The organism is Kitasatospora sp. NPDC050463 (genome assembly GCF_040655255.1).
Taxonomy (GTDB): domain Bacteria; phylum Actinomycetota; class Actinomycetes; order Streptomycetales; family Streptomycetaceae; genus Kitasatospora.
Genome location: NZ_JBFAJO010000043.1, coordinates 1 through 54746, shown reverse-complemented (window position 1 = coordinate 54746; position 54746 = coordinate 1). Strand labels below are relative to the sequence as shown.

The 54746-nt window shown below is 73.6% G+C and carries 52 protein-coding genes and 1 pseudogene (1 of these 53 running past the window's edge); 22 read left to right on the top strand and 31 right to left on the bottom strand.

What is annotated here, in order from left to right:
* Window positions 1–369: the 3' portion of a TIGR03618 family F420-dependent PPOX class oxidoreductase gene (locus AB0J08_RS25535; RefSeq protein WP_360638696.1), read on the top strand. The gene continues 33 nt to the left of window position 1, outside the view; 369 of the gene's 402 nt are visible here — the last part of the coding sequence; its start codon lies off the left edge, out of view; the stop codon is at window positions 367–369.
* 118 nt (window positions 370–487) lie between these two features.
* The gene (locus AB0J08_RS25530; protein ID WP_360638693.1) at window positions 488–646 is read left to right on the top strand and encodes a hypothetical protein; all 159 of its coding nucleotides are present in this window, start codon (window positions 488–490) and stop codon (window positions 644–646) included.
* A gap of 233 nt (window positions 647–879) precedes the next feature.
* Here AB0J08_RS25530 and AB0J08_RS25525 read toward each other — a convergent pair whose 3' ends face one another.
* The 3 genes from AB0J08_RS25525 to AB0J08_RS25515 form a co-directional block, all read right to left on the bottom strand.
* The gene (locus tag AB0J08_RS25525; RefSeq protein ID WP_360638690.1) at window positions 880–1731 is read right to left on the bottom strand and encodes a hypothetical protein; all 852 of its coding nucleotides are present in this window, start codon (window positions 1729–1731) and stop codon (window positions 880–882) included.
* Window positions 1732–1823: 92 nt separating this feature from the next.
* Entirely contained in the window at window positions 1824–3155 is a 1332-nt protein-coding gene (locus AB0J08_RS25520; RefSeq protein WP_360638687.1) for a DUF5685 family protein, read from the bottom strand.
* Window positions 3156–3289: 134 nt separating this feature from the next.
* Window positions 3290–4213: an LppX_LprAFG lipoprotein gene (locus AB0J08_RS25515; RefSeq protein ID WP_360638684.1), complete on the bottom strand. Its 924-nt coding sequence runs from the start codon at window positions 4211–4213 to the stop codon at window positions 3290–3292.
* A gap of 291 nt (window positions 4214–4504) precedes the next feature.
* On the opposite strand from AB0J08_RS25515, the gene AB0J08_RS25510 reads away from it, so the two are divergent.
* The 3 genes from AB0J08_RS25510 (at window position 4505) to AB0J08_RS25500 (ending at window position 7463) form a co-directional block, all read left to right on the top strand.
* The gene (locus AB0J08_RS25510) at window positions 4505–5068 is read left to right on the top strand and encodes an XRE family transcriptional regulator (protein WP_360638681.1); all 564 of its coding nucleotides are present in this window, start codon (window positions 4505–4507) and stop codon (window positions 5066–5068) included.
* On the top strand, window positions 5065–6648 hold the full coding sequence (locus AB0J08_RS25505) for an MFS transporter (protein ID WP_360638678.1): 1584 nt from the start codon (window positions 5065–5067) through the stop codon (window positions 6646–6648). Before AB0J08_RS25510 ends, AB0J08_RS25505 begins: the two co-directional genes overlap by 4 nt.
* A gap of 101 nt (window positions 6649–6749) precedes the next feature.
* A complete protein-coding gene (locus AB0J08_RS25500) occupies window positions 6750–7463 on the top strand; it encodes an alpha/beta fold hydrolase (protein ID WP_360638675.1) in 714 nt (237 codons plus the stop codon).
* Between the two features lie 90 nt (window positions 7464–7553).
* Here the strand turns inward: AB0J08_RS25500 and AB0J08_RS25495 are convergent, their stop codons facing one another.
* The 4 genes from AB0J08_RS25495 to AB0J08_RS25480 all read right to left on the bottom strand — a co-directional run bounded on the left by AB0J08_RS25495 (window position 7554) and on the right by AB0J08_RS25480 (window position 13795).
* Complete coding sequence (locus AB0J08_RS25495) at window positions 7554–8996, bottom strand: DUF2252 domain-containing protein (RefSeq protein WP_360638672.1); 1443 nt, start codon at window positions 8994–8996, stop codon at window positions 7554–7556.
* 307 nt (window positions 8997–9303) lie between these two features.
* Window positions 9304–12075: an SUMF1/EgtB/PvdO family nonheme iron enzyme gene (locus tag AB0J08_RS25490; RefSeq protein ID WP_360638670.1), complete on the bottom strand. Its 2772-nt coding sequence runs from the start codon at window positions 12073–12075 to the stop codon at window positions 9304–9306.
* Window positions 12065–12760, bottom strand: coding sequence for a hypothetical protein (locus AB0J08_RS25485; RefSeq protein WP_360638666.1), 696 nt, complete (start codon window positions 12758–12760; stop codon window positions 12065–12067). Before AB0J08_RS25485 ends, AB0J08_RS25490 begins: the two co-directional genes overlap by 11 nt.
* A 57-nt stretch (window positions 12761–12817) precedes the next feature.
* Window positions 12818–13795 carry a D-isomer specific 2-hydroxyacid dehydrogenase family protein gene (locus tag AB0J08_RS25480; protein WP_360638664.1) on the bottom strand — a complete coding sequence of 326 codons (978 nt, stop codon included), beginning with the start codon at window positions 13793–13795 and terminating at the stop codon, window positions 12818–12820.
* A gap of 264 nt (window positions 13796–14059) precedes the next feature.
* On the opposite strand from AB0J08_RS25480, the gene AB0J08_RS25475 reads away from it, so the two are divergent.
* A complete protein-coding gene (locus AB0J08_RS25475; RefSeq protein WP_360638661.1) occupies window positions 14060–14506 on the top strand; it encodes a DUF2809 domain-containing protein in 447 nt (148 codons plus the stop codon).
* A gap of 7 nt (window positions 14507–14513) precedes the next feature.
* Here the strand turns inward: AB0J08_RS25475 and AB0J08_RS25470 are convergent, their stop codons facing one another.
* On the bottom strand, window positions 14514–15296 hold the full coding sequence (locus AB0J08_RS25470) for an SGNH/GDSL hydrolase family protein (RefSeq protein WP_360638658.1): 783 nt from the start codon (window positions 15294–15296) through the stop codon (window positions 14514–14516).
* Between the two features lie 290 nt (window positions 15297–15586).
* On the opposite strand from AB0J08_RS25470, the pseudogene AB0J08_RS25465 reads away from it, so the two are divergent.
* Together AB0J08_RS25465 and ddaH are read left to right on the top strand one after the other, a co-directional pair.
* A pseudogene (locus tag AB0J08_RS25465) lies at window positions 15587–16230 on the top strand (ferredoxin).
* A gap of 330 nt (window positions 16231–16560) precedes the next feature.
* Window positions 16561–17388: a dimethylargininase gene (gene ddaH / locus AB0J08_RS25460; protein ID WP_360638655.1), complete on the top strand. Its 828-nt coding sequence runs from the start codon at window positions 16561–16563 to the stop codon at window positions 17386–17388.
* Between the two features lie 124 nt (window positions 17389–17512).
* On the opposite strand, the gene AB0J08_RS25455 is transcribed toward ddaH, so the two are convergent.
* Window positions 17513–18727: a globin domain-containing protein gene (locus tag AB0J08_RS25455; RefSeq protein ID WP_360638652.1), complete on the bottom strand. Its 1215-nt coding sequence runs from the start codon at window positions 18725–18727 to the stop codon at window positions 17513–17515.
* Between the two features lie 181 nt (window positions 18728–18908).
* A complete protein-coding gene (locus AB0J08_RS25450; RefSeq protein WP_360638649.1) occupies window positions 18909–19364 on the bottom strand; it encodes an Rrf2 family transcriptional regulator in 456 nt (151 codons plus the stop codon).
* Window positions 19365–19629: 265 nt separating this feature from the next.
* On the opposite strand from AB0J08_RS25450, the gene AB0J08_RS25445 reads away from it, so the two are divergent.
* Window positions 19630–21648 carry a hypothetical protein gene (locus AB0J08_RS25445; RefSeq protein WP_360638646.1) on the top strand — a complete coding sequence of 673 codons (2019 nt, stop codon included), beginning with the start codon at window positions 19630–19632 and terminating at the stop codon, window positions 21646–21648.
* A gap of 24 nt (window positions 21649–21672) precedes the next feature.
* Window positions 21673–22122: a hypothetical protein gene (locus AB0J08_RS25440; RefSeq protein ID WP_360638643.1), complete on the top strand. Its 450-nt coding sequence runs from the start codon at window positions 21673–21675 to the stop codon at window positions 22120–22122.
* A 156-nt stretch (window positions 22123–22278) separates the two neighbouring features.
* On the opposite strand, the gene AB0J08_RS25435 is transcribed toward AB0J08_RS25440, so the two are convergent.
* Window positions 22279–23760, bottom strand: a complete 1482-nt coding sequence (locus tag AB0J08_RS25435) for an MFS transporter (protein WP_360638640.1) — start codon at window positions 23758–23760, stop codon at window positions 22279–22281.
* Window positions 23761–24036: 276 nt separating this feature from the next.
* Here AB0J08_RS25435 and AB0J08_RS25430 point away from each other — a divergent pair, with 276 nt between their 5' ends.
* Window positions 24037–24636: a helix-turn-helix domain-containing protein gene (locus AB0J08_RS25430; RefSeq protein WP_360638636.1), complete on the top strand. Its 600-nt coding sequence runs from the start codon at window positions 24037–24039 to the stop codon at window positions 24634–24636.
* 139 nt (window positions 24637–24775) lie between these two features.
* Window positions 24776–26653: a protein kinase gene (locus tag AB0J08_RS25425; RefSeq protein ID WP_360638633.1), complete on the top strand. Its 1878-nt coding sequence runs from the start codon at window positions 24776–24778 to the stop codon at window positions 26651–26653.
* Window positions 26654–26712: 59 nt separating this feature from the next.
* Here the strand turns inward: AB0J08_RS25425 and AB0J08_RS25420 are convergent, their stop codons facing one another.
* From AB0J08_RS25420 to AB0J08_RS25405, 4 genes are all read right to left on the bottom strand, one after another.
* Window positions 26713–28743, bottom strand: coding sequence for a SpoIIE family protein phosphatase (locus tag AB0J08_RS25420; RefSeq protein ID WP_360638630.1), 2031 nt, complete (start codon window positions 28741–28743; stop codon window positions 26713–26715).
* Window positions 28744–29013: 270 nt separating this feature from the next.
* Complete coding sequence (locus tag AB0J08_RS25415; protein ID WP_360638757.1) at window positions 29014–30081, bottom strand: polyprenyl synthetase family protein; 1068 nt, start codon at window positions 30079–30081, stop codon at window positions 29014–29016.
* A 64-nt stretch (window positions 30082–30145) separates the two neighbouring features.
* Window positions 30146–31603 (bottom strand): hypothetical protein, encoded by a 1458-nt coding sequence (locus AB0J08_RS25410; protein WP_360638627.1) that lies wholly within the window; start codon window positions 31601–31603, stop codon window positions 30146–30148.
* Between the two features lie 123 nt (window positions 31604–31726).
* Window positions 31727–32626, bottom strand: coding sequence for a PaaX family transcriptional regulator C-terminal domain-containing protein (locus AB0J08_RS25405; RefSeq protein ID WP_360638624.1), 900 nt, complete (start codon window positions 32624–32626; stop codon window positions 31727–31729).
* 110 nt (window positions 32627–32736) lie between these two features.
* On the opposite strand from AB0J08_RS25405, the gene AB0J08_RS25400 reads away from it, so the two are divergent.
* The 3 genes from AB0J08_RS25400 (at window position 32737) to AB0J08_RS25390 (ending at window position 35366) form a co-directional block, all read left to right on the top strand.
* The gene (locus tag AB0J08_RS25400; protein ID WP_360638622.1) at window positions 32737–33792 is read left to right on the top strand and encodes an alpha/beta hydrolase; all 1056 of its coding nucleotides are present in this window, start codon (window positions 32737–32739) and stop codon (window positions 33790–33792) included.
* Window positions 33789–34994, top strand: a complete 1206-nt coding sequence (locus AB0J08_RS25395; protein ID WP_360638619.1) for a saccharopine dehydrogenase NADP-binding domain-containing protein — start codon at window positions 33789–33791, stop codon at window positions 34992–34994. Before AB0J08_RS25400 ends, AB0J08_RS25395 begins: the two co-directional genes overlap by 4 nt.
* An 84-nt stretch (window positions 34995–35078) precedes the next feature.
* A complete protein-coding gene (locus AB0J08_RS25390) occupies window positions 35079–35366 on the top strand; it encodes a hypothetical protein (RefSeq protein WP_360638616.1) in 288 nt (95 codons plus the stop codon).
* Window positions 35367–35508: 142 nt separating this feature from the next.
* On the opposite strand, the gene cpt is transcribed toward AB0J08_RS25390, so the two are convergent.
* The 4 genes from cpt to AB0J08_RS25370 all read right to left on the bottom strand — a co-directional run bounded on the left by cpt (window position 35509) and on the right by AB0J08_RS25370 (window position 38586).
* A complete protein-coding gene (gene cpt / locus AB0J08_RS25385) occupies window positions 35509–36039 on the bottom strand; it encodes a chloramphenicol phosphotransferase CPT (protein WP_360638754.1) in 531 nt (176 codons plus the stop codon).
* Between the two features lie 102 nt (window positions 36040–36141).
* Entirely contained in the window at window positions 36142–36909 is a 768-nt protein-coding gene (locus AB0J08_RS25380; protein ID WP_360638613.1) for a hypothetical protein, read from the bottom strand.
* 28 nt (window positions 36910–36937) lie between these two features.
* Window positions 36938–38134 carry a hypothetical protein gene (locus AB0J08_RS25375; protein ID WP_360638610.1) on the bottom strand — a complete coding sequence of 399 codons (1197 nt, stop codon included), beginning with the start codon at window positions 38132–38134 and terminating at the stop codon, window positions 36938–36940.
* A 131-nt stretch (window positions 38135–38265) separates the two neighbouring features.
* Window positions 38266–38586: a helix-turn-helix domain-containing protein gene (locus AB0J08_RS25370; protein ID WP_360638607.1), complete on the bottom strand. Its 321-nt coding sequence runs from the start codon at window positions 38584–38586 to the stop codon at window positions 38266–38268.
* Window positions 38587–38685: 99 nt separating this feature from the next.
* On the opposite strand from AB0J08_RS25370, the gene AB0J08_RS25365 reads away from it, so the two are divergent.
* Window positions 38686–38997 carry a putative quinol monooxygenase gene (locus tag AB0J08_RS25365; RefSeq protein ID WP_360638604.1) on the top strand — a complete coding sequence of 104 codons (312 nt, stop codon included), beginning with the start codon at window positions 38686–38688 and terminating at the stop codon, window positions 38995–38997.
* Between the two features lie 6 nt (window positions 38998–39003).
* Here the strand turns inward: AB0J08_RS25365 and AB0J08_RS25360 are convergent, their stop codons facing one another.
* From AB0J08_RS25360 to AB0J08_RS25350, 3 genes are all read right to left on the bottom strand, one after another.
* On the bottom strand, window positions 39004–39492 hold the full coding sequence (locus tag AB0J08_RS25360; protein ID WP_360638601.1) for an NUDIX domain-containing protein: 489 nt from the start codon (window positions 39490–39492) through the stop codon (window positions 39004–39006).
* Between the two features lie 117 nt (window positions 39493–39609).
* A complete protein-coding gene (locus AB0J08_RS25355) occupies window positions 39610–39813 on the bottom strand; it encodes a hypothetical protein (protein ID WP_360638598.1) in 204 nt (67 codons plus the stop codon).
* The gene (locus AB0J08_RS25350; protein WP_360638595.1) at window positions 39810–40073 is read right to left on the bottom strand and encodes a hypothetical protein; all 264 of its coding nucleotides are present in this window, start codon (window positions 40071–40073) and stop codon (window positions 39810–39812) included. Before AB0J08_RS25350 ends, AB0J08_RS25355 begins: the two co-directional genes overlap by 4 nt.
* A 136-nt stretch (window positions 40074–40209) precedes the next feature.
* On the opposite strand from AB0J08_RS25350, the gene AB0J08_RS25345 reads away from it, so the two are divergent.
* Window positions 40210–41022 (top strand): helix-turn-helix transcriptional regulator, encoded by an 813-nt coding sequence (locus AB0J08_RS25345; RefSeq protein WP_360638593.1) that lies wholly within the window; start codon window positions 40210–40212, stop codon window positions 41020–41022.
* 10 nt (window positions 41023–41032) lie between these two features.
* Entirely contained in the window at window positions 41033–41242 is a 210-nt protein-coding gene (locus AB0J08_RS25340) for a DUF397 domain-containing protein (RefSeq protein ID WP_360638590.1), read from the top strand.
* A 46-nt stretch (window positions 41243–41288) separates the two neighbouring features.
* Here the strand turns inward: AB0J08_RS25340 and AB0J08_RS25335 are convergent, their stop codons facing one another.
* From AB0J08_RS25335 to AB0J08_RS25320, 4 genes are all read right to left on the bottom strand, one after another.
* Window positions 41289–41750, bottom strand: coding sequence for a hypothetical protein (locus AB0J08_RS25335; RefSeq protein WP_360638587.1), 462 nt, complete (start codon window positions 41748–41750; stop codon window positions 41289–41291).
* 36 nt (window positions 41751–41786) lie between these two features.
* Window positions 41787–41981 (bottom strand): hypothetical protein, encoded by a 195-nt coding sequence (locus AB0J08_RS25330; protein WP_360638584.1) that lies wholly within the window; start codon window positions 41979–41981, stop codon window positions 41787–41789.
* Between the two features lie 261 nt (window positions 41982–42242).
* Window positions 42243–42488, bottom strand: coding sequence for a helix-turn-helix transcriptional regulator (locus tag AB0J08_RS25325; protein ID WP_360638581.1), 246 nt, complete (start codon window positions 42486–42488; stop codon window positions 42243–42245).
* Window positions 42488–43072, bottom strand: a complete 585-nt coding sequence (locus AB0J08_RS25320) for a DUF2975 domain-containing protein (RefSeq protein WP_360638578.1) — start codon at window positions 43070–43072, stop codon at window positions 42488–42490. The genes AB0J08_RS25325 and AB0J08_RS25320 overlap by 1 nt, the downstream gene beginning before the upstream one ends.
* A gap of 143 nt (window positions 43073–43215) precedes the next feature.
* On the opposite strand from AB0J08_RS25320, the gene AB0J08_RS25315 reads away from it, so the two are divergent.
* The gene (locus AB0J08_RS25315; RefSeq protein WP_360638575.1) at window positions 43216–43593 is read left to right on the top strand and encodes a hypothetical protein; all 378 of its coding nucleotides are present in this window, start codon (window positions 43216–43218) and stop codon (window positions 43591–43593) included.
* 10 nt (window positions 43594–43603) lie between these two features.
* Here AB0J08_RS25315 and AB0J08_RS25310 read toward each other — a convergent pair whose 3' ends face one another.
* Complete coding sequence (locus AB0J08_RS25310) at window positions 43604–45217, bottom strand: FAD-dependent monooxygenase (RefSeq protein WP_360638572.1); 1614 nt, start codon at window positions 45215–45217, stop codon at window positions 43604–43606.
* Window positions 45218–45496: 279 nt separating this feature from the next.
* Here AB0J08_RS25310 and AB0J08_RS25305 point away from each other — a divergent pair, with 279 nt between their 5' ends.
* On the top strand, window positions 45497–47146 hold the full coding sequence (locus tag AB0J08_RS25305) for a cytochrome D1 domain-containing protein (protein WP_360638569.1): 1650 nt from the start codon (window positions 45497–45499) through the stop codon (window positions 47144–47146).
* 99 nt (window positions 47147–47245) lie between these two features.
* Here AB0J08_RS25305 and rox read toward each other — a convergent pair whose 3' ends face one another.
* The 4 genes from rox to AB0J08_RS25285 all read right to left on the bottom strand — a co-directional run bounded on the left by rox (window position 47246) and on the right by AB0J08_RS25285 (window position 52313).
* Window positions 47246–48682, bottom strand: coding sequence for a rifampin monooxygenase (rox, locus tag AB0J08_RS25300; protein ID WP_360638567.1), 1437 nt, complete (start codon window positions 48680–48682; stop codon window positions 47246–47248).
* Between the two features lie 478 nt (window positions 48683–49160).
* Complete coding sequence (locus AB0J08_RS25295) at window positions 49161–50306, bottom strand: GNAT family N-acetyltransferase (protein WP_360638564.1); 1146 nt, start codon at window positions 50304–50306, stop codon at window positions 49161–49163.
* A gap of 21 nt (window positions 50307–50327) precedes the next feature.
* Window positions 50328–51377 carry a polysaccharide deacetylase family protein gene (locus tag AB0J08_RS25290; protein WP_360638751.1) on the bottom strand — a complete coding sequence of 350 codons (1050 nt, stop codon included), beginning with the start codon at window positions 51375–51377 and terminating at the stop codon, window positions 50328–50330.
* Window positions 51378–51902: 525 nt separating this feature from the next.
* Entirely contained in the window at window positions 51903–52313 is a 411-nt protein-coding gene (locus tag AB0J08_RS25285; protein ID WP_360638561.1) for a hypothetical protein, read from the bottom strand.
* 390 nt (window positions 52314–52703) lie between these two features.
* On the opposite strand from AB0J08_RS25285, the gene AB0J08_RS25280 reads away from it, so the two are divergent.
* Both AB0J08_RS25280 and AB0J08_RS25275 read left to right on the top strand, forming a co-directional pair.
* Window positions 52704–53531 (top strand): serine/threonine protein kinase, encoded by an 828-nt coding sequence (locus tag AB0J08_RS25280; RefSeq protein ID WP_360638559.1) that lies wholly within the window; start codon window positions 52704–52706, stop codon window positions 53529–53531.
* Window positions 53532–53574: 43 nt separating this feature from the next.
* A partial coding sequence (locus tag AB0J08_RS25275) for a serine/threonine-protein kinase (protein WP_360638556.1) occupies window positions 53575–54746 on the top strand: 1172 nt, incomplete at its 3' end.

The window sequence follows — 54746 nt, the reverse complement described above, 5'->3', positions numbered from 1 at the left end:
TTCCTCACCTTCTGGCGGGAGCGGCACATCTCCACGCTGACCACGCGGCGGCCGGACGGCTCGCCGCACGTGGTGCCGGTGGGTGTGACGTACCAGCCGGAGACGGGGACGGCGCGGGTGATCAGCAGCCGGACCAGCCGCAAGGTGCGCAACGTGCTGGCGGCCGGGGCCGAGGGGATGCGGGTGGCGGTCTGCCAGGTGGACGGCGCGCGCTGGTCGACGCTGGAGGGCTTGGCCGTGGTGCGGGACGAGCCGGACGCGGTGGCCGACGCCGTCCGGCGCTACACCGAGCGGTATCGCGAGCCCCGGGTGAACCCGGACCGCGTGGTCGTCGAGATCGCCGTGGACCGGGTGCTCGGCCGGGCGTAGTCGCCGCCATCGTGCCGGCGGGGCGGTTGCCGGGGGGACGGCTCGTCCTGGTGCTCGTGGGGCCGCCGTGGTGCGGGTGTTTATCGGTCGTTGATCGCCGGCGCCTAGCGTCGGGGGCATGAACGAGGGAACGGTCGAGGAGCAGAGCGGGCGGGCTCAGCCCGAGGGGCGGATGACGGAGCAGGACGCGGAGCGGTTCCGGCTGCTGCTGGCCCGCCTGGGGGACTCGCTGACGGCGGACCGCCGGGCGGCCGCCGAGGCGGGGTCCGATGTATGAGGCCGAGTCGGTGGCGGTCGGTGCCGCCGGCTGCGGGACGGTCGCCGTGCTGCCGCTCTGGCAGCGCGGGCCGGTGACGGGCTCGGTCCCAGGGCCGAAATCCGGGACGGTACCCGGCCCGGTGTCGGTGTCGGTGCCGGACCAGGCAGGACCGGTCCAGGCGGGGGAGCGGGCCTGAGAGAGGGTCTCGGCGCGGCCGCCGGCTCGGATGCGGGCTACTTCACGAAGCGCACCTACGGGTGGTTCGCCGAGGGGCGGTTCAGTTCCGGGCTCGGGCGGCCGAGCAGGTGCCGGTCGAAGAAGGCGCCCAGATACGTCCGGGAGGCGGCGAGCGCGTGCTCGCCGCTGAGGCTGCCGTACTGCTCGTGGGCGGTCTCCGGTGGGACCTGGTCGCGCACCCCGAAGGCGTCCAGCAGCCAGGGCATGTCACAGAAGGACAGGTGACCGCCCTCGGGCAGGTCCAGCCAGCGCTTCCAGCCCGTCAGATGCTTCCAGCCCTCCTCCCAGTTGGCCGCCGGCCCGTGGGCGTCGCTGCTGCGCCGGGTGCTGAGCAGGAGCACCGGGCCGGTGAGGCCGTCGGCGGGCAGGGGGGCGAAGAAGTCGCCGTCCAGGTTGGCGGCGGCGCGAACGCGGCCGTCCTCCCGCATCGCCTCGACCGCGCTCGCCCCGCCGAGTGAGTGGCCGGCCGCGCCGATCCGGGACGGGTCGATCCGGAGGCCGTGCACCGGCCCGGTGCCGGGGGCGGTCAGCCGGTCGAGCAGGGTACGGATGTCCTTCGCCCGGCTGAGGGTCACCTCGGTGCCCAACCGCTCGTCCACCCGGTCGCAGATCAGGCACGCCTCCACCCGGCCGTCGGGGAACTGCACGGCCGTCTCGTAGGTGTGGTCGAGGGCCGCCACTGCGTAGCCGCGAGCCGCGAGGTCCTCGGCCAGGGCGGTGAGCGAGGTGCGGCTGTAGCCGAAGCCGGGGGAGAGCACGATCAGCGGGTGCCGCCCGGGGGCGGGCGTCGCACCGGCCGCCGCCCCGGTGCGCACGGCGGCGAGGTCCGGACCGCCGAACAGCGCGGTGGACAGCTCCGCGGACATGTACGGCGCCCGCGCGCCGTGGTCAGAAGCCCCTCGTCGGCGAGGAGTTCCCCCGGACCCCCAGGCCCCCGGACCCCCGGGCCCCGGCGTGCTCAGCAGTCGCAGCCGCAGTCGCACCCGTCGCATCCGCATCCGTCGCAGCAGCCGCCGTCGCCGCAGCACTGGCAGCAGTCAGCGCAGTCGCCGCAGTCGCAGTCCTGGCGGGCGCACCACCCCTCCTTGCGCTCGCGCGAGAACGGGTCGTCGTGCGAGCAGCACATCAGCTGGCAGGTGCAGGCCATCAGGGCCCAGACCGCGCAGCCGGCCAGCAGGTTGCGGCGGTGCGGAGGTCGGCCGCCGGGCGGGGTGAAGCCGGGGCCCTGCGGCACCCAGGGCGGAATCGGCGCGCCCGGCCCGGTCGGCGGTGCCTGGCCCGGATCCTGCCGGGGCGGCGACTGGTACGGGTTGGAGCCGAGCGGACGGGGTCCGGCCCCTTCCGGTCCGGCGGTCCCGGGCCCGGCCGGCCCGTGCGGCCCGTGCTGCTCGGCGGCGGGCGCCGTGCGGGTGCGGCAGGAGGCGGAGTGCGCGGCCGGGCCGAAGACGCGCTCCACGGCCCGTTCGGTCTCGTGCGCGAGCAGGACGTGCACCAGCGTCCGGTCCGTCAGCTCCACCTCGCGCAGCGCGAGCCGGATGCCGTGAACGGCGTCCCGGCTGAGGCGTTCGGCCTCGGTCCGGTCGGTGCCGGTCGCCGTGAGCGGGTTCCAGGCGCCGCTCGCGGCGTCCTCGGCCTGGTCCTCGGCGGCGTCCAGCAGGTGGGCGAGGCGGCCGAACAGCCGCCCCGCCTCCGCCAGTGGTGCGGCGTTGCCGGGCCGGCCGGCCAGCACCGCGGTGTGCGCGAACGCCGCCGAGGTGGCGCTCTCGGTGGGTTCCGTGACCAGCAGGACGGAGCCGCCCGGGAGCAGCCCGCGTTCCAACTCGCCCTGGCGGGAGGCGGCGTCGAGGAGCACGGCGGTGTCGAAGCCGACCGCCGAGGCGCCGCCCGCGCTCTTGCGGTCCCAGCGCCTGGTGACCGCGCGGGCCCCGGCGGCGACCGGCCGCCGGGCGAACACGCCGTCCCGGTCCTCGACGTGGTCGCGGATCTTCACCGAGGCGAGCGCCAGTGAGACGGCGGCCGCGAGGCGGGCGCCCTCGCCCTTGGCGACCGAGGCGGTGCGCATCCCGCGCAGCGGGCACGGCCCGGCCGTGCGGCGCCAGGAGGCGTCGTCCTTCGCGCTCTGCGCCTCGACCAGGACCGAGATGATCAGGCCGTCGTAGTTGGTGGCCGTCCGGGCCAGCTGGCCGTGGTCGTCCCGCAGCGCCAGGCAGAGCCCGCACAGGTGGGCCATCCACGAGGCCTGCAACCGTTCCGAGAGCCGGTGCCGACAGGGCCTGATGATGCCGAACATGATCCCCCTCGCTGCGGGGGCCAGCGTCGGCCCCCGGTCGCGGACATCATATGACCAGCAGTTCACCGCTCCGGAAGGGTCGTGAAGCAGCGGGAACCACCGGTGCTGTGAACGACGCCGGGGCCCGGGCCGGGTCAGCCGGTGAGGACGCCGGAGAGCTCGGTGGCCGCGGTGGTGTTCTTCGCCGGGGGAGGCGTCACCTTCACCGGCTTGCCCAGCTCGGTGAAGGACACCGTGGTGACGGATCGGATCGGATCCATGTCCAGGACCAGCCGGACCTTCGTCGCCCGGCCCTGGGGGTCGACCCACACGTCGGCGGCTATCTGCAGGCCGGCGCCGCTCAGGTTCCGGTACGTCTCCAGCTTGCTGCGCACCTCCGGAACCAGGCGCAGGGTGACGGCGTCGTCGGCCAGGACCCCGCTGTAGCGCACGGCACGGACCCCGTCCACCTCCTCTTCACCGGCGCGGGTGACCCGGGTCAGGGTGGAGACCTGCTGGAGGACGTGCTCGGGGTCGTTGACCGGCGACCGGAGAAGAGCGTGCGCGACGGTCCGCTCCCGGTCGATGGCCGCCCAGGACCCTGCGGGTACCCCGGCCGAGCCGCGCACGTACACCTGGCCGTCGGCGAAGATCTCGTCGACGTGGCTGATCGCACCGCCGGGGAGGTCGATTTCGAGCTGCCCCCGGTCCGCCGCCAGGTCGAAGTCCCCTGCCACCGACAGGTTGTACGTCGTCTCCCCGTCGCCGAGCATCACGGTCTGGCTCACCCGGGCGCTGGTGCGGCCCGTCGCGGCCGCGGCCTCGCGCACGGCGGTGGCGTGTTCGGCGGCCGACGCCGTCGACGCTGTTGCCGTAGGAGTAGGCGTATGAGTCGTCGCCGTGGTCGGGGCGCCCGACGTCGTCGTGGCGGTCGGTGCCGCCGACGCGCCGGACGCCGCCGGGCTGCTCGCCGACGGCCCGGCGGCGGTCTCGGCCGCGCTCTCGGCCGTGGTGGACGAGCACCCTGCGGCGCACAGCAGCGCGAGCACGGTGACGACGAGACCTGTGGAACGACGCACTTCTTCCCCTGACACGACGATGCGGTGACGATGGCCGGGCCCGCCGCGCATGCGGCATCCCCCCGTCGAGGTGCGTGTTTCGCACGCGCCCCCGGCACACCGACCCTATCCGGCCAGGTCAGGAGGGTCCGGGCGGGGTGGGCGCGTGCGATCCGATCGCGGTCGGCCGGGGGCGGCCGAGGGCTTCCACGGGCGCGGCGGGGGTGTCCCCGGCCGAGTCCGCGCGGAGCGGGTCGGAGCGGGCCGGCCGGCCCGGAGACGTGCTCCCATATCCGGGATAGCATCGCGAATATGGGAATCGATACGGCCGCCGACGAGCGGCTGGCCATCCGGCTGGCCGAGCTCCGCGTCGAACGCGGGTGGACGCTGGAGGAGTTGGCGGGGCGGGCGGAGGTGAGCCGGTCCACGCTGTCGCGGGTCGAGCGGGCGGAGGTCAGCCCGACGGCCGCCCTGCTCGGTCGGCTCTGCGCCGTCTACGGACGCACGATGTCGCGCCTGCTCGCCGAGGTGGAGTCGGCCCCCGCCCGGCTGGTCCGGGCCGGGGAGCAGCGGATCTGGCGGGACGAGGCCACCGGCTTCGTTCGGCGTTCGGTGTCTCCGCCGGACGGCTCGTTGCGGGCCGAGATCGTCGAGGGGCGGCTGCCGGCGGGGGCCGACATCGCCTACGACCGGCCGTCCGTCCCCGGCCTGGAGCACCATCTCTGGCTGCTGGAGGGCCGGTTGGAGCTGACCGTCGACGGCGAGCCGCAGCAGCTCGCGGCCGGTGACTGTCTGCGGTTCGTCGCCGACCGCACCCGCTTCCGCAGCCCCGGACCCGAGGTCGCCCGGTACGTGCTGGTGGTGGTCGAGCCGTGAAGACGCCGACAGGTCCGGCGGCGCCCCGGGAGCGGTTCGACGCCGCCGGGCGCCGCGTGCTGTTGGTCTGCGTCGCGGGCGGGTTCACCACCCTGATCGACCAGTCCGTCCTCAACACCTCGATACCGGCCCTGCGGGAGAGCCTGCACGCCCAGCCCGCCCATCTCCAGTGGATCGTGGCCGGCTACTCGCTCGCCTTCGGTCTGGCCCTGGTCCCGGGCGGGCGGCTCGGGGACGTCTGGGGCCGCAAGTGGTTCTTCGTCACCGGACTGGCCGTGTTCACGGCCGTCAGCCTGCTCTCCGCGACCGCCACCGAGCCCTGGATGCTGGTGGCCGCCCGGCTGCTCCAGGGCGCCGGGGCCGGGCTGGTCAACTCCCAGATGATCGGCACCATCCAGGACGTGTTCGACGGGCAACTGCGGGCCCGGGCCCTCGGGATGTACGCCGTCACGGGCGGTCTGGCCTTCGCGCTCGGCCCGCCGGTCGGCGGCGCGGTGCTGGCCGCCGTCGGACCGGAGCACGGCTGGCGGCTGACCTTCCTCCTCAACGTGCCGTTCGGGCTGGCCACCGTCGTCCTGGCGGTCCGCTGCCTGCCCCGCCCGCGCCCCAGCGCGCGCAACGCCGACCTCGACCTGGTCGGCCTGCTGCTGGTCGCCGCGCTGACGCTGGTGCTGATGCTGCCGTTCGTGCAGCCACCCGCCTGGACCGGCTGGCTGGCCTTCGCGGCCGGCGCGGCCGTGCTGCTCGGCGCGCTGGTCCGGTGGCAGCGCCGCTACGCCCGGGCCGGCGGCCACCCGTTGATCCACCCGGCGCTCACCCGGTCCGCGCCGTACGCACTCGGTACGGCGGTGGCGATGGCCCAGTTCGGTTCGGTCGTGGCGGCCGGACTGGTGCTGGCGATGTTCCTGCAGGACGGGCTCGGCCTCTCCCCGATGGGTGCGGCGCTGGTCGCGCTGCCCTCGGCGGTCTCGATGGGGGTCGCCTCGGCGCTCGCCTGGCGGGTGGTGCGGCGCTTCGGCCGGCGGACCGTCACCGCGGGCATGACGGTCTCGGCGCTGGTGATGCTCACCGGCGGGCTGGTCGTGCGGTGGGGATCCACCGGCGCGCTGCCGTGGTTGCTGGCGGCGCTGCAACTGCTCGGCGGTGCCGCCGCCGGGGTGATGGGCGCCACCAACCAGGCGTACGTGCTGCGTCATGCGCCCGCCGAGGCGGCCGGGGTGAGCGGGGCGATTCTGCAGATGGCGCAGCGGATCGCGGCGGCGGTCTGCGTGTCGGCGCTGTCCGGTCTCTATCTGCGGGCCACCGGCGGTGGCGGCGGCCACCGGGCCGCGTACACGTATGCCAGCGCCGTCTGTGCGGCGGTGGCCGCCCTGGCGGTGCTGGCCTCGGTGTTGGCGAGCCGGGCGGCGGCGCGGGAGGGCGACGGGCCGGTGGCGGTCTCGTTGCCTGCTCGGGCGGCGGACGCCGACCAGCCGGGTCGGCCGGGTCGGCCGGGTCGGCCGGGTCGGCCGGGTCCGTCAGGTCAGGCCGGTCAGGCCGGTCAGGTCGGTCAGGCCGGGGACGTGCGGGCGCGGCGGTAGCGGCGGTAGCGCGGAGCACGCGGCCGGCGACGGGCCGGCCGGATTGAGCGGTGGGCGAACGGGCGGACGGTGGACGGGGCGCGCCGCGTACGGTGATCGGTATGACTGATCATCGGACCGTTGAACTGCCGGAGGTCACCCTGGCCTACCGGGAGTACGGCACGCCGGGCGCCCCGCCGCTGGTCCTGCTGCACGCGCTCGGTGAGCGGGCCACCGACTGGGACGGCGTCCTGCCGGACCTCGCCCCGCACCATCACGTCCTCGCACTCGACCTGCGCGGCCACGGGGACAGCGGGCGGCCCGGCCGGTACGGTCTCCACGCCATGCGGGACGACGTGGTCGGCTTCCTGGACGCGCTCGGGCTGGACCGGGTCGATGTCGTCGGTCACTCGATGGGCGGCGTGGTGGCGTACCTGCTGGCACAGGAACACCCCGAGCGGGTCGGCCGGCTGGTGCTGGAGGACGTCCCCGCGCCCTTCCCGCGTCCGGCGACCCCGGTGGCCGCGGCGCCCGCCGAGCCGGTGAGCTTCGACTGGGCGGCGGTGGAGGCGGTGAAGGGGCAGATCGACACCCCCGAGCCGGTCTGGCTGGAGCGGCTGGCCGCGATCGCCGCGCCCACGCTGGTGGTGGCCGGCGGCGGGGCGAGCCACGTCCCCCAGGATCGGATCGCCGAGCTGGCCGAGCGGATCCCCGACTGCCGGGTGGTCACCATCGAGGCCGGTCACCTCGTGCACCACGCCCGGCCGGCGGAGTTCGTCGCGGTGGTCGCGCCGTTCCTGGACCCCGCCGACCGGGCCGGCCGGTCCCCGGGCTAGCCGACTCGGCTCCCGACCGACTCCCGACCCCGACCGGTCACGCCCCGCCGGGGTCGGACGCCGGGGTCGGAGGCCGACTCGGAGGCGGGATCAGACGCCGTGCTCGGCCGCGAGCCGGCCCGCCCGGACGGCCGTGACCAGGTCGGCGTGGTCCGCCTCGGTCCGGTCCGCGTACGCCACCGCGAAGGCGGCGACCGCCTCGTCCAGCGCCTCGTTCTTGCCGCAGTAGCCGCTGATCAGGCCCGGGTCGGCGGTGTGCGCGTGGGCCCGGGCGAGCAGGGCGCCGGTGATCCGGGCGTAGTCGTCGAGCTGTCCGGGCAGCAGCGCCGCCGGGTCCACGCTGCCCTTGCGGTTGCGGAACTGCCGTACCTGGTAAGGCAGTCCGTCCACCGTGGTCCAGCCGAGCAGGGTGTCGCTGACCACCTGCATGCGCTTCTGGCCGAGGACCACCCGGCGGCCCTCGTGGCCGTCCGGCACGGTCACCGGGTAGCCCGCGCGGGCCAGGTGCGGCAGCAGCACCGAGGGGCGCGCCTCCTTCACCTGGAGCACCAGCGGCTGCTCGCGGTGGTCGGTCAGCAGGACGACGTACGAGCGGGTGCCGACGCTGCCGGTGCCCACCACCCGGAACGCGACGTCCTGCACCTGGTAGCGGGCGAGCAGCGGGTGCAGCTCCGCCGGCACGGTGGCGACGTAGGCGCCGAGCGCGGTGGCCACCGCGGCGGCGGTCGCGTCCGGGACCTCGCTGAGCACCGGGGGCGCCGCGGTGAACCGCAGCCCGCCGTCCGCCGCGCGGACGGTGGACTTGGCGGCGAACCTGGCGCTGGTGTTGCCCAGTGCCTTGGCGCCGACTTTCTGCAGGGCCTCGGCCAGGTCGTGCGCCTGCGCGAACGAGACCAACTGGTCGTCGGCGACGGCGTTCCAGGCGTCCAGGACGGGCAGCTTGGCCAGCGTGCGCATGGTGCGGCGGTACGAGCCGGCGGCGTCGAACGCGGCCTGGCGCGCGGTGGTCTCGTCGGCTCCGACCTCGCGGCCGGCCAGCACCAGGCTGGCGGCGAGCCGCTTGAGGTCCCACTCCCACGGGCCGGGCACCGTCTCGTCGAAGTCGTTGATGTCCATCACGAGTTGGCCGCGGGCGTCGCCGTACAGGCCGAAGTTGGCGGCGTGCGCGTCGCCGCAGAGCTGGGCGGTGATCCCGGCGGTGGGCGTGCCGGCGAGGTCGGCGGCCATCAGGCCGGCCGAGCCGCGCAGGAAGGCGAACGGGGTGGCCGCCATCCGGCCCAGCCGGATCGGGACCAGCTCGGTGAGCCGGCCGGCGTTGGACGCCTCGATCGCCTCGATGGCGGTCGGTCGGTCGGCGGGGGTGGGGAACTCGGCGTGCCGCTCGCGCGGGATGCGCTCGCGCAGGGCCTTACCGCGCTCGCGGGAGCGACCGTCGTGGCGCGGCGCGAATCCGTCGACGGTGAACCGCCGTCCCCGGTCGGCCGCTTCCGCCCGTGTCCCGGACTCCTCCACCGCTTCGGTGAGCTGCGTCATCGTGCCCCGCCCCGTCCCTCTGTCGTTGCCGCCCGCGACCTGCGCGGATCCGGCCCTTCGGCGGGCCGGGGAGCAGGTTACCGGGCCGCTCGGACAGCCCGTCGACAGGGAGGGACGTGCGACGGGGGGTGGCGGTTGCGGACGGGAGCCGGCGGATCCGGACGCGGTACGGCGGGCGCACCTCGCCGTCCGTCACCGCGACGGCGCTCCGTCGGGCGTCCGCCGCCCACGCACCGCGGCAATGGCGGGCCCGGTCAGGGGCGGTAAGGCTGTGGACAGCTCGTCCCGTCCCTGCTGCCCCCTCCCTTCATCCCGTTCCCCCTGTCGCGGAGCGGCGGACCACGATCCGGAAGCCGAGGTCCCAGTAGGCGTTGCACGGCGGGTCGTCGAGCCGGAAGCTGACATGAGTGGCCATCGGCTCCCGGCTGTACCAGGAACCGCCCCGCACCCCGCGCTTCTCCAGACCTCCCGGGGCGTCGCGTTCGCCGGGGTCGCTCCAGAGCAGTGAGCGGCTGGTGACCCACTCCCAGACGTTGCCGCCGAGGTCCTCGGGGCCCGGCGGGGTACCACCGTCGGCGGCCGGGGCGAAGAAACCGACCGGTATCGCGCCGAAGTTGACGATTCGGCTGTCACCGGGATCGGTGAAGTCCCGGACCAGACAGCGATCGGGGTCGAACCGCCCGCCCCAGGGGTAGTCGAGCCGAGGGCCGGCCCAGGAGCGGCCCGCGGCCCACTCCCACTCGATCTCGGTGGGGATCGCCACGGTGTCCCGCTCGCCGATCCGCCCCTGCTCGCGCAGCCGGTGCTGCAGCCAGGCGCAGTAGGCCTGTGCCTCCCACAGGTTGACGCCGACCACCGGTGCGGTGGGCAGGTTGAAGCGGGCGTCGCGCCAGTACAGCGGCAGACTGCGGGCCATGGTCCGGCGGGCGATCCGGGCCGAGGTGTGCTGGGCGTAGGTGGCGAACTCGGGCTCGCCGAACTCCTTGACGAAGTTGAGGTCCTTCTGCTGCTCCCAGAGCTCCACCAGCTCCCCGAGGAAGCCCTCGTCACCGGCCCGCCAGCGAGCGGCCTCGTCGCTCTGCCACCAGGCGGGCCGCTCGTAGCCGCCGTCCGCCACGAAGGCCTGATACTCCAGGTTGGTCACCGGGTACCGGCCGATCTCGAACTCCCTCACCTGGACCGGCCGGGGCGGGTTCGACGGCACCCGCTTGGGGTCGTGCATGGCCAGCGGGCGGTCGGTGCCGACCCGGCCCCGGCCGCCCGGTACCACCACCAGTTGCCCGAGCGTTCCGAACGGATCGTCTCCTTCGGCGAACCGGGGGTCGCCCAGCCGGCTGACCGCGCAGAGCGCCCGCATCCGGGTCGCCCGGCTCAGCCGGCGGTCCGCGGCCAGCCGGGCCGCCACCTCGACCGCGAACGGCCACAGGCCGGTGAACTCGGCGTCCTCCGCTTCCGGCAGCGGACAGTCCGCCAGCGCGGACTCCAGCCCGTAGCGCCGGACCGCGGCGGTGCCCAGTTCCGCCAGCATCTCCGCCGCCAGACAGGCGCCCACCGCGCTGCGCTCCAGTTCCGCGCCCGCGCCCGCGGCACCGGCGCCGCGCAGCAGCCGGCGCACCAGGATCAGCAGGTCGGCGAGCCCTTCCCGGGACATCTGGGCGATGCCGGCGGTGAACAGGAAGACGTGCCGCCAGGCCGGGTCGAGAGCCAGGTCGAGCCGGTCGCGCGGGCTGACGTAGCCGGCCAGGTGGCGAGCCGCCAGGTACTCCTGGAAGCTCAGGTGGGCGAACTCGTACCAGCCCGCCTCCCGCTCCTGGAGCAGGCCGGCGGCGGTCTTGCCGGCCAGTCGGTCCAGATAGGCCGCGGTCGTCGCGGCCTCCTCCTCGGCGTCCGCGTCGTCCAGGACGGCGAGCGCCGCCATCTGCTCGGTGACGAACCCGCGCAGCGCGCCGCGCGCGATGGTCCGGCGGCTCCAGCCGGGCAGCGGCGGCCGGGTGCCCGCACTGAGCATGCTGAAGGCGAGCGCTCCGGCCAGCGCCAGCAGCACGTCCGGCTCCAGCGCGGGGGAGTGCTGGTCGCCGCCGGCGCCGTATCGCCACTCGGGTCGCAGCAGTAGGTAGTCGACGGCCTGGTCCAGCAGGGTGACCTGGCCGGGCGGCGTGTGCCGGGGGCGGGACTCGACCACGCAGAGCACCGCCGCCAGGAGCGGGCTGGCCGCGACGTCCCGCAGTTCGGCGTGCGAGTCGAGCAGCGAGCGGGTAGCCGACAGGCGGGCCTGGGTCCAGCCGCGCCGTCCGCGTCCGGCGTGCTGGTGCCAGTTCTCGATGTAGTGGTCCAGCCGGTCCTCGCTGAACCCGACGAGTTCCAGCACCGGCAGTCGGTCCAGCCGGCGCAGCGGCCGGTCGGCCGCGTAGTCGGCGACCCGGCAGGTCAGGGTGACCCGGTTGGGTGAGGCCAGGATGCCGGCGGTCAGCCGGGAGCGCAGGTCGGGCAGCCGGGCCTCGTCGACCTCGTCCAGGCCGTCGATGAAGAACCACAGGTGCCCGCGGACCTCGGCCTCGCTCAGCCGCTCGCGCAGCTCCGCGTTGTGCACCAGCCCCGCCCGGGCGAGCAGTTCCTCGAACGAACGCCAGACCCCGGCGTGGTTGAGCGTGTGTGCGGCGAGCCGGATCGGAATCCAGCCCCGGCTGTTCATCTTCGCCTCCAGCGCCTGCTTGTAGGCGAGGCGGCGGCAGAGCGTGGTCTTGCCGTATCCCGGACGGCCCGTCAGGACGGTCTTGCGGAACACCGCCATGTTCAGCGCGGCGTCGACCGGGAGGCTGTCCAGCCGGCCCAGGAGGATGCGCTCCTGTGGCGAGGCGGCGGCCAGCGCGTCGCCCGGGTCGGTGAGCACCGTGTCCTGCGGGATCCACACGTCCTGGAGCGGCAGCCTGTGATCGAAGCGGAAGCCGTGCGGATTTCCGAACACCAGGTGCTCGGTCTCCGCCATCACCTCGCTCAGGTACTCCGAAACCACCCGGGACATCTCCAGGACCGGGCGCTCCAGCCCCGGGGGCTCGAAGCCCAACCCGTCACCCGCCATCTCCCACCCCCACTCCTCGCCGGCCCCGGCCGGGCGCCACCGGCGCCGGGCCGGACGCCAGCACCTGATCCCCGAGCCGGATCTCCGCGATCCGCTCCAGGCCTCCCGCCGCCGCCCGGCGCCAGCACAGCCCGGCCGCGTCGACGAACTCCAGCTCGCTCACCGGGTGCAGGAGGGCCCCCGGCGCCAGCCCCGCCGGACGCTGGGTGAGTCCGGGCAGGATCGGCAGCAGCCGGGTCACGTCCAGGGTGGTCACCACCTGCGGTGACGCGCCGTCCCGGACCGTCAGCACCCAGACCCCGATCGGGGTGGGTGTCATGTTGTTCAGGTAGACGTACCAGCCGCCCTCCCCGCCCCCCTCGTCCCGGTACGCGACCCACGCGTAGACCTGGGTGCGCACGTGCACCTCCTGGCGCCGGATGTCGTCCAGCCGGTCCAGCCGCAACCGGCGGGACTGCGCCAGCGCCACCCAGACCGCGGCGAACGAGCCGATGCTCTGAGCCCAGCCGCCCAGGTCACCGAGCTGGATCCGACCGCGCGTCAATGCGGCTGCCGAGTCGGCCAGTTCGCCCCAGCGCGGGGCCAGCAGCAGCAGGACGACCGCCAGCAGCACCACCCGTAGCGCCGCCGACCGCCAGACGGCGGCAGCCCTCTGCCGCCACCGGCCGGAGCTCTCCTCCGTCACCACGTCTCCCCCCTCGGGCCGGCCCCGGCGGACCCGCCCCCGTGTACGGCGGCCTTGCTAGCCGACCGTCACCGCGTACGGTGGTTCGTCCCCCCGGGCCACGGAGAGCAGGTTCTCCGCCGCCATGTCGGCCATCCGCCGGATCGCCTGGGTGCTCAGGTAGGCGCAGTGCGGCGTGACCAGCAGCCGGTCCGGCACGAACTCCAGCAGCCCGTACGGGTCTTCGGCCGGAGCCGGGGTCGGTTCGGTGTAGTAGCCGTCGATCGACGCGCCGGCGATCCAGCCCTCGGCCAGCGCGGCGCGCAGCGCCGCCGGGTCGACCAGGGCGGCGCGGGCCGCGTTGACCAGGAAGCCGTCGGAGCCGAGCGCGGTCAGCTGTTCCGCACCGATCACCCCGTCGTTGACCCCGGGCTCGTAGGCGAAGTTCACCGACACCACGTCGGCGGCCTCGAACAGCTCGTCCAGCGAGGAGACCGCGGTATAGGGCAGTTCGTCCAACTCCGGGCGGTGGGTACGGTTCCAGTACAGCACCTCCATCCCGAACGCGGCGTGCGCCATCCGGGCCACCTCGCGGCCGATGTGCCCCATCCCGGCCACCCCGAGCCGGGCACCGACCAGCGACGGGGTCGCGTCCTCGCTCCACACCCCGGCCCGCACGCCCGCCACCCGGCGGGTCACCCCGCGAACCAGATCGAGCATCTGGGCGATGGTGAACTCCGCGACAGCCACCGCGTTGGCATGCGGGGTATAGCTGAACCGGGTCCGCGAGCCGCCCTGCGGCAGCTCGATGAAGGAACTGAAGCCGGTACCCATGAAACAGACCACCGCGAGGTCCGGCAGCTGCTCCCAGGCGCGCTTGGACATCTGCTCGGACCCGCCCAGCACGTAGCCCCAGGCGCCGTGCAGCGCCCGGATCACGCTGTCCTCGTCCAGGTCACCGGGGAGCGACTCCACGGTGAACCCGCCGGCCTCCAACTCCCGTACCACCTGCTCCGGGAAGGTCGCCCCCGTGACAACCACCCTGCGACTCTCCATGCCCGGCTCCTCGGCTCGCTGATCTCTCAGCATGGTCTACCCCTGGTGGTGCCTCGCCTACCACGGAAGCGCGGGGGCGGCCGGGCGTCCTGCTGGGAGTGGCCGCGTCCACGTCGGAGTCGGCGGAGGGCTCGTCCGGGGCCCCGGGGCCTTCAGCGGATCATCCGCGGCCATGGAGGTCGTGCGCGCGCGGGGACGATCACACCCCCGTCGCACCCGGGGGCGCAGGCCGCCTCCGTGGACGGGTCGCCTACGCTGGCCGGTGTGGACGATCTTCGGGGGAGTGGCCGCAGGCGGGTGGCGGCCGGGGTGGTGGCGGTGCTGACGGTGGGCGCCGGGCTCGGGGTGCGGGCGGTGGCGGGTGGCGACGTCGCCAAGTACGCGGGTGACGCGCTGTACACCGTGCTGGTGTACGCCCTGGTGCTGTTCGTCGCCCCGCGGCTGCGCCCGGTGGCCGCCGCGGTGGCGGCGGCCGGGCTGAGCTGGGCGGTCGAGCTGTTCCAGCTCACCGGTGTCCCCGACGATCTGGGCCGGCGCAGTGCGGCGGCCCGGCTGGTGCTCGGCTCCACCTTCAACGCGCCGGACCTCGGCTGGTACCTGGTCGGCGCCGCGTCGGCCGCCCTGCTGCACGCGGGGCCGATCCGGCTGGTGCGGTCCGGCCGGGCGCGGTCCGCCGTCGTGGCGAAGGGGAGCGCGCCCGGCGGGGCCTGACGGTTCGTCAGAGCGGGAGCAGCTCCGGCCGCTTCGCCTCGACGTGGTCGCCGGAGGACTCGCCGCGCAGTCGGCGGCCGACCCACGGCAGCAGGAACTCGCGCGCCCACTGCAGGTTCTCCCGGCGCTGCTCCGCGGGGGTCTGGACCGGCAGCACCGGCCACGGCGCCTCCGGGTCCTGCTCGGTGCGCAGGCCCAGCGAGCGGGCGGCCAGCAGGGCGACCCGCTGGTGCCCCTCGGGCGACAGGTGCAGGCGGTCCTCGCTCCACGCCCGGCGGTCCTGCACCGCGCGCAGCGACCAGAGGTCCGCGACCTTGCAGCCGTTGCGGTCGGCGACGGCCCGCATGTGGCCGTTGTACGTGGCGATCTTGCCGCGCAGGTGCTTCAGCAGGGGCACGCCCCGGGTGTCGAAACCGGTGCAGATGAGCACCGTCCCGGCGGATTCGGTGAGTTGGACGATGGCGTTCTCGAAGCGCTCGGCCACCTCGTCCGGATCGCTGCCCGGGCGCAGGATGTCGTTGCCGCCGGCGCAGAAGGTGACCAGGTCCGGCTGGATGCGCCGCACCTCGGGCACCTGCTCGGCCACGACCTGGTCGAGCAGCCGGCCCCGCACCGCGAGGTTGGCGTAGCGGAACCCGCCCGGCGGGCACCCGTCGGCGAGCAGCCCGGCGAGCCGGTCGGCCCAGCCGGCGAAGGCGCCGCCGACGCCGGGATCGTTCAGGCCTTCGGTGAAGCTGTCCCCGAGGGCCGCGTACGAACTGAGGTCAAGGGTCTCCTGGAGGTTCGGCATGAAGGAGATAGTTCACCGTCTCAAGTGACCTACGCCACCGTAGGTGGCCCGTGCGGGTACGTGAGATGGGCCACGTGCGATTCGTGCGGGTGCCGGGAATAACCCGGCGGGGTGTCGCGCGGGGGCGCTTCGGACGGCCGTGCGCACCTGACGGGCGCTCAGAACGGCGTGCGGATAGGCCGGCCGGGGAAAGCACAAGATCGCGACCCCCTTCCGGTTCCGGGCTGGCGGTGCCCACCCTGGAGGGGCCGGCCACTCGGCGGGCACCCACCCACCCAGGGAGCGGAAGCATGAGCGAGCCCGACCCGTCCACCGCATCCCCGACCTCCGGAGCGGGCTGGTACGTCGACGACCGGTGTTTCAACTGCGACGTCGCCCGCCAGCTCGCCCCCGACCTGATCCACGAACGCGGCGGACGCTCCGAGGTGGTCCGCCCGCCGCGCGACGAAGCCGAGTTGCGGCAGCTGTACGCCGCGGCCCACGCCTGCCCCACCCGCTCCGTCCGCTCGGCGCGCGGCTCTGGATCCACGAGGGCGATCTCGACGCCGCGCCCGACGCCGACCGGGTGCTGCGTGGCCGGGAGCCCGTGGAGATCGCGGCCGGCGTGGTGGCCCACCCGTTTCCCGGGCACACCCTCGGGAGCGTCGTCTACCTGGCCGACGACCGGTACTGCTTCTCCGGCGACAGCTTCTACTGGTCGCGCACCACCGGTGACCTGGAGGTGGCCGCCGGGGTCACCTGGTACTCGATCGAGGAGCTCGCCGCCTCGCTGGCCCGTGGTGTCGGGCGGCTCTGCTTCGAGTGGCTGCTGCCGGGGCACGGCGACCGGCGGCGGATGCCGGCCGACGAGGCGGCCCGGCGGCTGCGTGCCCTGGCCGAGCGGTGCCGTGACCTGCGGCCGAGGCCGATCGACTTCGCCTCGCTGCGCTGGTAGGGCGTGACGGTGCCGTGCGCCGGTGCCCCCGTGCGCCGCTGTACGCGCCGGGTGCGCGGGGGGCTGCGCCCGACGAGGGCGTCCGCTCAGGTGTGCGAACGGCGCCGTTTGGGCAGCCGCCCTAGGGTCACGCTCGCGCTCCCCGGCACACGCCCGTGCTCCCGGCGCTCGCGCACCCCGGGGCGCCGGCACCTCAGAACCTCAGCACCCGGTACTTCCGAAAGCACCCAGCACCCTGGAAAGCACCCAGCACCCCCGAAAGCACCCAGCACCCCCGAAGGCGCCCAGTACTCCCGAACCCCTGTACTCCCGGACGGCGGAGGTAGCCGCATGCCGAACCGAACCACGGAGCGTACCGCGAGGCCGCGGCGCTACCTGATGTGCCGGCCGACGTTCTTCACCGTCGACTACACGATCAACCCCTGGATGGACCCGGCGCGGCCGACCGACACCGACCTCGCCGTCCGCCAGTGGGAGCGGTTGTGCACCACGTACCGGCGGCTGGGCCACACCGTCGAGCTGATCGAACCGCTGCCCGGCCTGCCCGACATGGTCTACACCGCCAACGGCGCCACCGTCCTGGACGGCCGTGCGCTCGTCGCCACCTTCCGGCACCCCGAGCGGGCCGGCGAGTCCGACGCCCACCAGGCGTGGTTCCGGTCCGCCGGCTACCGCGAGGTCCACCGGGCCGGTCACGTCAACGAGGGGGAGGGTGACCACCTGGTGGCCGGCCGGCGGGTGCTGGCCGGCTCGGGGTTCCGCACCGACCCGGCGGCGCACGCCGAGGCCAGGGCCCTGTTCGGTGTCCAGGTGCTCAGCCTGACCCTGGTCGACCCGCGCTTCTACCACCTGGACACCGCGCTCGCCGTGCTCGACGACGACCACGTCATGTACTACCCGGCGGCCTTCTCGCCCGACAGCCAGGCGCTGCTGCGCAGTCTCTACCCCGACGCGATCATCGCCGACCGCGCGGACGCCGAGGTGTTCGGGCTCAACGCCGTCTCGGACGGGCGGCGGGTCCTGCTGCCGGAGGCCGCCAAGGCGCTGGCCGGCCGACTGGCCGAGCACGGCTACGAGCCGGTGCCGGTGGACGTCTCCGAGCTGCTCAAGGGCGGCGGCGGCGCCAAGTGCTGCACCCTGGAGCTGCGGCCCGCCTGAGTTCACGACCGCCGCCCTGCGACCGCCGCCCTGCGACCGCCGCCCTGCGACCGCCACCGCGACCGGTCGCGGCATGCGGCCGCCCCGCCCCGCCTTGCTCGGGCGGGGCGGCCGCAGTGGCGGCTCAGGCGTCCCGGCCCAGCCAGAGGTCGGAGCCGAACACCTCGTAGTGGATGTCCGCGGCCGGTACGCCCGCGGTGAGCAACTGGGCCCGCACCGAGCGCAGGAACGGCAGCGGGCCGCACAGGTAGGCGACGGTTCCGGCCGGGACCGGCACCGTCGCGAGGTCGACCAGGCCGGTGCGCTCCTGCGGCCAGTCGCCGAGCGGACGCTCGTAGAAGACGTGGGCGACGGCGCTCGGCAGCTTGGCGGTGAGCCGGTCGAGGTCCGCGCGGAAGGCGTGCGAGAGCTGGTCCCGGTCGCCGTGGACGGAGATCACCGTCCGGGGGGAGCCGGTGGCGGCGAGGTGGTCCAGCATGGCCGTCATCGGGGTGTTGCCGATGCCGGCCGAGGCGAGCAGCACCGGGCCGGCGCCGTCGGCGAGGGTGAGGTCGCCGAGCGGCGGGGCGAGTTCGACGATGTCGCCGGTGTGCAGGTGGTCGTGCAGGTGGTTGGAGACCTCCCCGGCCGGCGCCCCGTCCGGCCCGGCGCCGGCCCGCTTGACGGTGAACCGCAGCCCGCCGTCGGCGCCCCCGGAGAGGCTGTACTGGCGGATCTGCCGGGCGCCGTCCGCCATCGTCGCGCGCACCGAGACGTACTGGCCGGGCCGGGCGGGCGGGATCGGGTGGCCGTCGGCCGGGCGGACCAGGTAGGTGGTCACGTCGTCGGTCTCCTGATGGCGGGCGACCACGGTGAAGCGGCGCCAGAGGTCGGCCGGGTCGCCCGGTCCTGCGGCGGCGGTCTCGGCGCGCAGCCGGTCCTCGATCGCGATCAGCGCGTTGGCCATCAGCCAGTACACCTCGTCCCAGGCGGCGGCGACCTCCGGCGTGACGGCCTCGCCGAGCACCTCGACGATCGCGGCGAACAGGTACGTGTGGACGATCCGGTACTGATCGTTGCTGATGCCGACCGAGACGTGCTTCTGCGCGATCCGGGCGAGCATGGCGTCCGGCCGCTGGTCGGGGTGGGCGATCAGCGCGGACGCGAACGCCGCTATCGAGCCGGCCAGCGCCTGCTGTTGGGTGCCGTTGGCCTGGTTGCCCCGGTTGAAGAGGTCGCGCAGCAGCTCCGGGTGGTCGGCGAACAGCGTGTCGTAGAAGAGCGGCGTGATCTCGCCGATCGCGCCGCCCACGGCGGGCAGGGTGGCTTCCACGATCTCGGCGGACTTGGCGGACAGCATGGGGCTCGCTCCAAACTGGTATCTGAAATGCGTATTAAAGGTCGTGCGGAAGTGCGGCCCGGGGTGGGGTTGGGGGTGTCGGGCCCGTCTCGGCCGACCGGCCGCGCGGACTTGGCTGTGCGGACCTGACTTGTGCGGACCTGACTTGTGCGGACCTGGTTGTGCGGACCGGCCGGGCGGGTCAGTCGGTGGGTCGCTCGGCGGGTCTGCCGGTGAGGCTCAGCAGGACGGGCCCGGTGGGCGGTGCGACCAGATCGTCGATCGAGAGCGGATCGAGCGAGGCGAAGAACGCCTCCTGGGCGGTCCGCAGTGCCCCGCGCAGCCGACAGGCGGCCCGCAGTGGGCAGGGTGGCTCGTCCTCGCAGCCGACCACGTCACCGACGCCCTCCAGCTCGCGCAGCAGGAGTCCGAGCGAGCCGGTCCGGCCGGCGAAGGTGAGGGCCAGGCCCCCGCCCCGCCCGCGCCTCGCCTCGACCACGCCGAGGTGCTGCAGCCGGCTGACGACCTTGGCGGCGTGCGTGTACGGCACGCCCACGGAGTCGGCCACCTCGCGGGTGGTCGGGTTCGCGTCCTCGTCGAGGACCGCCAGCCGCATGGCGACGCGGAGGGCGATGTCGGTGCTCTTGGTCAGCCTCACGTTCGAAAGGCTATCTAATGCGCATCCTGTAATCCAATTTACTGCGCGCCGCGCGCCGCGCGCCGCGCGCCGCGCGCCGCTCGGCGCTGGGTCGGAGGGGTCGGTTGGGTCGGAGGGGCCGGAGCGGGCCGGCGTTCCACGGCGCGGGGGGACGGGTTCGAACCGTGACCTGCGAGCCGCACCGCGGGTCTGTTCCGGTCGTCTGCCAACTGCTTTACTGAGCACGCTTGTTGGCAGGAACACTCCTTGACGACCGGGGGACGTCGTGGACAGCGAAGCTCCGCCACCGCCACCGCCACCGCCACCGCCGCCGGTTCCGCCGCGGCCACCGCAGCCGCCCGCCGGTGACGGCACGTTCGGCGGCCTGTACGCCGGGTCGCCACCCGCCTCCGGCGCGTCGGGTGGAGCGTCCTACGGCAGCGCCTCCCACGGCGGCGACCAGCCCGGCGCGCCGCCGTTCGGCACCGCGCCTCCGTTCTCCACCGCGCCGCCGTTCGGTACCGGACCCGTGCGCGGTGACCCGTCCGGAACTGGGGGCGGCCCGTCCGGGACCGGCGGTGGGCGGTCGCCGGTCCCGGCGACGCCGGAGAACCTGCGCGAGCAGGCCGGCCGCGTCCCGGGCGACGCGACCCGCTACCTCTGCGCGGCGGCCTGGCTGGACCGGGAGTTCCGCGCGGACCTGATCGAGGAACTGGTCGAGCAGTCGTTCCGGATCCCCGCCCCCTCGCCGGGTGCCGATCTGGTCCGGGTGCTGCACGAGGCGCTGACCGCCCGGCGCTGGGAGGTCTGGACCGGTGTCACCTTCTTGTCGGTGCTGGCAGCGGGGTTCCCGCTGCTCGGTCCGGTGGCGGCGGTCGCGGTGATCGGCTTCCTCGTGCTCCTCGGTCTCTTCGGCGGCTACGGCACGGACCGGATGGACCACCGGCTCGGGCTGTCGTTGGAGCGGTTGGTCGTCGTGCGTCCTCCGCGCCGGGCCACGGGTGGTCGTGCCAAGGACCTCGGATCGCGGGTGGTCGCCGGCCTGGTGGTTCTGGTGGTCCTCACCCTGGCTCTCCGCTACGTCGACGGCTCGGTCACGGACTCGGTCGGGGATTCGATCGAGGAGCTGGGTCCGGAGCTGCGGGCCCAGGCCGGGCCCGCCGTCGTCGAGCTGATCGCCCTCTGGCTGGTCGCGGCCGGGATGCGCTTCGCGATCCGTCGGCGACTGGCCGCACTTCTCGGGGAGTCGCCCGGCCCGGGGATCACGCCGCACGGACGGCGCGCCGCATGGTTGTACGGGCGGCTGCACGAGCAGCAGAGCGGACCGGAACTGCTCTACCGCGACCGGGCTCCGTTGGTCGGTCTGGGCATCCCGGGCCCCTCCTGGCGGATGACCTTCGAGTTGCGGCCCGCCGCCGCGCGAGCGGCCCGGGGCGAGCCGGCCGAGCCGATCGACGCCTCGGTCCTCTACCGGGCGGTCGCCGCGCGGGTGCGGCAACTGGCGCAGGACTCCCGCTACCCCGACGACCCGCTGCGCGGACTCTCCGTCACCGACCGGGTGTTCCGGCCCAGCATGCGCAGCGACGCTCCCCGGCACTGGCGCGGTGCGATGACGACCCGGGTCGGCGACCAGGTGATGCTCGAACCCGCGTGGGCCGACCTGATGGGCCGCTCCGGTCACGAGCGGCTGCGGCACTACCTGGCGATCAGGGTGGGCTCGTGGCAGGAGGAGGTGGTGGTCACCGTCCTGGTCCGCACCACCACCCGCGGCGGGTTGCTCTACCTGGAGTGGTTGCCGTACGTGCTGCCGCCGGTCGACCAGGCGTACCACGTCGTCGACCACCTGGGCCGGCACTCCGCCCTCAGCGACTGGCTCAACGCCCTCGGCTGGGCCGGGCGCCGGCTGAGCCGGGACATCGTCGTCGCGGTGGGGCAGGTGAACCGGGCGTGGGCCTCGCGTGGACACGCCGCAGCACATGCGACCCGCTACCGGCACCTCGTGGACGCCGGCTACGCCGTCGACTACGCACCGCGGTTGAGTGTGCGTGAGCTGGCCGCCGGGGACCAGTTCCAGCACATCTTCCAGGCGCACGACGTGCAGCGTTTCCTGAACACCGTCACGCAGCGGGTCTTCAGTGCGGTGGGCGACGAGCTCGGGGCGCGCGGCTACGACAGCGGGGCCTTCGAGGAGCAGTCGCAGAACATCACCAACATCAACAACGGCGGTGTCCAGGTCAACAACAGCGTGGTGCGGGGACCGGTCGCGGGCGGCGCCGGATCCTCGGTGAACATCCGGACACCGTAGAAGAGTTCGGGAGGGGAGAGTCCGATGGACCATCAGTCGGAGGTCGCGGGTGGTGGCCCGGCCGGGCCGCCACCGGGGAGCAACTGGAACAGCGGCGGGGGCATCCAGGTGACCGGCAGCACGGTCATCGGCCCGATCGCCGGCGGTCAGGGCGCAACCGTGCGGATCGGCGTCGGCGGCGACGCGAACTCCGCCACCGCACCCGGTGCGGACGCGCTGCGCGTGGCGGCGGAGGCCCTGCGTGCCGCCCTGGCCGGGCTGCGGGCCGAACGGCCGGGCGCGGTGGCGGAGGAGGACGCGGCGGACGCCGACGCGGCCCTGGCCGGGATCCTTGAGGAAGCCGCCCGGGACCAGCCCCGCGAGGGCGTCCTTCGCCGCCGGGTGGGCACCGTCGTCGACGCCCTCAGGTCGGTCGCCCTGCTGGCGGCGGCCGTGACCGGGCTGGAGACCGCGTTCACGGCGTTGATCGGCTAGAGCACTGATCGGCCGGAACGCGGATCGGCCGGAGCGCCGAGCGGCCGGAACGGGGCCCGTATCCCGGTCGTCCCGGTCGCCCGGCAGGTGCTCCGCCGGGTCGTACCCGGGTGAGCCCGTGTCGCCCCCGGCGCGGGCCGGGGGCGACGCGGTGGCTCAGCTCCGGACCGTCTCCGGCTGCGGGGGCGCGCCCGGGGTCGACGGCGCGGGCGCGACCGGACCGGTGGCGGCGGCCGGGCCGGCGACCAGCACGGGGGCGCTCCTGCGGGCCGGGACGAGGAGGGCGGCGAAGGCGGCCGCCAGGCAGAACACGGCGAGCAGGGCGAACCCGTCGGTGTAGCCCGAGGCGTACGGCCGGCCGGAGGGCTGGAGGTGGCCGGTGACCAGGCTGGTCATCAGCGCGGCGCCGACGGAGCCGCCGATGGTGCGGATGTTGGCGTTCATCCCGGTGGCCGCGCCGGTCTGCGCCGCGGGCACGCTCTGCACGATGAGGTTGCTCATCGAGGCGAAGGCCAGGCCGATGCCGAGCCCGAAGACACCCGCCGCCAGGGCGACCTGCCACGGCTGGTCGTGCCACGCGGCGAGCATCGCGCAGGCGACCGAGCCGAGGACGGCGCCGGTGGTGAGCTGCGCCTTGGCGGGGAACCGGCCGGCCAGCCGGCCGCTGAGGATGCCGGCCACGAACATGGTGACCAGCATGGGCAGCATCAGCAGGCCCGCGCCGGTGATGCTCGCTCCGAAGCCGTAGCCGGCCGAGGAGGGCGTCTGCGCGAAGCCGGGGAGGAACGCCCAGACCGCGTACATGCCGCCGCCGAAGAGCAGGGCGGCGGTGTTGGTCGTCCAGACCGCCGGGAGGCGCATGATGCGCAGGTCGATCAGCGGGTTGCGCGAGCGGGCCTCCACCAGGACCCAGAGGGCGAACAGGATGACGGCCGCCAGCAGCAGGCCGAGCACGCCGAAGGAGAGCCAACCCCACTTCGAGGCCTGGCTGATGGGCAGCAGCAGCGCCACCAGCCAGCCGGAGAGCAGGACGGCGCCGAGCCAGTTGATGCCGCCCCCGTCGGCGCCCCCGGCGCGCTCGGGGGACTCCGGGATGTAGCGGTGGGCGATCAGTGCGGTGATCGCGACGATGATCACCGGGAACCAGAACAGCCAGCGGTAGTCCAGCGCTCCCACGATCGGTCCGGCCAGGACCATGCCGAGGCCGCTGCCCACGGCGATGACGGCGGACAGGTTGCTGATGCCGGTGGCCACCCGCGAGGCGGGGAACTCGTCGCGGAGGATGCCGAAGGAGAGCGGGAACAACGCACCGGCGATGCCCTGGATGACCCGGGCGATGATCAGGACGGTGATGTTGGGCGCCAGGGCGGCGACCAGGCAGCCCACCAGGAGGGCGCCGAGCGCCGCGACCAGGGTGCGCTTCTTGCCGACCAGGTCGCCCACCCGGCCGAGGATCGGCGTGAAGATCGAGGCGGAGAGCAGATAGGCGGTCATCACCCAGGTGACGGTGGCCTGGGAGGTGTGCATCGCGGCCTGGACGGTCGGCAGGGCGGGCGTGATCAGCGACTGGAGCAGGGCGAACACGCCCGCACCGGTCGCGAGGACGCCGAAGGTGAGGCGATTGGACGGGCGACTCATCAGACCTTCTCGGGGCATGGGGGCACGAAAGGGCGCGTGCCCACGGGATGCGTGCGGAACGGGAGTGCCGGGAGGCGGGTGCGTCCGGCGCGGGTGCGTACGGGCGGGAGTGGGTGCCGGCGGGCGGCGGGAGGGGCGGTGCGCGGGATCCGGTGCCGGATCGACGGAGGTGCTGATGGCCCTGCCGGGTACGGCAGCAGGGGCGCGGGCGAGGCCTCACTGCTAAAGTTGAGGCATGCCTCCAGATTAGCGGAGGCATGCCTCCGGTTCAACCCGATGTCCGAAAAGAGATTCCCAGTGACGGAACAGGTCGTGGTCGACGAGTTCCTGGCGGCCCAGCGCCCGCGCCGCGCCGACGCCGCACGGAACTTCGACGCGCTGCTCGTGGCCGCCCGTGAGGCCTTCGCCGAGCACGGCGCCGAGGCCTCCCTGGAGGACATCGCCCGCCGGGCCGGCGTCGGCATCGGCACCCTCTATCGCAACTTCCCCACCCGCAGGCACCTCTTCGAGACGGTCTACGCCAACGAGGTCAACGAACTGAGCCTGGTGGCCCGGGAGTTGTCCGATGAGTCGCCCTGGGAGGCGCTGGCCGCCTGGCTGCGCCGGTTCGTCGCCTACACCCTCACCAAGCGGGCGATCCGCGAGGCGCTGGAAGGGGAGGAGTCGGACATCTTCCTGGCCTGCCGGCAGTCGATGTACGACGCGGCCACGCCGCTGCTCCGGCGCGCGCAGGACGCCGGAGAGGTGCGGGCGGACATGTCCGTCGACGACCTGCTGCGCCTGGTCTCCGGCGTCAGCTCGGTCGCGTTCCCCGAGGAGGGGCAGCGCGACCGGGTCCTGGGCATCGCTCTGGACGGCGTGCGGGCCACGGGCTGACCGGTCGTCGACCGCCGCCGGGCGGCGGTCCAGCGGCAGCAGTCCGCCGGTCCGCTCTCCTCCGGCCCCGGACCGGGGATCCGGGGTACCGGCGGTCCCGGCCACGGGCGTGTCGGCGGCGTCTCCTACGATGACGGGCATGAACGCTGAGGAGTCGGACGCACGGCTCATCGACGGCCGCTTCGAACTGCTGCAACGGCTCGGCGGTGGAGGCATGGGCCTGGTCTGGCGCGCCCGGGACAACGCGCTGCACCGCGAGGTGGCGCTCAAGGAGGTCCGCCCGCTCGACCCGGCGATGGCGGCCGCCGACCCCGAGGGCGCGCGGGAGCTGCGCGAGCGGGTGCTCCGCGAGGCGCGGGCCCTGGCCCGGCTCCAGCACCCCCATGTGGTGATCATCCATCACATCGTCGACACCGCCGATCATCCCCACCCCTGGCTCGTCATGGAGCTGGTCGCCGGCGGCAGCCTCGCCGACCGGTTGGCCCGGGGCCCGCTCACCGTGCCCGAGGCGGCCCGGATCGGTCGCGGTGTGCTCGCGGCGCTGCGGGCCGCCCACGCCGCCGGCATCCAGCACCGCGACGTCAAGCCCGGGAACGTCCTGCTGCGGCCGGACGGCACGCCCGTCCTCACCGACTTCGGCATCGCCGCCATGCAGGACTCCACCGCCCTCACCAGTACCGGGGCTCTGATCGGCTCGCCCGAGTACATCGCGCCGGAGCGGATCCGTGGTGTGGAGGGCAACCCGTCCTCCGACCTGTGGTCGCTCGGCATGATGCTGTACGTCGCGGTCGAGGGCCACCACCCGCTGCGCCGCGCCAGCACACTCGCCACCCTCGCGGCCGTCCTCGACGAGCCGCTGCCGCCACCGGTGCGGTCGGGGCAGCTCGGCCCGCTGCTGGCCGCCCTGCTCGCCCGGGACCCGGCGGCCCGACCGGACGCGGAGCAGCTCGACCGGGCGCTCGCGGCCGCCGAGGCCGGGACCGCCCCGGGGGCGGCCGCCGCTGCGGTGGCCTGGTCGCCCACGAGCCTCGACACCCCGCGTCCCGGTCCGGCTCCGTGGCCGGGCGCCGAGCCGGGGGTGTTCGCACCGTACGGTTCCGCCTCGGCGTCCGGCGCGGACCATGCCTCCGGCTCCGGCTCCGGCTTCGGCTCCGGCTCCGGCTCTGGCTCCGGCTCTGGCTCCGGCTCCGAGCCGGTCGACGCGGTCGGCCGCCCGAGCCCCGCCGGGCCGCTCCACCCGGGCCAGCCTGGTCACCCGACCGACGCGCCGCCGTACGACCGGCCGGGCCCGGTGTCCGCTCCGGTGCCCGCGCCGCGCGGCAGGCGGGTGCGGGCGGTCACGTTCTCGGTGGTCGCCCTCGCGCTGACCGGCGTCCTCACCTGGAACCTCTGGCCCGATGGCGGCGCTCACGGCAATGCCGGTTCCGGTGCCGCCCCGGGCCCGGGGGCGACCGGTCCGGCGGCGACCGGCGCCGCGGACCCGACCGCGACCGGTGACGCTTCGACCCCGGCCGCCCCCCTGCCCGCCCCCTCCTCACCGGACACCCCGAAGTCCGCGCCCCCGTCCACCGTCGAGCCGGACTTCCTCACCCCGGCGGGCGTCCGCACCACGGTCGACGCCGTCCGCCCGTACCTGGCCGATTCCAGGATCACCAGGCTCACCGTCTACCCCACCTACGCGAGTGCCGAGGGGCCGACCGCCGCCGACGCCACGGTCTACGACCGGCTCAGCTACCGCGACGGCAAGGTCACCCGCTCCCCTGGCGGCACCATGACGTCCCGTGAGAAGACCGTCGACCTGCGGAGTTTCGACTGGGAGATCATTCCGGCGCTGCTCCAGAAGGCCCAGGACACGCTGAACGTCCCCAACCCGACCAGCCGTTACCTCATCATCGGTCCGGACAGCAGCGACGGTACGCCCAGCATCCGGGTCTACCTCTCCGGCGCGTACGGCGGCGGTTACCTGTCCGCCGACACCAAGGGCAAGGTCAAGCGGTCGTTCCCCCGCGGTACCTGAGCGTCCGTCCCTGAGCGTCCGCGCGTGCCCCGGCCGCGGGCGCGGTCGCGGGCGTCGACTCAGCCGGGCGACGGCAGCACCCGGAAGGCCAGCACGGCGATGTCGTCCCGGGTGTCGGCGACCTGGGCGAGCACGTGGTCGCAGAGTTCGTCCAGCGGCCGGCGGCCGACCTCGCCCGCCGCCGCTGCCAGCCGCTCCAGACCGGAGGAGAGGTTCTCCCCGGGCACCTCGACCAGCCCGTCGGTGTAGAGGAGCAGGGTGTCCCCGGGCCCGATCTCGGCGTAGTGGGTGTGGCGCGGCTCGGAGGGGGCGACGCAGAGCGGCACGTCGGTCTCCTCGGTGCTCAGGAACCGGGGCTCGCCCGAGGCGGGCACCAGCAGCGGCGGCGGGTGGCCGGCGTTGGACCAGGCCGCCCGCCAGCCTTCGCCGCCGAACCTCAGGTTCAGGTGGACGGCGGTGGCGAAGGCGGCCACGCCGAGGCCGTCGGCGGCCGTGTCGAGCGCGGTGAGCGTGTCGGCGGGGGTGTGCAGGTGGGTGCGGTTGTAGGCGACGGACCGCAGCATGCTGCGCAACTGTCCCATGGTGGTGGCGGCGGTGAGGTCGTGCCCGGCCACGTCGCCGATGGTCAGGGCCAGCGAGCCGTCGGGCAGGAGGAACGCGTCGTACCAGTCGCCGCCGACCTCGGCGGCCCGGTTGCCGGGCTGGTAGCGGGCGGCGAGTTCGGCGCCGGGGACGGAGGGCGGGGCGGTGAGCAGTGCCCGCTGGAGGACGACCGCCACCTGCCGGGTGCGCTGGAGTTCGAGGGTCTGGCGCAGGGTCGCCTGGGCGCGCTGGAGGACTTCCTGGAGCAGGTCGATGTCGGCCCGGCCAGGGGGCGGGGTGTCCTCGCAGCTGGCCGCCGCGGCGAGGGCGACGGTGGTGCCGTCGATCACGATGGGCAGCAGGGTGAGGCTGGTGGCGTGGGCCCTGGTCAGCCACTGGGCCGACTCCCGGGGGACGACGCCGGGCGGGACGCCGCCGACCGGGAAGGTGAGCAGGGCCGGGGTCTGGCGGGCGACGACCCGCAGGGCGGCGGGCCCGAGCCGGTAGCTCTGCTGGCGCAGCATGGGCAGCGGCGGCAGGCCCGGCCGGGCGGTGGAGGCGATCCGGGTGCCGAGGATCTCGTCGGGCCGGGTGGTGTGCTCGCGGGTGGAGAGCAGGAACACCGTGCAGGCGTCGGTGAGCTCCGGGACGACGAGGTCCGCGATGGCGGCGAAGGCATCGTCGGGGCGGGCGGTCTCGGTGACCGCGAGGGCTCCGGCGAGCAGGCGCTCGCGCAGCCGGTTGCGCCAGCGGTCCTCGACGTCGGACGTGGCCCCGACCCACTCCGCCGGCCGGCCCTCGCGGACGATCGGCACCGCGCGGGCGGCGATGTGCCGGTACTCCCCGGAGGCGGTGAGCACCCGGAAGGTGTGCTCGAACATGGACGGCTCACCGGCCGCCGCCTTGGTCCACTGCTCGGCCAGTCCGGTGCGGTCCCGGGGGTGGATGAGGTCGAACCACGCGGGGTCCATGGTCTCCCGCCAGGGCTGCCCGGTGAGCCGCTGCCAGCCGGGTACGAGCTCGGCCATGGTGCCGTCCGCGCGGATGATCCAGACCAGTTGGGAGACCGCGGAGATCAGCGCCTCGTACCGCTCCAGGGCGCGCAGGCGGTCGGTGGAGAGCTGTTCGGCCTGCTGGGCGGTGTGCACCTCGGTGGTGGTGTCGATCGCGGCGATCAGGATGCCGGGGCCGAAGCGGGAGGAGATCGGTGAGCAGCTGTAGACGAAGTGCCGGTGGTCGTCGTCCTCGTCCCCCGGCCGCTCCAGCGTCCGGGGCGTGGTCACCTGGCGGGCGATGCCGTCGTCGAGGACGAGGTCGAGCGTGTCGAAGAACCGCTCCACCCCGGGCTCGCCGAACAGCTCCCGGACGGGCACGCCGACCGACCGCGGTCCGAAGAGCTCGCGGAAGGCGTCGTTGCGGTAGACCAGGCGGTGCTCCCGGCCCGCGGTCAGGGCGATCGCCACGATCGCCCGGTCGAAGACCTCGGGTGTCAGCTGCGGCTCGACCACCCCGTGGTGCCCCCTTGTCCGGTGTTGTGCCGTGTGGCGCTCGGGTGCCCGGCCCTCCCGACGGACGGCGCCGCCGCCCACCGGTCGGCGATCACCGGGGCCGCCCCTGGCACGATACGTTCTGACCGGTACGTCTGTACCGTTATGCCACGATTGTCGCCCTTGAGGGGGTTGGGGTGTCAGCACCCGGCAGTCGACTGTCCGCCGGAGGGCGAAGCGTCCTCACTCGTCCGGCAGCACGCCGACCGTCCGCCGGAGTCCGAACCGCTCTCAGCCGCCCGGCACCACGCTCCACAGCGGCAGACCCTCGAAGAAGGCCACGGCCTCCTCGCGCCAGTACGGACGCCAGCCCGCGGCTTCGGCGCCGGCGGCCTCGGCACAGCGGCGCATGTCGGCGCGGAGCCTCCCGTCCACGCCCAGGTGGCGGGCCAGGTCGCGGACACGCTCGACCGTCCCGGCGGAACAGTGCGGATCACCGAGCGCGGACTCCACCACGGCCCGCTGCGCCTCGTTCGCGGCGGCGAGCAGCGCGCTCACGGCGTAGCTGCGGCGGCCCGCGCGGAGGTCGGCGCCGGTGGACTTCCCGGTGGCGGCCTCGTCGCCGAACAGGTCGAGGTAGTCGTCGCGCAGCTGGCCGCCGACACCGACCAGGGTCGCGTACCGGCGCAGCCGCGCGTCGTGGGCGGCCACGTCCTCACCGGCGGCCAGCAGCCCCAGCCGCAGCGGGGCGAGGACGGAGTACCGGGTGGACTTGTACTCGCAGACGGTGTGCAGGAACTCCTCGTCCGGGAGCTCCTGGAAGTCGCGTTCGAGGTCGACGATCTGGCCGGCGACCGTCTCCGCGGCGGCGTTCAGCTGCACCTCCAGCATGGCCTGGCGCAGCTCGGCGGGGACGTCCGCCTCCAGCAGGACCCGCATCGAGAGGAAGGCGGCGAGGTCCCCGGCCAGGACGGCCAGGCCCAGGGCGGTGCGGTCCGCCGCCGGGAACTCCCGGCGGTAGGCGTAGTAGGTGGACGGGCCGCCGCGGCGTACGGGTGCGTCGTCGATGATGTCGTCGTGGACGAGCCCGTGCGTCTGGAGCAGCTCGATGCTCAGCGCGGCCTCCGCCAGGCCGGGTACCGGGTCGGTGGTCACTAGCCGGGCCGCCTCGTGGAGCAGGGCGACCCGCAGCCGCTTGCCGCCGCGTAGCGAGAGGTCGCGCAGCAGCTCCAGGCAGCGCGGGGTGAAGCGGCTGAGCGGCGGTGTGTCGAGGTGCTCCGGCAGGGAGGCGAAGTAGGCCTCGAAGAGGAGGTCGAACCGGCGCCGGTGCCCGGCGGCTCGTTCGCGGGCGGCTGCCATGATCGTCTCGTTCACGAGCTCTACCCTCGCATCCGCGCGAGCGCGACCGACGTCGGGGTCGGGCCTAGTCGGTTCGCCCGCGGAGCCAGTCCCCGAGGAGTGTCGCGGCTTCGCGCTCCTCCGTCTCCGACCGACGTGTGTCCTCCTCCCAGGCCACGGTTCGGAAGAGTCCCAGTCCTCGCCACTCGTCCAGCGGCTGCTCCAGGTCCTCACCGTTGATCTCGTCGAGGTACCGGCCCTCGGCGCTGTAGATCAATCGGAGTTCGGCGCCCACGAGGTGGTACTGGTCGTGCTCCGGGAAGAGCTGTCCCTGCATCGGCAGCGTCCGGTCCAGCTCCATGCCGCCGAGATAGCTCGGCACCTCCTCACGCAGCGCCTCGTCGAGGTCCCTGATCTGTTCCGTGCTGAGCCCGGTGACGGTGGACACGGCGAGGTTGCGTACCTCGATCAGTGCGGAGAGCCTCGGAACCGTCAGGGACTTCCAGAGCGAAGGCGCGCGGGCCAGCAGGTGTGCGGCGATGTCGGCCGCAGTGGCCCCCGCGTCGACGGCACGGCTCACCGGCAGGCTCGCGACGGCAACGCCGAGGTCGCGACGGTACTCGGGGGCGACTCTCGTCGCTTGGCCCAGCACCTCCCGGTCGATCTGGCCCGGGAGCACCTGGTCTTCGTCGAAGAGCAGGGCGATGCCGGTGCGAGTCATGGCCGTTCCTTCTCGGGTCCGGGAGAGGAGGGGAGGTTCCCCGCCGTGCGTGGAGAATTCGTTCCGGAAGTCCGCGGTGGTGAGCCCGGTCGGCGTTCGCAGTGCGGACGAGTTCAGGTGCCTCAGCTGCGACTGGAACGGGTTCTCGGGCTGGCCGAAGACGAGCGCGGAGACGCGGATGGTGCCGTCGTCCAGGACCGCTGCCACGGTACCCAGCCCGGAGTAGACCAGTGGGTTCCGCGCGGCGTCGTGAAGCGTGCCCGAAGCCGTGGACGTCGTGAGCCACCGCGGGTCGAACGTGATGATCACCCGGCGATCGCCGATGTCGAACAGGAGGTGCGGGTCCTTCGCGAGGACGCCGGTGGGCTCCGACGGGGGCATCCTCGGGGGGTTGCGGCAGCGCATCCTCGCTTCGAAGGAGACCAGCAGGCCTCGGTCCACGTTGTCGATCGTGCTCGCGCAGAGCTTCGTTGCCTCTTCGGAATTCCAGGTCTCGAACAAGGGTTTGACGCTGGAGACGAACACCCCCGGGGCCACTCCCTGGTTGCGGAACGGCTTCGTGCCGTCGAGCCCCGCGGTCCTCGCCGCGCCGAGGACCGCCCCGCCGTCCGCGAGCATCGCGATCCGCGGCAGGTTGACCAGATCGACACTGGAGAAACGGGCTCGCCAGGTGTGCGACGACTGTCGCAGCCTCTCCGTGACGACCTCGTCGGGGAGGCCGGACTCCGCCGCCGCGTTCACCACCACGACGTTCACACCGCCATGGATGCTTCCCGCCTGGACGGCCGCCCCGGAGACCTGGCCGGAGAGGTCGTTGCGCACCTCCGCCGGAGCAGGATGGTGCGTGCGGTCGTCCCCCGCCGGTTGCACGTCATGGCCTCGCTCTGGCTCACACCGGTCCGATGAGCCACGAACACTACCGGTGGCCGGTGTCACGCGGCCCCGTCAGGGGCGCGGCTCCCCGTGCTCGGTGGCAGTGATCTCGCGTACCGCCTGGTCGTAGCGGTGGAAGAGCCTGGGGCCGGGGGCTTCGTCGGCCTCCTCGGCGCGCAGCAGCAGCCGCCAGCAGTCGGCGGTCAGGGCTCGCGCCTCGGTGCCCGGCCAGGGCCGGGGCAGCAGTTCGGGCGGCAGTAGCGGGTCGGGAGTGGTCGCGCGGGTGAATTCGGCGGCCAGTTCGACGGTGACCGCGAGGCGCTCCGTCCGGCCCGGCGCGGCGGCGGCGGTGAGCCGGGCCAGCCGCTCGCGGGCGAGGGCGGCCAACCGGCGGTGGCCGTCGGCGACGTCCCCGAGCGGCCAGAGCCGGTGGGCCAGTGCGAGCGGGTCGGCCTCCCCTCCGATCCGCAGGTCGCTGCTGGTCAGCAAGGTGACGCAGTCCGCCACGCCGAGCCGGTCGGCCACCTCTTCCACATACGGCTCCCAGGGGTTGGCGCAGGCGTAGAGGCCGCCCTGGACGGCTGCTCCGCCGAGTCGCACCAGTTCCTCGCGAAGCGCGTCCCGGGCCGGCCGGGCGGTTTCGGGGACGGCGAACGCGGCGAGGTGCCAACTGCCGTCCCATGGCGCGAGCCCGGCGTCCTGGGCGTACATGTGGCGGACGAAGTCGACCTCGGGCTCGGCGGCCCGCCGGGCCTCGGCGCTCTCCCGCAGGACGGCGCGGCGGCCGCGGCCCTCCTGAACGAGCAGACCGTCGGCGGCCATCCGCTTGATACAGAGGCGCACCTGCTGGTCGCTCATGCCGAGCGTGCCGGCCACGTCGTAGAGCTCGCCCGCGTCGACGGTGCCGTCCGCCCGGACCATGCCCTCCACCAGTGTCCGAGTGGCGACCTCGGTCCGTGGTTCCTCCGCCATCGTGCCCGGTCCCTTCCGGTGGTCCGCCCTCGTCCAGCAGTGATTGTAGTACTCTCAGAACTATCGATAGTGAAACGATAGTTCTGGATTTGATAGATTGGACCCTCTCGATGGCACGACGGACACCCCGTGTTCGGCGCAGGCGGCTGCTCGGTTCCCTGCTCGCACTCGCCCTGCTGATCGCTGCGGCGGGCGGCTGGGTGCTCTACCGGAACAGCTATGACCTGCGGGAGCAGCGGGTCACCATCACCGGCGGCGCGCAGCCACTGGACGGCGTGCTCGCCCGGCCCGAGGGTGGCGAGGGGCCGTACGGCCTGGTGGTCTTCGTCCACGGCGACGGGCCGATCGACGCCACCCACGACACCTTCTACCGCCCGATCTGGGAGTCCCTGGCCGAGGCCGGCTACGCCTCGCTCTCCTGGAACAAGCCCGGCGTCGGCGGCGCCCCCGGCGACTGGCTCGACCAGAGCATGGACGACCGGGCCGACGAGGCCGCCGCCGCGATCGCCTGGGCCCGGTCGCAGCCCGGCGTCGACCCCGACCGGGTCGGCCTCTGGGGAGCCAGCCAGGCCGGCTGGGTGCTGCCCGAGATCGCCGAACGGGTGCCCGGCATCCGGTTCGTGATCGCCGTCTCCCCGGCGGTGAACTGGTTGCAGCAGGGTCGCTACAACCTGCTCGCCGAACTCGCCGAGGAGCACGCCCCGCAGAGCCGGATCGACGCCGAACTCGCCCGCCGGGAGCGCGTCAACGAACAGCTGCGCAAGGGGGCCACGTACGAGCAGGCCCGGGTCGCCGTCGGTGCCGACCTGGGCGACCTGACGCCCGCGCGCTGGCGGTTCGTCCTGAAGAACCACACCGCCGACGCCACCGCCGGCCTGGCTGCGCTCAAGGTGCCCGTCCTCCTGGTGCTTGGCGGCCGGGACCGCAACGTCGACATCGCGGACACCGAAGCCGCCTACCGCCGACTCCTCGCCGCGCCGGGCCAGTTGACCGTCCGCAGCTACCCGGCGGCCACCCACGGGCTGGCCAGGCCGGAGGTCGAGGACGGCTCGCTGTACGGCCTGTTCCTAGCCGTCACCTCGCCGCGTTCGGTCTTCACCGACGGCTACCTGGACGACCTGCGCCGCTTCGTGGCGACCGTGGCGCCGATCGGGGGCGGGCGGTGAGGATCCTCGCCCTCGGTGGCGCCGGAGCCATGGGCGCGGCCGCCGTCCGGGCCGCCGTGGCCCTGCCCGGTGTCGACGAACTCGTCGTCGCCGACCGGGACTTCGCCGCAGCTAGCCGACTGGTCGAGGAACTCAAGGCGTGCCAACCGAGATTGACGGCCCATCGGCTCGATGTGACGGATCCGGCGGGGCTCGACGCAGCGCTCGTCGCAGCGGACTTCGTGCTCAACACCGTGGGCCCCTACTACCGGTTCGGACCGGCGGTGCTGGCGGCCGCGATCCGCGCCGGCACCCACTACCTCGACCTCTGCGACGACTGGGAGCCGACGGTCCGGATGCTCGAACTCGACGGGGCCGCTCGCCGCTCCGGCGTCACCGCGGTCCTGGGGATGGGCGCCAGCCCCGGCATCTCCAACCTGTTCGCCGCCCTCGCCGCAGGCCGGCTCGACACCGTCCACGACGTGTACACCGCCTGGCCGGTCGACGTCCCCGACACCGGTGAGGCGCTCACCGGGCCGGACGGCCGGCCGGGCGCCGCCGCCGTCCACTGGATGGAGCAGATCAGCGGCACCGTCGCCGTCGTCGAGCGTGGCGAACCGGTGCGCCGGCCGCCGCTGCGCCCGGTCGCGCTGGCCCTGCCGGGCGGCCGCGGCGGCACCGGGTACACCGTCGGCCACCCCGAGCCGGTCACCCTGCACCGCAGCCTCGCGCCCGGCGGGAACGCGGCCTGCCTGATGGTCGTCACCCGGGGCACCGTGGCCTTCCTGGACGGCCTGCGGCGCGACCTCGACCGGGGGAGGCTGGACAACGAGTCGGCCGCGGCGCTGCTGGCCGACCCGCCGCTCGGACGCGCCCTGGCGGCCGGCGCCCGCGCCGCACGGTTGCGCGGGCCCGGGACGCTGCCGCCGTTCTTCGCCGCCGCCACCGGCCTGCGCGACGGCCGACCGCTCAGCGTCCTGGCCCGCCCGGCCGAGACCCGGCCGCGCCTGCTCGCCGACATGGCCCGGGCCACCGGCATCCCGCTCGCCCTCGGCCTGGCCCAGCTGCTGGACGGCACCGCCCGCCGGCCGGGCGTCCACCCGCCGGAGTCCGTCATCGACGCGCGGCGCTTCTTCCGGGACCTGGAGCCCCACTCGCCGGGCGTGGTGGTGGAGGAGGGCCCCGCCGGGGTTCCGGCCCGGAGCGGCCGCGCTCACCGGTGACCCGACGTGACCGCAGTTGCAGGGGGAGTCCGCCGGCGGAAGCCTGGAACTGCGGGACCGTTCACGATTGCGAGGTGATCAACCATGGCCAAGTTCGTGCCCAGGTACCAGGAGGAGGATCACCAGATCGAGTTCTGGGAGGTCGAGTTCACCGAGGAGGACTGGGACGAGTTCCACCAGGCGCCGCGCGAGTTCCTCAGGCGCATCACCGAGGCCGAGGGACGGGAGGTCAACCGCCTCCTCGTCGACGCGCGGCTGCTGGAGGTCAAACCCGACGGCAGCATCTGCCACGGGCACATCACGAGCTTCCACATCAGAACCGGGCCGGAGAAGTCGACCACCGGGTACAGCTGTTCCGGGCTCTGGGAATAGCCCCGGACGTCCGTCCAGCGCGAGGGGGAGCGGAGTTCCGTCGGTCGCCCCCGGTTCCGAGGTGGCGCGGCAACAGCGAGTCGGCGACGTGCCGTCGACCGGCACCGGCGCCGGCGACTGCGGCCCCGATCCGGGCCGCCGGTCACTCGACGTGTGCGGCGATGGTCCGTGCGCACTCCATCGACTCGGTGTGCGTGGTGTCCACCTCCAGGTCGTAGGCCACGCCCCGGTGGACCAGCTCCGCCTGGGAGGCGGCCATGCCGGTGATCCGATCGCCTCGGGCGACCTCACGGCCTGCGGCAACCGCGGCGTCACACCTGACGCCGACCCACAGCACCCGCAGCTCGCCCAGGGCCTTCCGCCACCGCTGCTGCGAGTCCGCTCCACCGAGGAAGACCTCGTCGACGACGACCCGGGCCCCCGCGCGGGCCATCGCGGCGATCCCCGCCAGCCATGCCGCCTCCAGTGCCCGGAACTCCGGCCCGACGGTCACCTCTCCGTCCGGAGCGAACGCGATCCCGCCGTCCGACGTCTGGATGGACGCCGGCATCGCCTCGACCAGGGTGTCCGTCCCCAGGGCCAGCCACGGGTCCGGCAGGACCGCCTGCAGACACCGCGCGATCCCGGACTTCCCCGAGCTGGAACCACCGTTGAGAACGATCACCTGAGTCATCACCGCGCCACAGTAGGGGCACCGGGGCAACGCGCGAAACGAATTACCGACGAGTCCCGGGCCGTGCGTGGGCGGCGTGCTCGTCGCGTCGGACCCGCCCGGTCACTGGAAGATGACGACCGGGTGGATGTCCAGGGCGCCGTCCTCGGCGTTCCAGTCCCTGACCTTCCCCAGGCAGCTGCCGGAGAACTCGGCGGCGGGAGTGTGCCGGCGCAGGCCCGCGTTGGCGCAGGCCAGGCGGACACGGGCCGCGGGGACGGCGGTACCGATGCCGGCGTAGGGGGCGATGAAGACGGTGGTGCCGCTCGGGTCCTCGGAGGTCCGGGCGGCCAGCCGGAATCTTCCCTTGACCAGCACGTAGTCCTCGACGTGGCTCAGCAGGGTGCTCTTGGGCAGCGGGTCGGACTGGCCGAGATCGCTCAGCAGCTTCACGAGCGCCGCGTTCTTGCGGACGGTGCCGGTCTTGAGGTTGGCGTGGACGATGCCGTTCCCCTTCTCGATGGCGGCGACGAGGATTCCGATCACCTCGATGGGGGTGTGGGTCTGGACGTAGTTGGTGATCAGTTGTTCCCCCCGGGTCTTCTCGAAGCCCAGCGTGCCGTCCGGGGTGGTGGCGCTGACCGTGTAGCCGCCGTTGGTCTGGTGCTCGACCGCCTGGACGAGGGCCGCGGAGTGACGGCCCATCTGGTAGCTGTCGGTGATGGCGGAATCGTCCAGGTAGACGCAGATGCCCTGGGTGAGGTCCAGCCCCGTGATCCGTTGGGCGCGCAGTTCCAGGTAGCAGTACACGATGAGGAAGACCAGGCTCGCGACAGCTGCCGCCCAGACGGACAGGGGGAGCCACCACTCGCCGAACCAGAGCTTGGACATGGCCGTCGCTTCCTTGTCACAGGGGCGGTCAGGAGAGGATGCGCTTGCACCCGGCGACGGTCTGGAGGATGGTCTCCAGGACCTCCGGCGAGGGCAGGAGGGCGCGGGTGCGGTTGACCGTGGCGGGTACGGGCAGGTGCTGGTCCCCCAGGAAGGTCCGGAGCAGGTCCTGGCCGTGGAGGTCCGGGCCCGCGTGGAAGCCGAGCTCGGTTGCCCGTCTGCGCAGCTCGGGGTCGGAGTCGATGAGGTCGGCCAGTTGGTCGGCCCGGGGCTTCAGCGCGATGATGCGCGGCTTGGTCAGAAACGCGCTGTCCGGGTAGAGCAGTACGCGCGTGGTGTCGGGTCTGCCCTTCGCCGCCTGGTGGCGGAGCTGGTAGGCGAGGTACTGGTGCTCGTAGATCACCGGGGTGGGTACGGAGTCCTCACCGCTGACGAAGGAGTCGAAGCGGTCGCTGGCCGGGCGTCCCTGGGCCTCCAGCAGTGGCTTGATGGCCTCGCCCACGGCGTCGGCAGACGTCTCGTCCGGTGCGCGGTCGCCGTTCTGGGTGAAGGCGACCTGGCTGATGTAGGTCTCTGCGGAGTTCGAGTCGCAGTACGGCGAGGTGTAGGCGGTGACGACGTTGCTGTTGATCCTGCCCGGATTGAGCCCGAGGTCGTTCCAGGTCGTGTTGGTGCGGGCGAGGTCCAGGAACTTGGCCAGGTCGAGGTCGTAGTACAGGGTGTCGGCGGAGGGGGTGCCCTGGGGCGTCGCCGCACCCCTGCCGACCAGAGCCTCGGCGTAGGCCCGGTAGGTCGCGATGACGAGCGGGCTGGTGAACGGCAGCTTGATCTTCGCGTACGCGTGCGCCTCTTCCCGGCGGTACTTGATGGTGTCGGCCGCCGCCTGTCCGGAGGGGAAGACGAAGTCGTACGAACCGAGGTCACCCTCCGCGACCTGGCGCGACCCGGCGACGTCCACCGTGACCTTGATCCGGTGGCGCATCAGGATCCGCTGCACCTCCGGATCCGTGAAGAGGTCGGCCTTGGAGGCCACGCGTCCCTTCAGCTCGACCACGGGCACTCCCGGGAACGGGAGGTTGCCGGTGAGGGCGAGTCCCCCGGTGGCGAGCACGAGGACGGCGAGGGGAAGGGCGGCGATTCTCCGGAATCGCCGGCGGGCCAGGAAGAACGGGCGTTTGCCCGCGATTCCGAGTGGAGGCTCTTCGAACGCATGGGCGGAATCCACGACTGACAGGGTGTCAGGCGGGTTGCGAAGGCGCGTGACTGTCGGCAGGTGTTCACCAACCAGTTGCGGGTTCGTTACTCCCGCCAGGCGGTCGGGCCGCGCCAGGTGTGGTCGGTGGCGCGGCCCGGTGATCAGTGAGCTCCGGTCTCGGCGGTCAGGATGGCTAGCAGGCCGGGGAAGCGGGCGTCGATGTCGGCCCGACGGAGGTCGGCCATCCGGCTGTTGCCCCGGTCGACCTGGCGGATCAGCCCGGCCTCGCGCAGTGTGCGGAAGTGGTGGGTGACCGTCGCCTTCGAGACGGGCAGGGCGAAGGAGCTGCAGGTGCGCGCCGTGCCGTCGGGCGCGTCGGCCAGCTCGCGCACCACCCGGCGGCGCAGCGGATCGGCGAGCGCGGACAGCACCTTGCCGAGCTCGATCTCCTCGACGGTCGGGTGCCCTTCCTCGTCGGGCATGGTGACCTCCCTCAGGTATGGCTTGAATCGTACCTCTCGGGAGGGGTACTGTCCCGCAAGGTACGACTGAAGTCGTACCTTGTGTGAGGGAGAACGCGGATGGATCAGTTGGTCACGCTCGTCGGAATCGCCCGCCCGAAGCCCGAACGGGCTGATGAAATGAAGGAGTTGCTGCTCTCCTTCGTCGCGCCCACCCGGCAGGAGCCGGGCTGCCTGGAGTACCACTTCCACGAGGATCGCGACGAGCCCGGCGTCTTCGTCTTCTACGAGGCGTGGCGAAGCCAGGCCGACCTCGACGCCCACCTGGCCCTGCCGCACCTCCGCGCCTTCCGGGAGAGCCGGATGGACTACCTGGCCAGCGACCTGGAGATCCGATTCCTGACCATGCGGAGCCCCTACGGCGAGGAGTAGCCGCCGCTACTCGGCGGGGATGCCGCGCAGGAGGAAGGGGAGGTGGGCGCCGCGGGCGAGGGCGGTGAGGGCCTGGGTGGCGCGGCGGTGCTGGTCGGTGGCCATGGTGTCGGCGAGTCGGTCGGGCTGGACCCAGTGCAGGGCGACGATCCGCTCCGGGGGTCGGTGGCGGGTGACGGTGGTTTCCTGGGCGCGGGTGAGGCGGCCGCCCCAGTAGACGAAGTTGACGCCTTCGGGGAGGAGTCGGGCGTCGACGTAGTCGGTGGCGAGGATGTTGCGCAGGGGGAGGACGAGGCCGGTTTCGGTCTCGGTGTGACGGCGGGCGGCGAGGTGGGGGAGTTCGTTGCGCTCGGCGCTGCCGCCGGGGAGGGTGCAGCCGTTCTTGTAGGTGGTCTCGACGAGCAGGACGGCGCCGTCGGTGTTGAGGACGAGGGCCTGGTGGCCGAGGCGGCGGCGGGGCGGGTTGGTGAGGATCTCGGGCAGCGGGTACAGCATCGCGGGTTCCTTTCGATGGAAGTCGATGAGTGCCCGGCCCGGCTCGCGGCTGGGGTCGCGAGCCGGGCCGGGCTTCCCGCGTGCGCGCACCACACCGGCACGCGGGAGTTCGAGGGCTCAGCGGCCGGGTGCGGCCGCCGACAGCCAGGTGAAGCAGGCAGGCAGGCCGGTGGCGACGCCGGTCGCGAGGATCACTCCGGAGATGAGGAGTTGGGGACCGAGGGGTCCGTCAAGGATCGGCCAGCAGACGAGCGCGGCGGCGCCGGCGCTGAGCGTCGGCACGGCGAGGGCGGCGGTGACGAGCCTGAAGTCCGGGCTCACGCCGCGTCGTTGGCGCGGGGATGGCTCCGGTGCTGGACGGCCACGAAGCGGGGGTTGTCGAGCGGTCGGATGTGGTCGGGGCCCGTGGTCCACTCGCACCCGCCGGCTTCGGGCCTGAGGTAGGCCGCGCCGCCGAGGGTGTCCATGTAGACGGCCTCGGTGGGCTGCCCGCTGGGGGACCGGTGGGCGAGGTCGCGGACGACCTCGCCCACGGCGGGCTGGTACGCGGGCATACGGGGGGGGGGGGGGGGGCTGGGCATGAGGGCTCCTTGATTGCGCTGAGCGCTTGGATCGTTACGACCTGTATCCATGGTGGGGTGGACGGGGCTACGATCGGAAGGCTTCGCACTGGACACTTTGCTCATGTGGGATTCAGGATCGGAAAGGTGATCGATCATGCGGCGTACCGATCTTGACCCGACGTCATCTCCCGCTGCTGCGTTCGGAGTCCAACTTCGCAGGTCGCGGGAGGCGAAAGGGTTGACCCAGGTGGGTCTGGCGGAGCTCATCGGGTACAGCGACACGCTCGTGTCGAGCATCGAAAGAGCTACACGCAATCCCACTCAGCCATTCGCCATCCAGGCTGACAATGTGCTTGAGACCGGCGGGACACTGGAGCTGATGTTCTGGAACCTCAGCAACACCTCGCTCCTCGAAGGATTCCCCGAATACGCAGCTCAGGAGGCGAAGGCGGTCGAGATCCGGCACTTCGAACTCGGCGTTGTCCCCGGGCTGCTGCAAACCCAGGAGTATGCGGCGGCGTTCGCGGCCGCCGCTGTACGACGCGGAAGGATCACGCAAGAGCAGGCGGACGATCGGCTCAACTTCCTGCTGACCAGGCAGAAGTTGCTCGACCGCAAGCCGCTGCCATGGCTCCACTTCGTCCTGGACGAAGGCTGCCTGCGGCGTCCAGTGGGTGGGCAGAAGGCGATGAGTCGCCAACTTCGGCACCTGGAGGAGCTGGCGAGCAGGCCCAACCTCACTATCCAGATCGCCCCCTACAGTCTCGCGGAGGAGCTGCCCTTCACGATGGTGGTCACGTTGCTGTCCATGGCGGACCGGTCCTTGCTCGCCTACTCGGAGTGCCAGCTACGCGGATTCCTTGTCCGGCAGAGCGAAACCGCCAGGGTCCTGGAGAGGGACTACCATCAGCTAGCAGTGGAAGCGCTGCCGAAAGCCGCGTCTCTGGAGATGATCCGCCAGGCGTGAAAGGAACGTCATGAACGGCCTAGACCTGTCCAAAGCAATGTGGTTCAAGGCTTCCTACAGCAACAACGGGGGGACTTGCGTGGAGGTGACAGCCGACTTCCCCGGACTCGTCCCCGTCCGTGACTCGAAGGACCCCGAGGGCCCTGCACTCGTCTTCCCGTCCGACGCCTGGCAGTCGTTCGTCGCCGGTGTCCAGGCCGGCGAGTTCGGCACGGTCTGACCGATTGTCGCCTGCGGTCCCCGACCGGCATGCCGGTCGGGGACCGCTATGCGTGGCTCGTCCGGCCCCACGGCTCGGGCACACCAACCCGTACGTCCAGGTCCCACAGGACGCATTCCTCGCCGGGGCGGGCCACGAACGACCAGGCCACGGCGGTGCGGTGCAACTGTTCTGGCATCGATCCCGCCCGCTTCGCGTTCCCGGGCAGCTCGCCGTCCCGGGGGTGGTGATGGAGAAAGCGTCCGTAGGCCGCCTGGCAGAAGGCCGCGTAGCGCTGGGTGCACAGGATCAGTCCGTGCCACGCCTCGTCGACGGCGAACGAGGGCATGCCGATGATCTGCCGGTCCAGGACCGCGGCGCCGCAGCACCGCAACCACTGCCGTAGCCCGGTCTCCACCAGCTCCCGGGGCTGGAACGGGCAGGTCTTGTAGACGGCCGGGGGGAGTTCGAGCGCATCGACCGCCGACTGCACGCGGTTGATGCGCCGTGAGAATGTTCGCGGAAGCACGCCTTCTCCGTTCCCCGTGTCGCCCGGTCGACCCGCTCAGCTGCCGCCGCACCCTCCACCGCAGCCGCCTCCGCCACACCCGCCGCCGCCGCACCCTCCACCGGAGTTGCTGCTGCCGCCGTCGCCGCCCCGGTAGCGGGACTTCCTGCGCTTGTCGCCCTGTCCCAGGACGGCTTTGATGCCGAACCCGACGACTCCCACGACGATGAAGAAGATCAGCCAGCCCGTCATTCTTCAACTCCCCCCAGTAGCGCCGGAAGAGGCCTGTCGGCGCACCCGGCGTACCGGGTCGCATGTCGCGCCCGAAGGCGGCCCCCGCCGGCGTTCTTACCTCATTGTCCCAGCAGGGACTGACACCGAAACGGCGCCAGGTCGACCTGGAGTGGACGGAACCATCGCCGTGGCGAGCCGGTGATGAGGGACGCCCCGCGTCCGCCGGGAGCGGCGGACGCGGGGCACCGGAGCGGGTCGGGCCGGAGACGGTCGGGCCGGCTACGGGGAGGAGCGTCCGTCGGGGGCGGGTTCGTGGGTGATCAGGTCCCCCGGCTGGCACTGGAGGACCTCGCAGATCCTCGACAGGGTCGAGAAGCGGATGGCCTTGGCCCGGTCGTTCTTGAGTACGGACAGGTTGACGACGGTGATGCCGACCTGCGCCGACAGCTCGGTCAGCGTCATGCCGCGCTCGGCGAGGAGGCGGTCGAGGTGGATCCGGATCGCGTGGTGTTCCTCGTCGGCCATCAGATGGTCCCTTCGAGGTCCTCTCGCATGCGCACGCCCTCGCGCATGATCTTCCCCATGATCACTGCGGCGAGGCCGGCGAGGACGAGCACCAGCGGTCCGGAGAGGGTCGGTCCGGAACCCACGATCGGCGCCATGCTGTCGACGAGCCAGGACTGCGACCAGCCGGCGACGAGGCCGGTCACCAGCGTGCCCGCGGTGACGAACCAGCCGAGGGCGGAGAGCTGTCGCGACACCGAATCGGTGAACGGCCCCTGCCGCGTGACGGTCTTCAGCAGCCGGGAGAAGAGCAGCAGCGCGAGGGTGCCGAAGAGCGGCCAGGGCAGTCTGCCCCCGAGGTCGGCGGCGCGCTGCCCCATGGAGGGGCTGTCCTGGCACAGGCGCGTGGCGCTGGCGGCCGCCTCCGCGCCGTTGCCCAGGTGGAGGTCGTCCGCCAGTGGGGCGTTGGCCCAGAAGCCCGTCTGCACGCAGACCGCCCCGTCGTCGAGCAGGTGCGTGACCCCTGTGCCGAGGAAGGTGAGCCCGCAGAGTACCGCCAGCGCAAAGGTCGCCGAGGCCAGGGTCCTCGTGAGTCGTGTGTTCACTACGTTCCTCCCCATCGAATTTCGATATGCTCAAGGTAGCGGAGCATATCGATATTCGACAAGCCCATGACTGTCGGCGGGTCGGGCGAGGAGCGCGGCGCTCGGTTGTCGTCATAATGACGAATAGTCGCTACGCTGGCCCCATGCGAGTAACTCTCACGCGTGCCAGCGTCGCCATGGGGGACGACGTGGACGCCCCCCACGAGTACGTCCGGCAGCCCGACGGCTCCTCCACGCTCGGCGAGTTCGTGCGACAGGTCGCGGTCTCGGGCTACTTCCCGCAGATGGCCTGCTGGGTGCTGTACATCGGCCCGAGCGAGCCCCCGGCCGTCCCGGTCGCGATGCTGACGGCCCCGTGGGACGAGCCCCGCTTCCTGGAGGATGCCGCGCGACACCGCACCCTGGACTCGCTCGCGGACGGCAACGGCGAGCTGAGCCTCTTCTTCGACTACCGGACGCGCCTGGCGCCGGAGACGCTGTGGCGGCAGCTGCTCGGCGCCGGCAGCCCCCCGAGCGCCTGATCGCCGACGTTCACCCCGCGCCGAAGGTGCGCCGCAGGCCGCCCACCAGGCCCTCCGGGGTGGGCGGGTGGAACCGCCCGGCGAGATGGCCGTCGGGGCGGACGAGGAACGCCTCGCCGGGGCGGGCCGCGTAGGCGCTGCGGAACTGGCCCCCGGCGTCCCGGGCGGTGGGCAGTCGCCACTGTGGTGCGGGTGCGTCCGGTGCGAGCACCGCGTAGACGTCCAGCAGTCCGTGGGCCGTGGAGAGGGCGGCCACCGCGCAGGTGGTCACGTGCTCGTCCGGGGTGGCGGCGTCGACGTGGAACAGCAGGGTGTGGCGCGGGCCGCGCAGCAGGTCGAACAGCCTGAACGGGTGGTTCGCGAGCGCCCGTTCCAGCCCCCGGCAGTCGGGTGCCCGCTCGCCGGGTGCGGGCGCTCCCGCACCAGTGGCGGGCTCGACGAGCGGGCTCTCCGGGTAGCCGACCAGCAACTGCGCCTCCCGCCGCAGGATCGTTTCCAGGTCCCCGGGATCCGCCGGCACGCCGGCCCGCGCGTGCCGCACCGTCCGGCCGACGACCTCGGCGCCGACCGGGTGCCGTTCGGCGTGGTAGCTGTCCAGCAGGCCGTCCGCGCCGATGCCCCGGACGGCGAGCGCGAGTTTCCAGGCGAGGTTGTAGGCGTCCTGGATGCCGGTGTTCATGCCCTGGGCCCCGGTGGGCGGGTGGATGTGGGCGGCGTCGCCGGCCAGGAAGAGCCGCCCGGCCCGGTAGCGGTCCACCAGGCGGTGGCTGATCCGGAAGGTGGAGGACCAGCGCAGTGCCGAGGCCTGCGTCGGCTGTGGCGAGAGCCGGTCCAGCACGGCCTGGATGTGCCGCAGTTCGGGGGCCGCTCCGCTCTCCAGCCCGTGCTCCACACCGTCCCCCGGGCCGCCGTCGCGGGCCAGCTCGTCCGGCACCGTCATCGACATCCGGTACCGCCCCCGGCCGGGGAGCGGGATGCAGACCAGCACGTCGTCCACCCGGCCGTCCGCGCCGTGATGGGTGGCGCGGATGCCGTACCCGGCGGGGAGGTCCCAGTCGACCTCGACGTCGCCCAGCATGTACTGCTCGGGGAAGGCGTCGCCCTCGAAGCGCAGGCCGGCGGCCTTGCGGACCAGGCTGTGCGCGCCGTCGCAGCCGACCACGTAGCGCGCCCGGACCTCCTGCCGCCCGGAGGCGGTGCGGAGCAGGGCCCGCACGCCGTCCGGGTCCTGCTCGACGGAGACCAGCTCGACGCCGCGCTCGACGTGCGTGCCGTATCCGGCGAGGTGCTCCGTGAGCAGCCGCTCCGTCGTGTACTGGGGCAGCGCGGCGAAGGTGTACGGGATGTCGGGCGGCAGCGTGAGATCGACCCGGGGGCCGGGCCGCCCGTCGACGAAGAGGAGCTGGCCGTGCATCGGGACGGCCTCGTCGAGGGCCGCCCGGACCATGCCCATGGCGTCCCACACCTCCATGGTGCGCGGCTGGACTCCGACGGCCTTGGCGTAGTGCTGCGGACGGTCCAGCCGGTCCACGATCCGGCAGTCGACCCCGTGGCGCCGCAGCTCGGCGGCGGCCGTCAGCCCGACCGGGCCCGCGCCCACCACCAGTACGTCGGTCTCGTCCATGGCCGCTCCCCGGGGGACGTCCTGATCGGCTCCCTCCAGGCTGCTCCCGATCGGCGCCGGTCCGCCACCTGGCCGCCGCCGGGCCGTGGGGGACGGCAGGTGTCGCCCCCGGGAGCGGTTTCGGGTGGCGACCATTTCCAAACACTTGGCGACAATCCCGGTCAACTGATGACGGTCCGTCAAACAGCCTTCTACGCTTCGGGCGGCCTCAGTGGCCGCGGAACCGCCCCTGTGCCGAGCGTTCCCCCGATGCTCCGACGAGTCTGGAGAAATCCCCCCGTGAGAATAAGCCGTTCCCCGAGCCGCACCTGGACGGCCGTGGTCGCCACCGGCGCGGCCACGGCCGCGCTGCTGGTGCAGCCCGGCACTGCCTGGGCCGTCGCGCCCGCGCCCGTCGTGACGGCCACCGTCGCCGTGGCGCCCTACCCGGCGGGCGTCGCGCTCGCGCCGGACGGCAGCCGGGCGTACGTGACCAGCCAGAGCAGCGGCACCGTCACGGTGCTCGACGCCGTCACCGGCGCGGTGTCCGGCACCTTCACGGCCGGAACCGGCTCCTACGCCGCCGCCTGGGCCCCGGACGGGCGGCACGCCTACCTGACCCACCACCTCGACGGCGCGGTGAGCGTGCTGGACACCGCGAGCAACACCGTGACGGCCACCGTCCCGGTCGGCGCCGAGCCCTTCGGCGTGGCGGTCGCGCCCGACGGCGCCCACGCGTACGTCAGCAGCGCCGGTGCCTCGGCGGTGAGCGTGCTGGACACCGCGAGCAACACCGTCACCGCGACCGTCCCGGTCGGCGCCGAACCGCACGGCGTGGCGGTCTCCCCGGACGGCGCGCACGTCTACGTGGCCGCCTCGGGCGCCCGGACGGTGGACGTCATCGACACCGCGACGAACACGGTGAGCGCCAGCGTCCCCGTCGGACACGGCGTCTTCGGCCTGGCGCTGAGCTCCGACGGCAGCCGCCTCTGGACGGCCAACGGGGGCGACGACACCGTCAGCGTGCTGGACACGGCGAGCCGCACCGTCGTGGGGACGGTGACGGTGGGGGCCAACCCGTTCTCGGTCGCGCTCTCGCCCGACGGGAAGTCCGCGTACGCCTCGAACTACACGGACGGCACCCTGAGCGCGATCGCCACCGCGGACCGCTCGATCACCGCGACGGTGCCGGTCGCCACCAACCCGTACGCGCTCGCCCTCACGCCCGACGGGCGGCGCGGCTACCTCGCCGACTTCGCCTCCGGCGCCGTGACGGTGCTGCGCTTCCCGCTGCCGGTGCCGGTGGTCACCGGGGTCAGCCCGTCGTCCGGCCCGCAGGCGGGCGGGACGACGGTCACCGTCACCGGTACCGACCTGGCCGGGGCGACCGCCGTGAGCTTCGGCGCCGCCGGGAACGCCACCGCCTTCTCCTGCACGGAGACCAGCTGCACCGCCACCGCGCCCGCCGCCTCCGCCGGCGGGGCCGTCGACGTCCGGGTCACCACGGCCGGCGGCAGCAGCGCCGTCGTCCCGGCCGGGCGCTTCACCTACGTCGCGCCCACCGCCGACCTCGCGGTCGCGCTCAGCGCCAACCCGGTCGGCGGCCTGCTCTCCGGGCGGGTGGACTACACCCTCACCGTGACCAACCAGGGCCCCGAAACGGTGACCTCGGCGACGGTCACCGCCGATCTGCCCGCCGGCCTCACCTCCTCCTCCACCGACTGCACCGTCGCGGCCGGCAAGCTGACCTGCACGATCGCCGGTCCGCTGGCGAAGGGGACGAGCGTCACCCGGCACCTGACGGTCCACGTGGGCCTGCTCAACCTCGGTCGGACCTTCACCGTCACCGCCGCCCGCACCGCGAGCGCGCCCACCGACCCGGTGGCGGCCAACGACCGGGCGTCCCGCACCTGCTCGGCGACCCTGGCGCTGCTGATCAGCTGCGGCTGATCCCCTCGGTCCGCGGCTCCGCCCCGTCGTGTGAACGGCGGGGCGGAGCCGCTCCACAGGGGGGACCGGCCCGCTGCCGCGTGTTCAGCTGACGCGTGTTCAGCCGACGGGAGTGCCGAACCACCGGGCCAGCCGGTCGATCAACTCCTGCTGATCGTCACCGACCCACGCCACATGGCCGTCCGGCCGCAGCAGCACCGCGGGCACGTCCAGCTCCTCGCTCGGGTCGACGACGTGGTCGACCCGGTCCGCCCAGCCCGCCACCGAGAGCCGGCCGGTCCGGTCGAGCAACAGACCGCGGCCGTCGTGCATCAGCTCGTAGAGGCGGCCCCGCTTCAGCCGCACGTCCCGCAGCCGCCGGCCGAGCAGGTCGTGGCCCTCGCCCAGGTCGTAGCGGACCTCGACCGCGGTGATCATCCCGGTCACGTAGCGGTTCACGTCCTCGAAGTCCATCAGCTTCGACAGCAGGGCGCGCAGCGCGACCGCGCCCGGCTCGGTGCCCATCAGCGTGATCTGCGCGCGGGTGTTGTCCAGCACGGCGGCGCCGACCGGGTGCCGCTCGGCGTGGTAGCTGTCCAGCAGTCCCTCCGGCGCCCGGCCGTCGACCGTGGCGGCCAGCTTCCAGCCGAGGTTGAACGCGTCCTGGATGCCGAGGTTGAGGCCCTGTCCACCGGTCGGCGGGTGGATGTGGGCCGCGTCCCCGGCCAGCAGTACCCGGCCGACCCGGTAGCGCTCGGCCTGCCGGGTGGCGTTGCCGAACCGGGACAGCCAGCGCGGCGAGTGCACGCCGAAGTCGGTGCCCGCGAAGGCCCGCAGCTGCTGGCGGAAGTCGTCGATGGTCGGCGCGGTCGTCCGGTCCTCGGCCACTCCGTCGGCGGGCACGACGATGCGGTACACGCCCTTGTTCCCGTCGATGTCGGGGACGGCGCCGAACCGCAACTGGGTCCGCCGGACCTCCTCGACGACGGCGGCGATCGTCGCGGGATCCGCGGTCGCCTCCATGTCGCCCAGCAGTGTCTCGACGGTGGAGGGCTCACCGGGGAAGCCGACGCGGAGCAGCTTGCGCACCGCGCTGCGGCCGCCGTCGCACCCGACGGCGTAGCGCGAGCGCAGCTGCGTGCCGTCCGCCAGCCCGACGGTCACCCCGTCCTCGTCCTGGCTCAGCCCGACCACCTCGCAGCCGCGCCGGATCTCGGCACCGAGTTCCAGGGCGCGCTCGTCGAGCAGTTGCTCGGTGATCTGCTGCGGGACGGTGAGGCCGTACGGGTGCGCGGTGTCCAGGGTGTCCGGCCACGGCTTGTGGATGCCGCCGAAGAACCCGCCGACCTGGAACGTGTCACTGACCGCGAGGAACCGGTCCAGCAACCCCCGCTGGTCCATCATCTCGACGCTGCGCGCGTGCAGGCCGCGACCGCGGGACTGCCTGCTCGGCTCCGCCGACCTCTCCAGCACGACCACCCGCACTCCGGCCAGCCGCAACTCGCAGGCCAGCATCAGCCCGGTCGGTCCGCCGCCGACCACGATCACGTCAATCATCTGAACGCCCATTCAACGAGATTGGATTTCGGCCGGCCGTCGTTCCGCGCGGTCCGGCGGTGCGCTCACCCGGGGCGGCGCACCCGAGGCCGTGCCACCGCGCGCTGCGCGCCACGTCGGCGGTACCGCGTCCCTGCGGGACCGATAGGACGACAAACGGATGTGTACCTGGTGAAGGCCGCCATTTCCGCAGGTTCCGGCCTTTGGTCGACCATTTTGCGCCGGTACCGGGGCCTTGCCGCAAGGCCCCCCTTGGGCTATATCTTGATAGTGGCGAGGAGTGGGTGGACCTCCGAACGCCACGAGCGCGGCATCCGGCTCGCGTGCCGTGACCGGCGGTTGCGTTCCCGCCCTGGCAGTTGCGCTCCTGCCCCGACAGTTGTGCTCCGGCCCCGGCCGTTGTGCCCCCGCCCGGAGCGCGCCGACGGCTGTTGCCCGCCCCGACCGCCGTCGATGGTGCACCGTCGGTGGCCGGCGGTCAGCCCCGCCGGGCCTCCTTGGCCCGGTACTTGAGGCCGAGCAGCGCGCCGGAGAGCCCGTGCGGCACCAGCCAGGAGACGTCCTCGCGGTCCACCGCGCCGAAGCGGTACTTGTAGGGCTCGGTGCCGCGCAGGAAGTCGAAGGTACTGAGGCCCTGCCCGGCGGCCGCCCGGACGGCTTCGGCGATCACCGCCGTGCCGAGCCGCAGCGGTGCCCAGGTCTGGTCCCAGCCGATCTGGTAGTAGGCGAAGGTGTCCCGCCAGCGGAACCCGTAGAGGACGCCGACCACCTCCCCGGCCCGTTCGGCGACCAGGAAGGCCGGGCCCTCGCCGCGCCCGGTGGCGGCCGAGCGCTCGATCAGCCGGACGTGCAGCGGCGCGCGGGCCGCGTCGAACGTGGTCGGGAGGCCGAGCGCGGCCCGGCGCAGCCGGTGCAGTCGGAGCACGGTGTGCAACAGGCCGTACCGCTCGGCGAGTTCGCCGTCCCCGACGGCCGGCGCGACCCAGCGGAAGGTGATCCCCTCGGCGGCGAGCTTGCGGCCGTAGCGGCGCAGATCGGCGCGGAACTGGCGGGAGCCGAGCGCGTCCGGGCCCGCGGTGAGGTCGACCCGCGGGCACGGGGTGCGGCCGACCTCCACCGCACCGGCCGGCAGCAGCGGGCCCTGGCCGAGGTCGAGATCGGTGAACAGCAGCGTCGCCCGCCGGGCGCGGCACGCCAGCCAGGCGGTGACCTCGGCGCGCCGTTCGGGCGCGGCGGTGACGCCGCAGTGGTCGGCCGCGCCGGGGCCGGAGCCGAGCACCGTCAGACAGGGGACGCTCAGCGGCGTGCGCGGATGCAGCCGTCGCCGGGTGCGCAGCAGCGGGACGACGGCGCTCACCCGGCCGTCCGGTTCGCGCCAGACCGTGACCTCGCCGGCGCCCTGTTTCGCGCCGAGCGTCTCCCACCAGGAGAGCGCCCACTCCGGTGTGGTGAACCACGAGCCGCCCGGATCGGCGGCGGCCAGCTCCCGCCAGCCGTCCAGCACCTCCGCCGGCAGTGCGGCCGTCCGGTACCGGACGGGGCCGGACGCCCGGCTGGTCGCCCCGGTCGCCGCAGTCGTTCCCGGCGTGTCCGTGCCCGTCGTCTCGCCCTCCGTCGTCCCCAACGCCCCGCCCCCACGTGTCGTTCAGACGCCGCCGCGCAGTCGGTGCACGGCCGGGTGAAGCCCGGAGAGAATTGTGTCGAACCTGTCCCGGCTGGTGGTGGAGTTCACCCGAAGACGGCTGATCCGCAGTGGGTGTCCGGGCAGCAGCCGGTCGTGCCGGTGGTCGAACAGGAAGCCGACCCGGTAGCCGAGCCGGCGCAGCACGGCGTCGGCGCGCTGGTCGACGTTGCCGTTGGGGTAGGCGAAGGCGGTGGGCTCCTCGCCGTCGAGCCAGCCGGTGAGCGCGTGATGGGAGCTGCTGATCTCGTCGTACAGCGTGGCGTCGTCGCACTGGTCGAGGCAGGGGTGGCCGGCGCTGTGGTTGCCGATCGCGACGCCGGAGCGGTGCAGTGTCAGCAGGTCGTGCCGGGTGAGCTGCTCCTGCCGTGGTGCGGGGGTGCGGGCGCTCTCGCGCAGCTCGGCGAGGGCGGTGCGGCGGTCACCGTCGGGCAGGGTCTTCAGCCGGCGCACCACCGCGCCGGGAGCGCAGCCTGCCAGGCTGCGTGCGCGGCCGCCGTGGGAGGCCAGGTAGGCGGCCTCGGACCACCAGAACGGCCGGTCGGTGTCGATGAGTTCGGTGACCACGAAGGCGGCCGCCGGGATCCGGAGCCGGGTCAGCACGGGCAGGGCCTCGGTGAGCACGCTGCGGTCGCCGTCGTCGAAGGTGACCAGCGCGCTGCGGGCCGGCAGCGGACGCCCGGAGCGGACGGCCTGCTCGACCCGGGCCAGGGAGACCGGGCGGGCGATCCGGACCAGACGGGCCATCTGGAGCGCGAAGGCCCGCGGGTCGTCCACACCGTGGTAGGCGAGGACGGCGAGGCGGCGGGTGGCGGCGAGCCGGAACAGCGGCTGGATCGGGGAGTTGCGCAGCACCGCGTCGACGCTGCTCCGGCGGTCGGCGAGCCGGCCGCCCGGCGGGACGCCGGCCGCGGCGCTGGTCCCGGCCACGGTGCCGGCTTGGTCGGTCGGGCCTGCCGCCCTGGCGGTCGGGCCTTCGCCGGCCCCGGTCGAACGCGTGGTCCCCTCGGGCATCGACACGCTCCCCCTCCTCCCCGTGAGCACTGCCACGAGCGCTCCCGTCGGCACTGCGGTGGCGGGAGTCGGGCAACGGCACGCGGGCAGGATCCGCCGCTCGGCGCACGCCTGCCGGGTGGGCGGCCCGCCCCGCTCCCCGGTTTGCCAAGATAGTGCAAAGTCCCATGCTCCGAGGAGGGTTGCGCACGGCGGGCGGGTTGCGGGGGGAGGTTGGCGCATTGTCGGCGCGCGCTTGGCCTGAGTGCGGGCCGGGAGCTTCCTGAGTGGCTGCTGGTGGGGGATTGCTCGGCGGGCCGGTCCGGGCGGCTCGGGCGGTCCCGGGTGCGCCGTTCCCGGATCGGCGGTGCCTCGTGCCCGGGGATGCGCCGACGCGGCGGTGCGTCGTGCGCGGGTGGGTCGGCCGCCGGTTGCGGACCCGGCGGCCGACCCCGGAGAGGGGCCCGACGGCCCCGGCTCGTGGATCCCCGGTCTGCCCCGCGGTGTCACGGGGGATCTTCGGGGTCTTGCGGGTTCTTCGGTGGATCAGAACGGGCCGGTGCAGGTGGTGACGTGCTCCGAGGCCTCCCGGGCCGGGCCGCCGACCGCGCAGATCATCCGGAGGTCCTTGGTGACCACGCGCGGCGTGACGGCCTTGGCGAAGCCGTTGGTGACGGTGGTCGCCGAGGCGACGGTGACCCACGGGCTGCCCCAGGCCCGCTGCGTCCTGACCTCGACCCGAACCAGCGTCAGCTGGGCGGGGGAGGACGGCGACACCTGCGCCACCCCGACGACTCCTCCGCCGTCCTTCTCCAGCCAGACGCAGGGGTGGTCGACCACGGCGGTACACGCCGCGGCACCGGTCCCGTTCGTCGTCGTCGCCGCCGAGGCCGGGGTGGCCATCGACGCCGTGATCCCTGCCACCGCGACCATCAGGGCTGCGATCCGAGCGCGCATGATATGAACCTCCTTGGAAATCAAGGGAATCTCACTCCGTGGGATGAGTCTTGCACATTTCATGGGCATGCCATATGTGCGCTGCGTCACACTCAAGGTGACGGTTCAACTACGTACCGCAACCGGTGGCCCGGACTCCGGTCGTGCGACCCCGGGGCGCCCGGGCGCCCCGGCTGCCGGCGGCCCGGTCGGCCCTGGTCTGCCCCGCGCAGCGCGGTGCCGGTCCCGGGCCGGGCCGGTGGAGTGTCAAGTCCTTTCCGGGGCAGCATGGTTGGCGCCGTCGCGCGCGACGCCGTACTCGTCGGGTACCCCATTCACTCGTACGGGTGGCGGACCGGCGCGAGGCCGTTCGGACGGCTACGATCGACGCGACCTACGGAGGTGGCCTGCATGGACACGGTCATCGTGCAACTGCCCGAACCCCGCCCCCAAGCCCGGCCTGGCGGACGACCCGCACCGATCGGCGGGCGGCCCGGGCCGTCCGGTGGGCGCGCGGCGCCGCCCGGCCGCCCGGCGCTGCTGCACCTGGGCCCGGGCGAGGTCGCGCAGTTCGGGCGCGGTGAGCCCGGCCGACCGCTCGCCATCCCCCTCGCCGACCAGGGCGTCTCGCGCCGCGCCGGCGAGATCACCGCCGCCGAGGACTACTGGCGGCTCTCCAACTTCAGCGCCTCCGCGACGTATGTGGTGGAGAACCTCGAAGGGGCCGGCGAGCACGTCAAGGTGGCCCCCGGCCGGCTGGGCGCGCCGGTGCCGTTCGAGTTCTCCCGGGTCCTCCTGCCGGCCCTCGGCGGACCGGCCGCGTTCAAGGTCTTCGCACCCCAACACGCCTATCTGGAGGGCGAACCGGCCACCGACGAGGGGGAGCTGACGGTCAGCCCGTTCGCCCTCGACCCGACCTCCAAGTACTTCCTCGTCCTGCTCGCCCTCTGCGAGCCCCGACTGCGCTCGCCGTCCGCCGCCTTCGTCCCCGGCGTCACCGACGTGCTGGCCCGGCTGCGCGCCCTGCCCTCCTGCCAGGGGCTCACCCGATCCGCCGTCAACTACCACATCGACTACCTGGTGGCCACCAAACTGCGGCTGCGCGAGGCACCCGACGAGATCGCGGAGGAGGCGGCCCGGGGCGGCGGCAAGCGGGAGGAACTCGTCGCCCTGGCCCTGAGGTTCGACCTCGTACGGGAGGAGCACCTGGCCCTGCTCCCACCCCGGCGGGTCGGCTGACCCCGTCGTGTCGTCGCCCGTCCGGCCCGGTGACCGGGGATCAGTGCGGCCCGGTGAACCGCCCTTCGACGTGCCGTTCGGCTACGCCGTCGCCGGGTACCGCATCGGCGAGCCGATCGGCGCCGGCGCCTGGGGCAGCGTCTACGCCGCCCACCGGCCTGGCCGGCCGGCCGACCTCGCGGTCAAGTTCCTCTGCCCGGCCCGGCTCAGCCCCGGCCAGCGCCGCACCATGGCGCAGATCGCGCGCAGCGAGATGCGGTTCAGCCGCCGCGCGGACCACCCGAACCTGATCCGCACACTCGCCGTCGTCACCGTCGACGACCCCGCGCACCCACGGCTAGACGGCGCCCTGGCCCTGGTGATGGAACGCGCCGCCGCCAGCCTCCAGGACGTTCTCGCCGACGCCCGGCCGCACACCCCCGTCCCCGGCGCCGAACGGATCCTCGCCGGGATCTGCGCCGGCCTCGCCCACATGCACGCCGCGGGCTGGGTGCACGGTGACCTCAAGCCCGGCAACATCCTGCTGATGCCGGACGGCACCGCCAAACTCGCCGACTTCGGCCTCACCGCCGAACTGGAGGGCACCCACGCCTACGGCCCGCCGCTCGGCTCGCCCGACCACGTTCCACCCGAGTGGTGGTCCCAGCGCACCGGTGTCCGCGGCGTCGTGGTGCGGCCGAGCGCCGACATCTGGGCCTTCGGCGTCGTCGCCCACCAGTTGCTCACCGGCGGGCTGCACCCCTTCCTCGGCGCCACCGCCCGCGCCCGCTCGCTCGCCGCGCAGGCCTACGCGCGCGGCGCGGCCCCGCTGCGACTGGACGACGCGCTGCCCGCGCGCCGTCGCCCGGCCGTCGCGGCCTGCCTGGCGGCGGACCGCGCGGAGCGGGCCCGGGTGGACCTCGCCGCCCTGGGGGCCGAGCTGCTGGCCGCGGCGGCGGAGCGGCCCGGGGCGGCCGGGGAGGGTCGCCTCGGCCGTCTCCTCGGCCGTCGCCCCGGCCGTCGGCCCGGGCTGCTGGCGGGAGCCGGCCTGGTCACGGTGGTCACCGCCGCACTGCTCCTCAGCGGTGGCCCGGAGCCGACCGGATCGATGCCGGGCGGATCACTGTCGGGCGGATCGCCGTCGGGCGTCCTGACGGTCCGCCTTCTTCTTCTTGTCCTCGGGTTCGTAACCCGGGCGCATGGCCCACAGCGGTTCGAGGATCTCGTCCAGTTCGG

What these genes read in the sequence shown, in the direction of transcription:
- AB0J08_RS25490 (WP_360638670.1), bottom strand. Translation starts at nt 12,075, where the DNA reads ATGGCGGGTGACGGGTTGGGCTTCGAGCCCCCGGGGCTGGAGCGCCCG.
- AB0J08_RS25495 (WP_360638672.1), bottom strand. Translation starts at nt 8,996, where the DNA reads ATGACGCAGCTCACCGAAGCGGTGGAGGAGTCCGGGACACGGGCGGAA.
- AB0J08_RS25400 (WP_360638622.1), top strand. Translation starts at nt 32,737, where the DNA reads ATGGCACGACGGACACCCCGTGTTCGGCGCAGGCGGCTGCTCGGTTCC.
- AB0J08_RS25340 (WP_360638590.1), top strand. Translation starts at nt 41,033, where the DNA reads ATGAACGGCCTAGACCTGTCCAAAGCAATGTGGTTCAAGGCTTCCTAC.
- AB0J08_RS25370 (WP_360638607.1), bottom strand. Translation starts at nt 38,586, where the DNA reads ATGCCCGACGAGGAAGGGCACCCGACCGTCGAGGAGATCGAGCTCGGC.
- AB0J08_RS25325 (WP_360638581.1), bottom strand. Translation starts at nt 42,488, where the DNA reads ATGGCCGACGAGGAACACCACGCGATCCGGATCCACCTCGACCGCCTC.
- AB0J08_RS25510 (WP_360638681.1), top strand. Translation starts at nt 4,505, where the DNA reads ATGGGAATCGATACGGCCGCCGACGAGCGGCTGGCCATCCGGCTGGCC.
- rox (WP_360638567.1), bottom strand. Translation starts at nt 48,682, where the DNA reads ATGATTGACGTGATCGTGGTCGGCGGCGGACCGACCGGGCTGATGCTG.
- AB0J08_RS25345 (WP_360638593.1), top strand. Translation starts at nt 40,210, where the DNA reads ATGCGGCGTACCGATCTTGACCCGACGTCATCTCCCGCTGCTGCGTTC.
- AB0J08_RS25440 (WP_360638643.1), top strand. Translation starts at nt 21,673, where the DNA reads ATGGACCATCAGTCGGAGGTCGCGGGTGGTGGCCCGGCCGGGCCGCCA.
- AB0J08_RS25390 (WP_360638616.1), top strand. Translation starts at nt 35,079, where the DNA reads ATGGCCAAGTTCGTGCCCAGGTACCAGGAGGAGGATCACCAGATCGAG.
- AB0J08_RS25330 (WP_360638584.1), bottom strand. Translation starts at nt 41,981, where the DNA reads ATGACGGGCTGGCTGATCTTCTTCATCGTCGTGGGAGTCGTCGGGTTC.
- AB0J08_RS25310 (WP_360638572.1), bottom strand. Translation starts at nt 45,217, where the DNA reads ATGGACGAGACCGACGTACTGGTGGTGGGCGCGGGCCCGGTCGGGCTG.
- cpt (WP_360638754.1), bottom strand. Translation starts at nt 36,039, where the DNA reads ATGACTCAGGTGATCGTTCTCAACGGTGGTTCCAGCTCGGGGAAGTCC.
- AB0J08_RS25360 (WP_360638601.1), bottom strand. Translation starts at nt 39,492, where the DNA reads ATGCTGTACCCGCTGCCCGAGATCCTCACCAACCCGCCCCGCCGCCGC.
- AB0J08_RS25435 (WP_360638640.1), bottom strand. Translation starts at nt 23,760, where the DNA reads ATGAGTCGCCCGTCCAATCGCCTCACCTTCGGCGTCCTCGCGACCGGT.
- AB0J08_RS25425 (WP_360638633.1), top strand. Translation starts at nt 24,776, where the DNA reads ATGAACGCTGAGGAGTCGGACGCACGGCTCATCGACGGCCGCTTCGAA.
- AB0J08_RS25365 (WP_360638604.1), top strand. Translation starts at nt 38,686, where the DNA reads ATGGATCAGTTGGTCACGCTCGTCGGAATCGCCCGCCCGAAGCCCGAA.
- AB0J08_RS25430 (WP_360638636.1), top strand. Translation starts at nt 24,037, where the DNA reads ATGTCCGAAAAGAGATTCCCAGTGACGGAACAGGTCGTGGTCGACGAG.
- AB0J08_RS25290 (WP_360638751.1), bottom strand. Translation starts at nt 51,377, where the DNA reads ATGCCCGAGGGGACCACGCGTTCGACCGGGGCCGGCGAAGGCCCGACC.
- AB0J08_RS25315 (WP_360638575.1), top strand. Translation starts at nt 43,216, where the DNA reads ATGCGAGTAACTCTCACGCGTGCCAGCGTCGCCATGGGGGACGACGTG.
- AB0J08_RS25500 (WP_360638675.1), top strand. Translation starts at nt 6,750, where the DNA reads ATGACTGATCATCGGACCGTTGAACTGCCGGAGGTCACCCTGGCCTAC.
- AB0J08_RS25280 (WP_360638559.1), top strand. Translation starts at nt 52,704, where the DNA reads ATGGACACGGTCATCGTGCAACTGCCCGAACCCCGCCCCCAAGCCCGG.
- AB0J08_RS25350 (WP_360638595.1), bottom strand. Translation starts at nt 40,073, where the DNA reads ATGCCCAGCCCCCCCCCCCCCCCCCGTATGCCCGCGTACCAGCCCGCC.
- AB0J08_RS25455 (WP_360638652.1), bottom strand. Translation starts at nt 18,727, where the DNA reads ATGCTGTCCGCCAAGTCCGCCGAGATCGTGGAAGCCACCCTGCCCGCC.
- ddaH (WP_360638655.1), top strand. Translation starts at nt 16,561, where the DNA reads ATGCCGAACCGAACCACGGAGCGTACCGCGAGGCCGCGGCGCTACCTG.
- AB0J08_RS25520 (WP_360638687.1), bottom strand. Translation starts at nt 3,155, where the DNA reads ATGTTCGGCATCATCAGGCCCTGTCGGCACCGGCTCTCGGAACGGTTG.
- AB0J08_RS25530 (WP_360638693.1), top strand. Translation starts at nt 488, where the DNA reads ATGAACGAGGGAACGGTCGAGGAGCAGAGCGGGCGGGCTCAGCCCGAG.
- AB0J08_RS25415 (WP_360638757.1), bottom strand. Translation starts at nt 30,081, where the DNA reads ATGGCAGCCGCCCGCGAACGAGCCGCCGGGCACCGGCGCCGGTTCGAC.
- AB0J08_RS25525 (WP_360638690.1), bottom strand. Translation starts at nt 1,731, where the DNA reads ATGTCCGCGGAGCTGTCCACCGCGCTGTTCGGCGGTCCGGACCTCGCC.
- AB0J08_RS25285 (WP_360638561.1), bottom strand. Translation starts at nt 52,313, where the DNA reads ATGCGCGCTCGGATCGCAGCCCTGATGGTCGCGGTGGCAGGGATCACG.
- AB0J08_RS25380 (WP_360638613.1), bottom strand. Translation starts at nt 36,909, where the DNA reads ATGTCCAAGCTCTGGTTCGGCGAGTGGTGGCTCCCCCTGTCCGTCTGG.
- AB0J08_RS25405 (WP_360638624.1), bottom strand. Translation starts at nt 32,626, where the DNA reads ATGGCGGAGGAACCACGGACCGAGGTCGCCACTCGGACACTGGTGGAG.
- AB0J08_RS25480 (WP_360638664.1), bottom strand. Translation starts at nt 13,795, where the DNA reads ATGGAGAGTCGCAGGGTGGTTGTCACGGGGGCGACCTTCCCGGAGCAG.
- AB0J08_RS25470 (WP_360638658.1), bottom strand. Translation starts at nt 15,296, where the DNA reads ATGCCGAACCTCCAGGAGACCCTTGACCTCAGTTCGTACGCGGCCCTC.